52 protein-coding genes and 1 pseudogene (2 of these 53 only partly in view) are annotated in these 57,002 nt (G+C 64.4%); 21 read left to right on the top strand and 32 right to left on the bottom strand.

The window, feature by feature from the left end; genetic code table 11:
• The 6 genes from CAG11_RS09255 to CAG11_RS09280 all read left to right on the top strand — a co-directional run.
• A protein-coding gene (locus CAG11_RS09255) for a rhodanese-related sulfurtransferase (protein ID WP_085596094.1) crosses the window boundary here: on the top strand, positions 1-1,489 show its 3' portion. It extends 95 nt beyond the left edge of the window; only the last 1,489 of its 1,584 coding nucleotides appear in the window; its start codon lies beyond the left edge, outside the window; the stop codon is at positions 1,487-1,489.
• Positions 1,490-1,643: 154 nt separating this feature from the next.
• Positions 1,644-2,192: an RNA polymerase sigma factor gene (locus CAG11_RS09260; protein ID WP_085596095.1), complete on the top strand. Its 549-nt coding sequence runs from the start codon at positions 1,644-1,646 to the stop codon at positions 2,190-2,192.
• Positions 2,189-3,151: a FecR domain-containing protein gene (locus tag CAG11_RS09265; RefSeq protein ID WP_085596096.1), complete on the top strand. Its 963-nt coding sequence runs from the start codon at positions 2,189-2,191 to the stop codon at positions 3,149-3,151. Before CAG11_RS09260 ends, CAG11_RS09265 begins: the two co-directional genes overlap by 4 nt.
• 121 nt (positions 3,152-3,272) lie before the next feature.
• Positions 3,273-5,834: a TonB-dependent receptor gene (locus CAG11_RS09270; protein WP_085596097.1), complete on the top strand. Its 2,562-nt coding sequence runs from the start codon at positions 3,273-3,275 to the stop codon at positions 5,832-5,834.
• A 197-nt stretch (positions 5,835-6,031) separates the two neighbouring features.
• Positions 6,032-6,322, top strand: coding sequence for a hypothetical protein (locus CAG11_RS09275; RefSeq protein ID WP_177409083.1), 291 nt, complete (start codon positions 6,032-6,034; stop codon positions 6,320-6,322).
• 9 nt (positions 6,323-6,331) lie between these two features.
• Complete coding sequence (locus CAG11_RS09280) at positions 6,332-6,952, top strand: hypothetical protein (protein WP_085596098.1); 621 nt, start codon at positions 6,332-6,334, stop codon at positions 6,950-6,952.
• 196 nt (positions 6,953-7,148) lie between these two features.
• Here the strand turns inward: CAG11_RS09280 and CAG11_RS09285 are convergent, their stop codons facing one another.
• The 7 genes from CAG11_RS09285 to CAG11_RS09315 form a co-directional block, all read right to left on the bottom strand.
• On the bottom strand, positions 7,149-7,451 hold the full coding sequence (locus CAG11_RS09285; protein WP_085596099.1) for a ribbon-helix-helix domain-containing protein: 303 nt from the start codon (positions 7,449-7,451) through the stop codon (positions 7,149-7,151).
• Positions 7,452-7,465: 14 nt separating this feature from the next.
• Positions 7,466-8,047: a DJ-1/PfpI family protein gene (locus CAG11_RS09290; protein WP_085596100.1), complete on the bottom strand. Its 582-nt coding sequence runs from the start codon at positions 8,045-8,047 to the stop codon at positions 7,466-7,468.
• Positions 8,048-8,167: 120 nt separating this feature from the next.
• The gene (locus tag CAG11_RS09295) at positions 8,168-9,388 is read right to left on the bottom strand and encodes an SAM-dependent methyltransferase (RefSeq protein ID WP_085596101.1); all 1,221 of its coding nucleotides are present in this window, start codon (positions 9,386-9,388) and stop codon (positions 8,168-8,170) included.
• Positions 9,389-9,518: 130 nt separating this feature from the next.
• Positions 9,519-10,136, bottom strand: a complete 618-nt coding sequence (locus CAG11_RS09300) for a TPM domain-containing protein (RefSeq protein WP_085596102.1) — start codon at positions 10,134-10,136, stop codon at positions 9,519-9,521.
• 30 nt (positions 10,137-10,166) lie between these two features.
• On the bottom strand, positions 10,167-10,919 hold the full coding sequence (locus CAG11_RS09305) for a YgcG family protein (protein WP_085596131.1): 753 nt from the start codon (positions 10,917-10,919) through the stop codon (positions 10,167-10,169).
• A gap of 33 nt (positions 10,920-10,952) precedes the next feature.
• A complete protein-coding gene (locus CAG11_RS34355; protein WP_085596103.1) occupies positions 10,953-11,876 on the bottom strand; it encodes a YgcG family protein in 924 nt (307 codons plus the stop codon).
• Entirely contained in the window at positions 11,876-12,484 is a 609-nt protein-coding gene (locus CAG11_RS09315) for a LemA family protein (RefSeq protein WP_022642785.1), read from the bottom strand. The genes CAG11_RS34355 and CAG11_RS09315 overlap by 1 nt, the downstream gene beginning before the upstream one ends.
• A 332-nt stretch (positions 12,485-12,816) precedes the next feature.
• Here CAG11_RS09315 and bglX point away from each other — a divergent pair, with 332 nt between their 5' ends.
• Complete coding sequence (bglX, locus tag CAG11_RS09320) at positions 12,817-15,108, top strand: beta-glucosidase BglX (RefSeq protein ID WP_085596104.1); 2,292 nt, start codon at positions 12,817-12,819, stop codon at positions 15,106-15,108.
• A 240-nt stretch (positions 15,109-15,348) separates the two neighbouring features.
• Here bglX and CAG11_RS09325 read toward each other — a convergent pair whose 3' ends face one another.
• From CAG11_RS09325 to CAG11_RS09365, 9 genes are all read right to left on the bottom strand, one after another.
• Complete coding sequence (locus tag CAG11_RS09325) at positions 15,349-16,506, bottom strand: phosphatidylserine/phosphatidylglycerophosphate/cardiolipin synthase family protein (protein WP_085596105.1); 1,158 nt, start codon at positions 16,504-16,506, stop codon at positions 15,349-15,351.
• Position 16,507: 1 nt separating this feature from the next.
• Positions 16,508-17,089 (bottom strand): YceI family protein, encoded by a 582-nt coding sequence (locus CAG11_RS09330; protein WP_085596106.1) that lies wholly within the window; start codon positions 17,087-17,089, stop codon positions 16,508-16,510.
• 204 nt (positions 17,090-17,293) lie between these two features.
• A complete protein-coding gene (locus CAG11_RS09335; protein ID WP_022642782.1) occupies positions 17,294-18,067 on the bottom strand; it encodes an IclR family transcriptional regulator in 774 nt (257 codons plus the stop codon).
• A gap of 84 nt (positions 18,068-18,151) precedes the next feature.
• Entirely contained in the window at positions 18,152-19,615 is a 1,464-nt protein-coding gene (locus CAG11_RS09340) for an amidase (RefSeq protein WP_085596107.1), read from the bottom strand.
• Positions 19,612-20,922 (bottom strand): MFS transporter, encoded by a 1,311-nt coding sequence (locus tag CAG11_RS09345; RefSeq protein ID WP_085596108.1) that lies wholly within the window; start codon positions 20,920-20,922, stop codon positions 19,612-19,614. Before CAG11_RS09345 ends, CAG11_RS09340 begins: the two co-directional genes overlap by 4 nt.
• A 102-nt stretch (positions 20,923-21,024) precedes the next feature.
• Positions 21,025-22,200 carry a M20 aminoacylase family protein gene (locus CAG11_RS09350; protein ID WP_085596109.1) on the bottom strand — a complete coding sequence of 392 codons (1,176 nt, stop codon included), beginning with the start codon at positions 22,198-22,200 and terminating at the stop codon, positions 21,025-21,027.
• Positions 22,201-22,321: 121 nt separating this feature from the next.
• On the bottom strand, positions 22,322-22,651 hold the full coding sequence (locus CAG11_RS09355; protein WP_022642778.1) for a hypothetical protein: 330 nt from the start codon (positions 22,649-22,651) through the stop codon (positions 22,322-22,324).
• Entirely contained in the window at positions 22,648-23,745 is a 1,098-nt protein-coding gene (locus tag CAG11_RS09360) for a serine hydrolase (protein ID WP_085596110.1), read from the bottom strand. The genes CAG11_RS09355 and CAG11_RS09360 overlap by 4 nt, the downstream gene beginning before the upstream one ends.
• Before the next feature lie 73 nt (positions 23,746-23,818).
• Positions 23,819-24,715: an acyl-CoA dehydrogenase gene (locus CAG11_RS09365; RefSeq protein WP_085596111.1), complete on the bottom strand. Its 897-nt coding sequence runs from the start codon at positions 24,713-24,715 to the stop codon at positions 23,819-23,821.
• A 141-nt stretch (positions 24,716-24,856) separates the two neighbouring features.
• On the opposite strand from CAG11_RS09365, the gene olsB reads away from it, so the two are divergent.
• Positions 24,857-25,612 carry an L-ornithine N(alpha)-acyltransferase gene (gene olsB / locus CAG11_RS09370; RefSeq protein ID WP_022642775.1) on the top strand — a complete coding sequence of 252 codons (756 nt, stop codon included), beginning with the start codon at positions 24,857-24,859 and terminating at the stop codon, positions 25,610-25,612.
• Positions 25,612-26,406: a lysophospholipid acyltransferase family protein gene (locus tag CAG11_RS09375; protein ID WP_085596112.1), complete on the top strand. Its 795-nt coding sequence runs from the start codon at positions 25,612-25,614 to the stop codon at positions 26,404-26,406. Before olsB ends, CAG11_RS09375 begins: the two co-directional genes overlap by 1 nt.
• Before the next feature lie 6 nt (positions 26,407-26,412).
• Here CAG11_RS09375 and CAG11_RS09380 read toward each other — a convergent pair whose 3' ends face one another.
• Positions 26,413-27,003: an ACP phosphodiesterase gene (locus CAG11_RS09380; RefSeq protein WP_085596113.1), complete on the bottom strand. Its 591-nt coding sequence runs from the start codon at positions 27,001-27,003 to the stop codon at positions 26,413-26,415.
• A 154-nt stretch (positions 27,004-27,157) separates the two neighbouring features.
• On the opposite strand from CAG11_RS09380, the gene CAG11_RS09385 reads away from it, so the two are divergent.
• Genes CAG11_RS09385 through CAG11_RS09395 form a run of 3 tightly spaced genes read left to right on the top strand, consistent with a single transcriptional unit; the run spans position 27,158 to position 29,728 of the window.
• Positions 27,158-27,460: a helix-turn-helix transcriptional regulator gene (locus CAG11_RS09385; RefSeq protein ID WP_022642772.1), complete on the top strand. Its 303-nt coding sequence runs from the start codon at positions 27,158-27,160 to the stop codon at positions 27,458-27,460.
• Between the two features lie 18 nt (positions 27,461-27,478).
• On the top strand, positions 27,479-28,645 hold the full coding sequence (locus tag CAG11_RS09390; protein WP_085596114.1) for an MFS transporter: 1,167 nt from the start codon (positions 27,479-27,481) through the stop codon (positions 28,643-28,645).
• Between the two features lie 33 nt (positions 28,646-28,678).
• A complete protein-coding gene (locus tag CAG11_RS09395) occupies positions 28,679-29,728 on the top strand; it encodes an alkene reductase (protein ID WP_085596115.1) in 1,050 nt (349 codons plus the stop codon).
• Between the two features lie 71 nt (positions 29,729-29,799).
• Here CAG11_RS09395 and CAG11_RS09400 read toward each other — a convergent pair whose 3' ends face one another.
• Together CAG11_RS09400 and emhR are read right to left on the bottom strand one after the other, a co-directional pair.
• Positions 29,800-30,684, bottom strand: coding sequence for a DMT family transporter (locus tag CAG11_RS09400; protein ID WP_085596116.1), 885 nt, complete (start codon positions 30,682-30,684; stop codon positions 29,800-29,802).
• A 162-nt stretch (positions 30,685-30,846) separates the two neighbouring features.
• On the bottom strand, positions 30,847-31,479 hold the full coding sequence (emhR, locus tag CAG11_RS09405; RefSeq protein WP_022642770.1) for an efflux system transcriptional repressor EmhR: 633 nt from the start codon (positions 31,477-31,479) through the stop codon (positions 30,847-30,849).
• Between the two features lie 265 nt (positions 31,480-31,744).
• Between emhR and emhA the strand changes: the two genes are divergently transcribed.
• Genes emhA through adeC form a run of 3 tightly spaced genes read left to right on the top strand, consistent with a single transcriptional unit; the run spans position 31,745 to position 37,506 of the window.
• The gene (gene emhA / locus CAG11_RS09410) at positions 31,745-32,902 is read left to right on the top strand and encodes an efflux RND transporter periplasmic adaptor subunit EmhA (protein ID WP_053135463.1); all 1,158 of its coding nucleotides are present in this window, start codon (positions 31,745-31,747) and stop codon (positions 32,900-32,902) included.
• Positions 32,903-32,905: 3 nt separating this feature from the next.
• Positions 32,906-36,046 carry an efflux RND transporter permease subunit gene (locus CAG11_RS09415; RefSeq protein ID WP_085596117.1) on the top strand — a complete coding sequence of 1,047 codons (3,141 nt, stop codon included), beginning with the start codon at positions 32,906-32,908 and terminating at the stop codon, positions 36,044-36,046.
• Complete coding sequence (gene adeC / locus CAG11_RS09420; protein ID WP_085596118.1) at positions 36,043-37,506, top strand: AdeC/AdeK/OprM family multidrug efflux complex outer membrane factor; 1,464 nt, start codon at positions 36,043-36,045, stop codon at positions 37,504-37,506. Before CAG11_RS09415 ends, adeC begins: the two co-directional genes overlap by 4 nt.
• Before the next feature lie 86 nt (positions 37,507-37,592).
• On the opposite strand, the gene pcaC is transcribed toward adeC, so the two are convergent.
• From pcaC to pcaR, 9 genes are all read right to left on the bottom strand, one after another.
• Positions 37,593-37,991 carry a 4-carboxymuconolactone decarboxylase gene (gene pcaC, locus CAG11_RS09425; RefSeq protein ID WP_022642766.1) on the bottom strand — a complete coding sequence of 133 codons (399 nt, stop codon included), beginning with the start codon at positions 37,989-37,991 and terminating at the stop codon, positions 37,593-37,595.
• A 22-nt stretch (positions 37,992-38,013) separates the two neighbouring features.
• Complete coding sequence (gene pcaD, locus CAG11_RS09430) at positions 38,014-38,802, bottom strand: 3-oxoadipate enol-lactonase (RefSeq protein ID WP_085596119.1); 789 nt, start codon at positions 38,800-38,802, stop codon at positions 38,014-38,016.
• 11 nt (positions 38,803-38,813) lie between these two features.
• The gene (locus CAG11_RS09435) at positions 38,814-40,178 is read right to left on the bottom strand and encodes a 3-carboxy-cis,cis-muconate cycloisomerase (protein WP_085596120.1); all 1,365 of its coding nucleotides are present in this window, start codon (positions 40,176-40,178) and stop codon (positions 38,814-38,816) included.
• Positions 40,179-40,223: 45 nt separating this feature from the next.
• The gene (locus CAG11_RS09440; RefSeq protein WP_031321069.1) at positions 40,224-41,519 is read right to left on the bottom strand and encodes an MFS family transporter; all 1,296 of its coding nucleotides are present in this window, start codon (positions 41,517-41,519) and stop codon (positions 40,224-40,226) included.
• A gap of 116 nt (positions 41,520-41,635) precedes the next feature.
• Entirely contained in the window at positions 41,636-42,841 is a 1,206-nt protein-coding gene (pcaF, locus tag CAG11_RS09445; RefSeq protein WP_177409087.1) for a 3-oxoadipyl-CoA thiolase, read from the bottom strand.
• A complete protein-coding gene (locus CAG11_RS09450) occupies positions 42,838-43,617 on the bottom strand; it encodes a CoA-transferase subunit beta (protein ID WP_022642762.1) in 780 nt (259 codons plus the stop codon). Before CAG11_RS09450 ends, pcaF begins: the two co-directional genes overlap by 4 nt.
• Positions 43,614-44,474, bottom strand: coding sequence for a CoA transferase subunit A (locus CAG11_RS09455; protein ID WP_085596122.1), 861 nt, complete (start codon positions 44,472-44,474; stop codon positions 43,614-43,616). Before CAG11_RS09455 ends, CAG11_RS09450 begins: the two co-directional genes overlap by 4 nt.
• A gap of 210 nt (positions 44,475-44,684) precedes the next feature.
• Positions 44,685-46,031, bottom strand: coding sequence for an MFS transporter (locus CAG11_RS09460; RefSeq protein WP_085596123.1), 1,347 nt, complete (start codon positions 46,029-46,031; stop codon positions 44,685-44,687).
• A gap of 299 nt (positions 46,032-46,330) precedes the next feature.
• Positions 46,331-47,173, bottom strand: coding sequence for a pca regulon transcriptional regulator PcaR (gene pcaR, locus CAG11_RS09465; protein WP_085596124.1), 843 nt, complete (start codon positions 47,171-47,173; stop codon positions 46,331-46,333).
• A gap of 636 nt (positions 47,174-47,809) precedes the next feature.
• On the opposite strand from pcaR, the gene CAG11_RS09470 reads away from it, so the two are divergent.
• Both CAG11_RS09470 and CAG11_RS09475 read left to right on the top strand, forming a co-directional pair.
• Complete coding sequence (locus CAG11_RS09470) at positions 47,810-48,010, top strand: hypothetical protein (protein ID WP_022642757.1); 201 nt, start codon at positions 47,810-47,812, stop codon at positions 48,008-48,010.
• A gap of 372 nt (positions 48,011-48,382) precedes the next feature.
• Positions 48,383-49,858: an inorganic phosphate transporter gene (locus CAG11_RS09475; protein WP_085596125.1), complete on the top strand. Its 1,476-nt coding sequence runs from the start codon at positions 48,383-48,385 to the stop codon at positions 49,856-49,858.
• Positions 49,859-50,008: 150 nt separating this feature from the next.
• On the opposite strand, the gene ccoM is transcribed toward CAG11_RS09475, so the two are convergent.
• Positions 50,009-50,125 carry a cytochrome c oxidase subunit CcoM gene (ccoM, locus tag CAG11_RS34360; protein ID WP_007959205.1) on the bottom strand — a complete coding sequence of 39 codons (117 nt, stop codon included), beginning with the start codon at positions 50,123-50,125 and terminating at the stop codon, positions 50,009-50,011.
• 144 nt (positions 50,126-50,269) lie between these two features.
• A complete protein-coding gene (locus CAG11_RS33780) occupies positions 50,270-50,413 on the bottom strand; it encodes a hypothetical protein (protein ID WP_162165142.1) in 144 nt (47 codons plus the stop codon).
• Between the two features lie 175 nt (positions 50,414-50,588).
• Between CAG11_RS33780 and gcvA the strand changes: the two genes are divergently transcribed.
• From gcvA to CAG11_RS09490, 3 genes are all read left to right on the top strand, one after another.
• A complete protein-coding gene (gene gcvA / locus CAG11_RS09480; RefSeq protein WP_218191772.1) occupies positions 50,589-51,461 on the top strand; it encodes a transcriptional regulator GcvA in 873 nt (290 codons plus the stop codon).
• Positions 51,462-51,549: 88 nt separating this feature from the next.
• Positions 51,550-52,020, top strand: coding sequence for a RidA family protein (locus tag CAG11_RS09485; RefSeq protein WP_085596127.1), 471 nt, complete (start codon positions 51,550-51,552; stop codon positions 52,018-52,020).
• 5 nt (positions 52,021-52,025) lie between these two features.
• Entirely contained in the window at positions 52,026-53,222 is a 1,197-nt protein-coding gene (locus tag CAG11_RS09490) for an aminotransferase class V-fold PLP-dependent enzyme (RefSeq protein ID WP_085596132.1), read from the top strand.
• Here the strand turns inward: CAG11_RS09490 and CAG11_RS09495 are convergent.
• On the bottom strand, positions 53,219-53,560 hold the full coding sequence (locus CAG11_RS09495; protein ID WP_022642750.1) for a hypothetical protein: 342 nt from the start codon (positions 53,558-53,560) through the stop codon (positions 53,219-53,221). The two genes, CAG11_RS09490 and CAG11_RS09495, sit on opposite strands and share 4 nt — an antisense overlap.
• A 217-nt stretch (positions 53,561-53,777) precedes the next feature.
• Between CAG11_RS09495 and rapA the strand changes: the two genes are divergently transcribed.
• On the top strand, positions 53,778-56,627 hold the full coding sequence (gene rapA / locus CAG11_RS09500) for an RNA polymerase-associated protein RapA (RefSeq protein ID WP_053135497.1): 2,850 nt from the start codon (positions 53,778-53,780) through the stop codon (positions 56,625-56,627).
• A 74-nt stretch (positions 56,628-56,701) separates the two neighbouring features.
• On the opposite strand, the pseudogene CAG11_RS09505 reads toward rapA, so the two are convergent.
• Positions 56,702-57,002, bottom strand: a pseudogene (locus CAG11_RS09505) (spinster family MFS transporter) (its annotated part continues 1,070 nt past the right edge of the window); the annotation flags it as partial.

Consider the following 57,002-nt stretch of genomic DNA (forward strand, 5'->3'; position numbering starts at 1 on the left):
CTTCGCCGAAGCCCATCCGCTGTTCGCCGCCAATATCGCGCTGTCGAAACTGGAGCTGGAGGTGTATGCGCGCATCCCCAGGCGCGATACCGCCATCACCCTCTACGACCAGGGCGAAGGCCTGGCCGAACGCGCCGCGGCCCGCCTGCGGCAACTGGGCTACAGCGATGTCGCCCTGCTTGCGGGCGGCCTCGACGGTTGGCGCAACGCCGGGGGCGAGTTGTTCAAGGACGTCAACGTACCGAGCAAGGCCTTTGGCGAACTGGTGGAGGCCGAGCGCCACACGCCATCGCTGGCCGCCGAGGAGTTGCAGGCCTTGCTCGATCAACAAGCCGACCTGGTGGTGCTCGACGCCCGGCGCTTCGACGAGTACCAGACCATGAGCATCCCTGGCAGTACCAGCGTGCCCGGGGCCGAACTGGTGCTGCGGGTCCGCGAACTGGCGCCCGATCCGCAAACCCGGGTGGTGGTCAACTGCGCCGGACGCACCCGCAGCATCATCGGCACCCAATCGCTGGTGAACGCCGGCATTCCCAACCCGGTGGCGGCCCTGCGCAACGGCACCATCGGCTGGACCCTCGCCGGCCAGGCCCTGGAACACGGCCAGCAGCGGCGCTTCAGCGCACACGCCGGCGCCCATCGCGCGCAAGCCCAGGCCGCGGCCCGGGCGGTGGCCGATCGGGCCGACGTGGCGCGTATCGACCTGGCCCAGTGGCGCCGCTGGCAGGCCGAACCCCAGCGCACCAGCTACCTGTTCGATGTGCGCAGCCCGGAAGAATTCGCCGCCGGCCACCTGCCCGGCGCCCGCTCTACCCCAGGCGGCCAGCTGGTGCAGGAGACCGACCATTTCGCCAGCGTGCGCGGCGCGCGCCTGGTGCTGGTGGACGACGATGGCGTGCGGGCCAACATGAGCGCTTCCTGGCTGGCGCAGATGGGCTGGCAAGTGGCCGTGCTCGACGGCTTGCGGGGCAGCGATTTCAGCGTGCGCGGGGCGTGGCAGGCGCCATTGCCGGACAGCCCGGCGGTCGAGGAAATCAATCCGCGGACCCTGGCCGACTGGCTGCGCGAGCCCGGCACCCTGGTGCTGGACGTGACTGCCAGCGCCAACCATGTACAACGCCATATCCCCGGTGCCTGGTGGGTCTTGCCCAGCCAATTGGCCCAGGCCCTGGAGCAACTGCCGCCACCCGAGCGCTTCGTCCTCACCTGCGGCAGCAGCCTGCTGGCGCGCTTCGTCGCCCCGCATTTGCAGGCCCTGGCCCAACGCCCGGTGTTCGTTCTCAGCGGCGGCACCAGTGCCTGGATCGAAGCCGGGCTGCCCGTGGAGCAAGGCCAGCAGCGCCTGGCCTCGCCTCGCATCGATCGCTACCGGCGCCCTTATGAGGGCACCGACAATCCCCGGGACGCCATGCAGGCCTACCTGGACTGGGAGTTCGGCCTGGTGGCGCAGCTGGGACGCGATGGCACTCATGGGTTCTTCGTGATCTGAAGGCAGCCAATGGCTTGTCGGCTCGGGTCGACAAGCCATTGCGGGGGGCTGATGGACGCCTGGAAAGTGCCATCAAATGGCCAAGTGACAAATAGCAATAATTCTCGATATCATTCGCGACCTCCTGCCCAACGCGTCGTCAAGAAGGATATCCATGTCTCGCTCCAAGCCCGACTCTGCTTCGGTGGACTCAGTTCGCGGGTTCTATGCGGACATCCTGCATTTCCTGCGCAAGCGCACGGACAACGCCAGCGACGCGGCGGACATGACCCAGGACGTATTCACCCAGTGGCTCGACTACCGTGACCGGGCCCAGGTGGAACAGCCCCGGGCCTTCCTGTTCCAGATGGCCCGCAACCTGTTGCGCGATCACTGGCGACGCCAGCAGGTGCGCAGCAAGGTGCACCAGGACGCCCACCCCGAAGACAGCTTCGACAACGAGCCCCTGGCCGACGAACGGCACGAGCCGCTGCCCGCCGCCCAGCGCCTGCAACGCCTGGAACAATTGAAAGAAGTCCTTGCCCAACTCTCGCCGCGCCGCCGCGAAGCCCTTATGCTGCACCGCTTCGAAGGGCTGAGCCAGGCACAGATTGCCAAGCGCATGGGAATTTCCGTCAGCATGGTGGAAAAACACATCGCCTTTGCCCTGCTGCACTGCAAGCAGCATCTACAACGAGAAAACGGCAAGGAGCTGCCTGAATGACCCGCTTTCCCGGCCGCCACGACGACAACGACAACGAGCAGATCGATGTCGAGGCCGCCAGTTGGTTCGCTCGTAACCGCAACGACCCGGATCGCGCCAGCCGCAAGGCCTTCGATGCCTGGATGGCGCATCCGGCCCATGCCCGGGCCTATGCCGAATTCGAAGAACTCTGGGTCGACCTGGCGCAGTTGCAGCAACTGAGCCGCCCGATCCCCCTGCCCCGGCGCAAGGCACCGACCTGGCGCCCGGCCCTGGCAGCGGCCGCCGCCGTGCTGTGCGCGGTGCTGGCGCTCAACCTGGGAACCTCCCCAGCTCCCCATGTCCAGCAGATCGCGGCCCAGGAACACGGGGCACGGGCTTTCAAGTTGCCCGACGGCAGCACTTTGTATGTGAATGCCAACACCCGGGTGAAGGTCGACTTCAGTGCGCAGCAGCGCGATGTCTACTTGCAACAGGGCCAGCTGTACCTGGAGGTGGCCGCCGACAAGGAGCGTCCGTTGTGGGTCCACAGCGGCGCGGCAAAGGTGCGCGTGGTGGGTACCGCCTTCGACGTGCGGCGCGGCCAGCACCAGTTGGTGGTCAGCGTCGCCCATGGCCAGGTGGCATTCAGCCCGGACGGCCGGACCGACGACCTGGCACTGCTGGGTGCTCGGCAACGAGCCATCTACGACTTGCAGAAGGGCACCCTGCGCCAGCAGACCCTGGACAACGATGACGTGGCCGACTGGCGTACCGGGCACCTGGCCTTTCGCAACCGCGACCTGGCCAGCCTGGTGGACGAGCTGAACCTCTACCGCCGCCAGCCGGTACAACTGGCCGAAGGTCCACTGGGTGCATACAAGGTTTCCGGCAACCTGGACGTCAACGACCCGGATGCGCTGATCAAGGCCCTGCCCGCGCTGATCCCGGTTAAAACCGTGGCCCTGGCCAATGGCCAGGTGAAGATCGAAGCCCGTTGAATTCGACACATGAGAATATTTTTCATTTGCATATGAGGTTTTTTTTCACTGCCCCGTCTTCCTCCCGTCTGCAATCTGTCCGCAGCGCTTTTCCGGCCTTTAAGCCGATTTGGGGGAAGTCATGTTTCGCGCGCTCTTGCCTGTACCTTTAGTCCATTCCCGCCCGACCCTGCTGGCCGCCTGCCTGGCCTTCAGCCTGCAGGCCCATGCCGGGCCGATCCATTTCCAGTTGCCGGCGCAGCCCCTGGCCGCGTCCCTGAGCCAGATCGCCCAGCAAGCGAAAATCCAGCTGCTGTTCGACGAGCAACTGCTGCGTAACGCCAAGGCGCCAGCCCTGCAAGGCGACTACAGCCCGGAAGAGGCGATCCGCCAGCTGCTGCGCAACGGTCAGTTCAGCCTGGTCAAGGTCGACAACACTTATATCGTGCGCCCTGCCGAAACCAGCCAGAGCAGCGGCTCGGCCTTGCAACTGGGGGCCACGAGCGTGATCGGCAACGGCTCGGTGGTGGACTCCTCCAGCGTCGGCCGCTCGACTCTGAACCAGGCGGAGATCGATCGCCATCAGGCCAACAACGTGGTCAGCCTGATCGATACCCTGCCCGGCGTGAGCCTGGGCGGCTCGCTGAAACCGGGTGGCCAGACCATTAATATCTGGGGCCTGGGAGACGCCGAGGATGTGCCGATCACCGTCGACGGCGCCACCAAGAGCGGCTTCGAGCGCTACCAGCAAGGGGTGATCTTCATCGAGCCGGAACTGATCCGCCGGGTCGAGGTGGAAAAGGGCCCGCACTCGCCCAAGACCGGCAATGGTGGCTTCGGCGGCACCGTGCACACCGAGACCAAGGACGCCCCGGACCTGTTGCAGGACGGGCGCAATGTCGGTGCCATGGTCAAGTACGGCTACAGCAGCAACGACCATCAGCAGGCCTACACCTCTGCGGTCTATGGCCGCACCGACGATCATCGCTTCGATGCCCTGGCCTACTGGACCAAACGCGATGGCGACGACATGAAGCTGGCCAGTTCGATCCCCGATCCGCGCAACCAGTACCTGGTCAACCCCAAGCGCCAGCCCAATACCGCCCAGGACCTGGACGGCCAGCTATTCAAGCTCAACATGCAACTGACCGACGAGCAGCGCCTGGGCTTCACCTACAGCAGCTCCGACAGCGATATCTGGGCCCCCTTCTCGGCCAAGAACTACCCGGAGCCGCCAAGCAAGGCCAACATCGACAAGTACGGCTATGACGGCGCCACCAAGCGCTACCTGGCCCAGCGCAACACCATCGACACCACCTGGCTGGCCAAGTACGAGTACCAGCCGGTGGACAACCCCTGGGTCGACCTCAAGGTCCAGTATTCCAACTCCAAGACCGATCAGACCGACGAACGCGGCCCGACCGCCTTCTATCAACCGGTCACCGGCGGGCGCAAGATCACCGTGGGCTACGAGGACAAGATTCTCGAAGTGACCAACATCAGCCGCTTCAGCACCGGTCCTCTGGACCACGCCTTGACTCTCGGCACGCAGATCCGCAAGCACACCCGCGAGGTGGACATGTGGATGCCGGGCAAGACCTATGAAGTGCCCAAGTACAACTACGGCCACTACCAGCCGGGGTTCATGCCCCATGGCAAGGTCGACAACAACGCCTTCTACATTCAGGACGCGGTGACCCTAGGGGACTTCACCCTGACCCCGTCGCTACGCTATGACCATGTGCGCAACCGTGGCCAGGAAAACGACGCGCCGCTGTACAACAGCACCAACCCCAAGGACGGCCATGACTATGGCGACAAGACCTACACCGGCTGGTCGCCACGGCTCTCGGCGTACTGGAACGTCAACCCGAACCTGGCGCTGTTCGCCGACTACAGCAAGACCTGGCGCGCGCCGGTGATCGACGAACAGTACGAAGTGCAGGCCCCCGGCAGCACCCGCTCGGCCACCAGCCGCAACCTGGACCCGGAACGCATCACCGCGCTGCGGGCGGGAACCATCCACAACTTCTCCAAGCTGCTGACCGACAACGACAGCGCGCAGATCCGCACCACGGTGTTCCAGAACAAGATCAGCGACGAGATTCTCAAGGCCACCGGCATCGGCTGCGCCGAGCAGCTGAGCACCGGCAAGAGCATCGCCCAGGTGTGCAAAGAGTCGCCGATGTCGGTGTATCGCAATATCGGCGACCTGACCATCAAGGGCTTCGAAGTCGAAAGCTACTACGACTCCACCTACCTATTCGGCGCGCTGTCCTATTCGTGGATCACCGGCAAACACCAGGGCGCCTACACCAATCCCTGGGGGCCGAACGTCTGGGCCCGGGACATTCCGCCGCGCAAATGGGTGGCGACCCTGGGCCTGAAGATTCCCCAGTGGGATGCCCAGGTGGGCTGGCAGGGCCAATGGGTGCGCCAGACCGACCGCCTGCCCAGCGACAAGTACCCCAGCGGTCCGGCCAGCGACTTGGGCGACTCCTACTGGAACCAGTACGGCAACGACCGCTACAACGTGCACGGGCTGTTCGCCAACTGGAAACCCCAGCAGGCCTACCTCAAGGGCACCGAAGTCAACTTCACCCTGGACAACATGTTCAACCGCGACTACCGCCCACCGCTCAGTGGCGACAACGCCTACAGCCTGGGGCGCAACGCCAAGATCAGCGTGACGCGGTTCTTCTGAAGGCCTTCGCCTGGCACAGCACGCTGCGCCAGGCGAAGCATCACCGATATATTGCAAGCCTTTAACCCTGCCCTCCTGCCCGCGCCTGCCGGGCTAAGATCGACTCCCCCCTGAAAACCGCTGAAATGCCTTTGGGCGCTTTCAGTCAACTCCATATTGATTCTGTACGATAGATATCGTACAAGCAGGCAAGCATCATGGACAGAGGCTTCAGGAAGGTCAGGCGGGACCTGATCAGTGCACTACAGAGCGGTCACTATCTGCATGCCGCACGCGGCTCGATCGAACTCAAGAACCTGCTGGCCACCGGCGAGGTTTCGGCCGGCCAACTGATCGAGGTCATCGGTGCCTGCAAGGGCAGCGACCACCAGTGCAGTGCCCACCACAGCGTCCCGGACCTTGCCGTCCATGTGCTGAAGAAGGCGGGCTGGTACATCAAGTTCTACTTTATCGAGCCAGATGCGTGGTTCATCAGCGTTCACCGATGAGGACAACCCATGAAACTCTATCTTCAGGGCGACCGGGGCAAGGCACTTTGTGAGCATTGCCAGCAGGTCATGGGCATTACCTACACCCGACGCGACGTGCCCTTCAGCGACGGCAACGGCCAGGCCCGGGAGATCCTGGTGGGGGTCTGCGATCAGTGCGCTACCACGGTAGCCATTCCCCCCCAGTCGACCCCGGCGATCAAGGAAGCGCGCCGCCAGCAACTGACCTCCATCGAGGCGCGGCTGCCTGCGGTCTACCTCGACGTGCTGGACGCCGCGATGCACTCGGTGGCCGAGGACGCCGGGGTGCAGATGCGCAAGCTGTTCTTCAGCTATTACTTCAGCGCCCCCCTTGTACCTGCCCTGGAACAAGTGCACGACGACTTCGCCCAGTACCTGGCCCAACAGGCCGAGGTCCGCCAGATACCTGCCGTGAATGCAATGAAACGCCTGTCGCTTAAGGTGAACCACTATGTGGCCGAGGATCTCGCGCGCCTGCTGCAGGCGACGCGGATGACCCAGACCGAACTGCTGAAATCACTGATCGCGCAGATCCGCCTGGATGTGCTCGAAGGCGGCAACCCGGCGGTGATCGCCGACCTGCGCCAGCTGGTGCGCCTGGGGTTGTGACCTTCGGCCTTGAGCAGAGCCCCTATAGCCCCTGTAGCCCCTTTCGAGCTTTTGCGGCTGCGCAAAGGTCCGCAGGACCTTGCTTGGCATCTACAGCGCAGACCTTGCGCCCCTTCGGGGCGTGCGCAGCTTCGCAGGCTCGGCAGCGGCTTGTATCTCGACTATCGCGTTTACAGACGCGATAGTTCTCGACTGATCATCGGTTGAGGCGAACCAGGTTAAGGTCGGGGGCAGTGGTGCGTCGCTGGCTCAGGTAGCGGGTGCAACTGACCCGCAGGAAGGAGGCGAAGTTCACCACCTCGCCACGGTAGTCCATGACCTCTTCATACAGCTTGGCAATCAGCTGGTTGGTGGTCATGCCGTCCACTTCGGCGATCTCGCCGAGGATGTCCCAGAACTGGTTTTCCAGGCGCAGGGTGGTGACCACGCCACAGATGCGCAGCGAACGCGAACGCGATTCGTAGAGGATCGGGTCGGCCTTGACGTACAGCTCGCACATGGCGTGGTACTCGCTTACAGGGTGATCCGGGTGCCCAGCAGGCCCAGGAAACCGGCCAGCCAGTTGGGATGGGCCGGCCAGGCCGGGGCTGTGGCCAGGTTGCCCTGGACATGGCCTTGCGTCACGGGGATATCGATATAGGTGCCTCCCGCCAACCGCACTTCCGGAGCGCAGGCCGGGTAGGCGCTGCATTCGCGGCCTTCGAGGATGCCCGCCGCCGCCAGCAGTTGCGCACCGTGGCATACCGCGGCAATCGGCTTGCCAGCCCGGTCGAACTCCTTGACCAGTTGCAGCACCTGTTCGTTCAGGCGCAGGTATTCCGGGGCACGGCCGCCGGGGATCAGCAGCGCGTCGTAGTCGCTGGACTGCACCTTGGCGAAGTCGAAGTTCAGGGCGAACAGGTGCCCAGGCTTCTCGCTGTAGGTCTGGTCGCCCTCGAAGTCGTGGATGGCCGTGCGCACGGTCTGCCCGGCGCTCTTGTCCGGGCACACGGCGTGCACCGTGTGCCCGACCATCAGCAGGGCCTGGAACGGCACCATCGCTTCGTAGTCTTCGACGTAGTCGCCAACCAGCATGAGGATCTTTTTCGCGGCCATGGAGTGGACTCCTTTTAAACAAGCACGTGGGCGGAAGGAGTATTCAAGGTAGTCCTTATCCTTGCGGCCGGGTAATAACCGACTACTACAGCTGCAAGCCACAAGCGGCAAGTTCGAAGCTTATCCCGCGAGGTAGCCGTCGGCCTTGAGCAGGGTTTCCAGGCAGTGTTCGCTGATGCGGTAGAAGGCCTTGAGTTCGTCGATCCGCGCCAGCAACTGGGTCGGATCCTGGGGCTCGGCACGCTTGACCGCGAGGATCATCTTGTTCTTGTTGGTGTGCTCCAGGGAGATGAACTCGAAGACCTTGGTTTCGTAACCACAGGCCTCGAGGAACAGCGCCCGCAGGCTGTCGGTGACCATCTCGGCCTGCTGCCCCAGGTGCAGGCCGTATTGCAGCATCGGCTTGAGCAACGCCGGACTCTGGATCTGCTGGCGGATCTGCTTGTGGCAGCACGGCGAGCACATGATGATCGCCGCCCCGGAGCGGATGCCGGTGTGGATCGCGTAGTCGGTGGCGATGTCGCAGGCATGCAGGGCGATCATCACTTCCAGTTCGCTGGGGGCCACGCTGCGCACATCACCGCACTTGAACACCAGGCCGGGATGCTCCAGGCGCGCGGCGGCGGCGTTGCACAGGGTCACCATGTCTTCGCGCAGCTCGACCCCGGTGACCTCGCCCTGGGCCTTGAGGGTATTGCGCAGGTAGTCGTGGATGGCGAAGGTCAGGTAACCCTTGCCTGAGCCGAAGTCCGCCACTCGCACCGGCTGCGCAAGGTCGATCGGCGAGCTGCCCAGGGCATGGCTGAAGACTTCGATGAACTTGTTGATCTGCTTCCACTTGCGCGACATCGCCGGAATCAGCTCGTGCTGCTTGTTGGTCACGCCCAGGTCGGCGAGGAACGGCCGGTCCAGGTCGAGGAAGCGGTTCTTCTCGCGGTTGTGCTCGGCGGACGGCACATCGCGCTGGGTTTGCGGCTTGCCCTTGAACAACGAGCTCTTGCCCTTCTTGCTGTACTCCAGCTGGATCTCATCGGTCAGGGTCAGCAAATGGGCGTTCTTGAACGAAGCCGGCAGCAGCTCGGCGATGGCGGCAATGCCTTCGTCCAGGGAGAAGTTCTTGGTGATATCGCGGGTCTTGTAGCGATAGACGAAGGACAGGCACGGCTGCTCCTTGACCGTCAGCTGCTTGATGATCAGCCGTTGCAGGTCCGCCTCGGCGCCCACGTGCTTGGCCAGCACCAGCTTGATGAAGGCGTTTTGCGCCAGGCTGGTCTCCAGCAATTGCAGGAACTGGGCATGGTGGTCCGGCGCGGGCCGGACGGAAGGTGCGGTGACGGACATGGGGGCAGGAGCCTCGGGCGGTGCGGGGTGCGAATCGGGAAATGGCGGGTATTTTAGGGGGGATGGGCCGTCGGGGCACGGAGTTATTGACCCGACGGCGCAGATTCTTCAGCAACCGAGCCCTCAGGGCTCAGTTGAGCACCACCAGGCGGTTGGGCAGCTCGTTGCGCGATTGGGTCAGGGGCACGTGCTCCTTGAGCAGCTCGCCACTGGAGTCGATGCAGTCGAGAAAGCCCTGCAAGGTCTGGCCTTGCCTCACCTGCTGGGTGAAGGCGCGGACGATGGTGTCCCAGCGCTTGTCGTCCAGGCGCTTGGAAATACCCTCGTCCACCAGGATCTCCACGTAGCGCTCGGCCTCGCTGACGAAGATCAGCACCCCGGTACCACCAACGGTGTGGTGCAGGTTCTGCTCGAGGAACTGGCGCCGGGCCAGGTTCGAGGCCCGCCAATGCCTTACCGAACGCGGGATCAGCCGGGTGGTGATCCGCGGCAGGCGGAACACCAGGCACAGCACGATGAAGGTCGCCCATTGCGCCAGCAACAACAGGTGCATGTTCAGCCAGCCGGTGACGTAGTGCACCAGGCCTGGCACCACCAGCGCCACGAGGCTGGCCCAGAGCAGCGGGATATAGGCGTAGTCGTCGGCTCGGGCGGCCAGCACCGTCACCAGTTCGGCGTCGGTTTGCTGCTCCACCCGGGCAATGGCTTCGGCCACCTGCCGTTGTTCGAATTCACTGAGTAATGCCATGTCGTTGGATATCCGATTTTTTATTTTGAGTTACCAGCCACCGGACGAACCACCGCCGCCGAAGCTGCCGCCGCCACCGCTGAAACCGCCACCGCCGGACCCGCCGCCAAATCCGCCGCCTCCGAAACCACCACCGCCACCGCGGCCGCTGGTGGTGGAGATCAAACCGAGCGCCTGCGCGACCATGATCACCAGGATGAACAGCAGCACCAGGAAGATGAACAGCAATGGATGGCGCTGCACAAAGTCATCCTGGCCACTGCTCTGCCCCGTATCGTATGCGGTGGCTGGCTCATCCAGCGGCGTGCCGCCCAGCACCAGGAGCATCGCCGAAACCCCGTCGCTGATGCCCTTGCTGAACTGCCCGTTCTTGAACGCCGGGGTGATGACCTGGTTGATGATCACCGAGGCCTGGGCATCGGTCAGGCGATCCTCCAGGCCATAGCCCACTTCGATGCGCAGCTTGCGCTCATCCCGGGCAACGATCAGCAGCGCGCCGTTGTTCTTGTCCTTCTGGCCGATGCCCCAGTGGCGCCCCAGCTGGTAGCCATAATCCTCGATGGTGGCGCCCTGCAGGTTCGCCAGGGTCACCACCACCAATTGTTCACTGGTGGCCTGCTCATGGGCTGCAAGTTCCTGGGTCAACTGGGCGCGCGTGGCCGGCTCGAGCATCTGCGCATCGTCCACCACTCGCCCGCTCAGGGCCGGGAACTTCAGCTCGGCCTGGGCCGAAATCGCCAAGACCCAGAGCAACAGCACCAGGCCGATTTTATAGAGTCGCATCAGCACCTCGTCCTCAATGACTTTTCGCTTGCACTACCAACTGCCGGATGCCCCGCCACCACCAAAACCGCCACCGCCGCCCCTGAAACCATCCGAATCGGAACTTGCGCCGGAACTCGAACTGCCGGAGTCGAACCAGTCGAATGAACTGCTCGATCCCGAATCACGCTCGGCCCTGGGTTCACGTGTGGGCGGATCATCGCTGGCACGGCCTGGTTCAGCCTCGCTGTTGCGCCACGAAGCCAGGATCGCGCCCAGGGGCAAGACAGCGAACACCAGGAAGAACAACACCTTGAACCACCACATCCATTCGATCTGCTGGTACCAGCTCTGCACCACCCAGCGGTGCGCCAGCATCCGCGTGCTGTTGGGCTCCAGCAGACGCACGATGGAGGTGGTGCCGGTAATGATCCCGGAGGAGTACAGCTCATCCTTGAAATACGGAATGATCGAGTCGTTGATAATGAGGTGCGCCCAGATATCGTCGATCCGCCCTTCCAGGCCGTAACCCACTTCGATCCGCACCTTGCGATCATCCTTGGCCACCAGCAGCAGGACTCCGTTGTTCTTGTCCTTCTGGCCGATCCCCCAGTGCCGGCCCAGTCGCAGGCCGAACTCCTCGATGCTGTAGCCGCCCAGGCTCGGCACAGTGACCACCACCACCTGGTCGGTGGTGCTCTGCTCGAGCCGTTCGAGCATCTGCGTCAGGTAGACCTGCGCCGAAGGCGTGAGCATCTGCGCCGTGTCCACCACCCTGCCCGTCAGCTTGGGGAACAGGCTTTCAAGCGGCACCGCTGTCGCAGTGGCCGGTACGGGCCCGACCTGGACAGTGGGTTGCGCCGAACGCAACTGCATCCCATCCGTGGGCGTTGGCCCTGGTTGCTGCGCCAGTACGGCGCCACTCACCAGCCATAGCCACAGCAGCGCGCCTCGCAGCACGCGCTGCCCGTGGTTCATCAGAATTTCACTTGCGGGGCCTTGTCGGCGTCGGGGCTGGTGGCCTCGAACGACTCGCGCACCGGCAGGTCGCTGTACATCAGGCTATGCCACAGGCGACCGGGGAAGGTACGGATCTCGGTGTTGTACTTCTGCACCGCCAGGATGAAGTCACGGCGGGCCACGGCGATACGATTCTCGGTGCCCTCGAGCTGGGATTGCAGGGCCAGGAAGTTCTGGTTGGCCTTGAGATCCGGGTAGCGCTCGGAAACCACCATCAGGCGGCTCAGGGCACCGCTCAACTGGTCCTGGGCCTGCTGGAACTGCTTGAGTTTTTCCGGGTTGTCCAGGGTGCTGGCGTCCACTTGGATCGAGGTCGCCTTGGCCCGGGCCTCGATCACCGCAGTCAGGGTTTCCTGCTCGTGCTTGGCGTAGCCCTTGACGGTCTCCACCAGGTTGGGAATCAGGTCGGCACGGCGCTGGTACTGGTTCTGCACCTGGCCCCAATCGGCCTTGACCTGCTCGTCGAGGGTAGGAATGTTGTTGATGCCGCAGCCGCTGAGCAGGCTGGTGAGCAGCAACAGGGCGGCGACAGGCCAGCTCGAGCGCAGGCTTTGGGTGAGGTTCATGGGTGAGGCTCCTTGCACAACCTGGTTGAAGAGAATCTTTTGCCCGTGTTTTCAGGCCCTGGCAGGGCAAAATCTGCCAACGCTACTGGAATGCATCGCGCTGATGGGCTAAAAGATGCCCAGCGCGAAAAAGAGTTCAGAAATAAGACTGTGTGAAAACGTCGCGAGTCAAGGCAAGACAAGCCTGTTTTTAACGCCGTATTGCCGAATGCAGCAGTTTTCACACGGCCTGAAGTGTGCGGGAATTATCTGAACAACAATAGCTGCCCCCTAAATTTTGGCTGTTCGGCGCGTCACTCATGCGTCGGTCTTGAGCCCTTGAGAACAAATTCATGAAGAAGCTGTGTTTGCTGGGGCTGCTGGTCAGCCTGGCCAGTCACCCTGTATTGGCCGAGTCTGCCCCGGTCCCCTTGGAGAACAAGGAAGCCTTTATCACCGATCTGCTCAAGCGGATGACCCTGCAGGAAAAGATCGGCCAGTTGCGCCTGATCAGCATCGGCCCGGAAATGCCCCGGGAACTGATCCGCAAGGAGATCGCCGCCGGTAATATCGGAGCCACCTTCAACTCCATCTCGCGCCCGGAAAACCGGCCGATGCAGGACGCGGCCATGCGCAGCCGCCTGAAGATCCCGATGTTCTTCGCCTACGACGTGATCCACGGCCACCGGACCATCTTCCCCATCAGCCTGGCCCTGGCCTCCAGCTGGGACATGGACGCCATCGGCCGCTCCGGGCGTATCGCCGCCCAGGAAGCCAGCGCCGACAGCCTGGACATCACCTTCGCACCGATGGTCGACATCTCCCGCGATGCACGCTGGGGCCGGACGTCCGAAGGCTTCGGCGAAGACACCTACCTGGTCTCGCGAATCGCCAAGGTGATGGTCAACGCCTACCAGGGCAAGAGCCCGGCGGCACCCGACAGCATCATGGCCAGCGTCAAGCACTTCGCCCTGTACGGTGCGGTGGAAGGCGGTCGCGACTACAACATCGTCGACATGAGCCCGGTGAAGATGTACCAGGACTACCTGCCGCCCTACCGCGCGGCGATCGACGCCGGTGCCGGTGGGGTGATGGTGGCCCTGAACTCGATCAATGGCGTGCCCGCCACCTCCAACACCTGGTTGATGAACGACCTGCTGCGCAAGGAGTGGGGCTTCAAGGGCCTGGCGGTGAGCGACCACGGCGCGATCATCGAACTGATCCGCCATGGCGTCGCCAAGGACGGTCGCGAGGCCGCCAAGCTGGCGATCAAGGCCGGCATCGACATGAGCATGAACGACTCGCTGTATGGCAAGGAATTGCCCGGGCTGCTCAAGTCCGGCGAGATCGAACAGAAGGACATCGACAACGCCGTGCGTGAGGTGTTGGGGGCCAAGTACGACATGGGCCTGTTCAAGGATCCGTACCTGCGCATCGGCAAGGCCGAGGACGATCCGGCCGACACCAACGCCGAGAGCCGCCTGCACCGCAGCGACGCCCGGGATATCGCCCGGCGCAGCCTGGTACTGCTGAAGAACCAGAACGACACCCTGCCGCTGAAAAAGACCGCCAGGATCGCCGTGGTCGGCCCATTGGCCAAGGCACCGATCGACATGATGGGCAGCTGGGCCGCCGCCGGCGTGCCGGCGCAATCGGTGACCCTCTACGACGGCATGCGCAATGTGCTGGGCGACCAGGCCCGGCTGGTCTACGCCCGGGGCTCGAACATTACCGACGACAAGAAGGTGGTGGACTACCTGAACTTCCTCAACTTCGACGCCCCGGAAGTGGTGGACGACCCACGTCCGGCGCAACAGATGATCGACGAGGCCGTGAAGGCAGCCCAGGCTTCTGACGTGATCGTCGCCGCCGTGGGCGAGTCGCGGGGCATGTCCCATGAATCCTCGAGCCGCACCGAGCTGAACATCCCGGCCAGCCAGCGGGCGCTGATCAAGGCCCTCAAGGCCACCGGCAAGCCCCTGGTGCTGGTGCTGATGAATGGCCGGCCACTGACCCTGCTGGAGGAAAACCAGCAGGCCGACGCGATCCTGGAAACCTGGTTCAGCGGCACCGAGGGCGGCAACGCCATCGCCGACGTGCTGTTCGGCGACTACAACCCCTCGGGCAAGTTGCCGATCACCTTCCCGCGCTCCGTGGGCCAGATCCCGACCTACTACAACCACCTGACCATCGGCCGGCCGTTCACCCCGGGCAAGCCGGGCAACTACACCTCGCAGTACTTCGATGACATCACCGGCCCGCTGTTCCCGTTCGGCTATGGCTTGAGCTACACCCGCTTCAGCCTGTCGGACATGGCCCTGTCCGCCACCACCTTGCACAAGGGCGGCAAGCTGGAGGCCAGCGTGACCTTGAAGAACACCGGCAAGCGTGATGGCGAGACCGTGGTGCAGTTGTACATCCAGGATGTGGCCGGCTCGATCATTCGTCCGATCAAGGAGCTGAAGAACTTCCAGAAGGTCATGCTCAAGGCCGGCGAAGAGAAGGTCATCCGCTTCGACATCAACGAAGACGACCTGAAGTTCTACAACGCCCAGCTCAAGTACGCCGCCGAACCTGGCGACTTCAACGTACAGATCGGCCTGGATTCCCAGGACGTCCAGCAACAGAGCTTCGAACTGCTCTGATCCCCCTCACCGGCTGGCGCATGACCTGCGTCGGCCGGCTGCCTCTGCAATCCCCTGTAATCCCCGCAATCGCTGCAATATCTGCAGCCGCTGCCGAGCCTGGGAGGCTGCGCAAAGGTCCGCAGGACCTTGCTTGTCGATCTCCCGCCAGCCTCCATCGGACCCACGACCGCCGCGACCGCTTCGCGCTCATGCGCAGCCTGCGGCAGCGGCTACAGTCAGCCGTATCAGCCGTGACGGTCAGCCGCGCCGATCCAGCAGGTTGACCACCAGGCGATCGACCCAGCCCCAGATCCGCTGCTTGATCCGGCGCCACAAAGGCCGGTTGCGCCACACCGCCAGGCTGACCTCCTCGCTCTGGACAAAGTCCCTCTCGAAGCTCGCCACCACTGCGGCGGTCAGCGCCGGGTCCAGGGCTTCCAGGTTGGCTTCCAGGTTGAAGCGCAGGTTCCAGTGGTCGAAGTTGCATGAGCCGACGCTCACCCAATCGTCCACCAGCACCATCTTCAGGTGCAGGAAACAGGGCTGGTACTCGAAGATCCGCACCCCGGCCTTGAGCAGGCGCGGATAGTAGCGGTGCCCGGCATAGCGCACCGCCGGGTGGTCGGTACGGGGGCCGGTCAGCAGCAGGCGCACATCCAGGCCCCGGGCCGCCGCCTTGCGCAGCGAGCGACGCACCGACCAGGTGGGCAGGAAGTACGGCGTGGCCAGCCAGACCCGTCGTTGGCCGCTGTGCAGGGCCCGGATCAACGAATGCAGGATATCGCGATGCTGGCGGGCATCGGCATAGGCCACCCGGCCCATGCCCTCGCCGCTATCGGGCAGGCGCGGCAAGCGTTGCAGGCCGAAATCGGCGTTGGGTTTCCAGGCTCCGCGATGCGGGTTGGCATCCCACTGGCGGTCGAACAGCACCTGCCAGTCAGCCACCATCGGGCCGCTGATCTGCACCATCACCTCGTGCCAGTCGCAGCTGTTGCGTTCCGGCAGCCAGAATTCGTCGGTGACCCCGGTTCCCCCTACCACCGCCAGGGAACGGTCCACCAACAGCAGCTTGCGATGATCGCGATAGAGGTTGAGCCAGCCCTGGCGCCACTGCAGGCGGTTGTACAAGCGCAACTCGACGCCAGCGTCGGTCAAGCTGCGGCGCAGGGCCTGGGTGAAGGCCAGGCTGCCATAGTCGTCGAACAGGCAGCGTACCCGTACGCCGCGCTCGGCGGCCTGGACCAGAGCCTGGACCATGGCCTGCGCGCAGGAGCCGGCTTCCACCAGGTACAACTCCAGCTCCACCTGCTGCTGGGCGCGGGCAATGGCCACCAGCATGCGTGGGAAGAACTCGGGCCCGTCGACCAGTAACTCGAAGCGGTTGCCTTCGCGCCAGGGGAAAACCGCTCCGCGCATTTCAGCGCGCCGTGAAGATCAGCACCGCACCCACCGGTACCGAGAAACTGATGGCCGACAAACCGGCGACCTTGCGCAGGCTGTCCAGGCCCGGCGCCAGGTTGAAATCCTCGGCGTTGAGGACCAGGGGCTCCAGGGTCACCACCTGGAAACGCCGCTCGTCCAGGCGCGTGGCCAGCAACTCGGCGTTGTAGGTGTGCTCCTGGCCGTGCAGGCTCACAGTGATCGGCAGCAGCAGTTCGATCTGCGCGCCATTGGCCAGGTCGTTGATCGGCCGCAGGTTGATCTGCGCAGTGACCCGGGCCTCGGGAAACTGCTGGACCTGGAACAGGTCCTGGCGCATGCGTTCGTCACGCAGGGGGATGCCGCTGCTGACCGAGTCCAGCTCCAGCTGCAGCTGGGCCAGTCCCTTGCCATCGACCTTGCCATGCAGCACCAGGAAGCGCTGGACCTCGCAAATGCTGGCGTTCTTGGTGGTCACGAAGGAAATACGCGAGGACTCGTTGTCCAGGTACCAGTTGGCCTGGGCCGGAAGGGCCAGCACTGCCAGCAGGCTGAGAAGAAGGCGGATCGAGGTACGCATGCAAGCTCCCGAGAACAGAAGGCGCCACCTTAACCGGGCGCCCGGAGGCTGGCAAACCCTCGGGACACCGTTAGCCGGGGCTAAAGGCGATTGATACGGTGCCAAAAGAGGTGTCGGCAATCATGGCCAGGCCACCTGCACGATGGCTGATCAGGGCAAGGCGCCCATGCGTCGACGCGGGAAAGCCACGGCGGCAGGCGGGATTCAGGCGAAGGTCTTCTGCAATTGCCCGACCGTCTCGGCCAACAGCCCCAGGTACTGATGGCGTACCTGCTCGACACAGGACAGATCCTGCGGCCAATGCAGGGCAATGCTGCCCACCACCCGGCCGTCGACCTGCAGCGGCAGGGCCACGGCACGGATCAGGAACGGCAGGCGCACCGGGTATTCCCAATAGCCCTCGGTACGCTGGCCGAACCCCTGGTGTTGGAACTGCACGCTTGGTTGCAGCCAGGCCTCGATCGGCTCGGCTTCGCGTGCTGCCAGGCGCTCGACTTCCGCCCTGGGCAAGGCACCGAGGCAGGCCTTGCCCATGGCTGAATGAAACAGGCTGGCGTGCTGGCCGACCACGCGGCTGCTACTGCTCGGATAGCGCTTGCGCAAGACCTCGGGCACCACGCTCTCCAGGACCTCCAGGTGCTCGCCGTCGAAACTCGACAGGTCGCTGACCAGCCCGGTGCGGGCGCTCAGCTCCAGCAGCCAGGGCCCGGCGCGCTCGGCCAATTGGCGCTTGAAGCGCTGCCGGCTGTCACCGAACAGGCTGCGGGCACTCAGGCAATAGCGCCTGTCGCTCAGGCCACGGTAGATCCAACCCTGCTCTTGCAGGGTCAGCAACAGGCGCGACACCGTGGCCTTGGGCAAGCCGGTCAGGTAGTGCAACTCTTCCAGGCCCAGGGCCTGGTGCTGGCCCAACAGCTCGACGATGGCCAAGGCCCGCTCCACTGAACGCACGCCTGCGCTTTCTAACTTGCTGGCCATGGTCCGGACTCTCTGCTTGAGGATGAGTAAGGAATTTCTCAGCAAGATGCGGGCCCCCGCGACCTCGCCATTGCCCCTGCCTGATTACCGGATATTGCCAGGAGGTCGCCGGCGCACCCACTGCGTGAGTTGCTCATGGGCCTGGGCCAGTTGCAGCACGGCCAGGTCGGCCTGGGGCGGGCCGATGATCTGCATGCCCATGGGCAGGCCGGCCAGGTTGAAGCCCACCGGGATGCTGATGCAGGGCAAGCCGGCCAGGGTCGGGCCGATCACCACTTCCATCCAGCGGTGATAGGTGTCCATTTCCTGCCCGGCGACCTGGCGTGGCCAGGCTTGGCGTGCATCGAAAGGAAACACCTGGGCGGTGGGCAGCAGCAGGAAATCGTAACGCTCGAACAACCGCAGCAGCGCCCGGTACCAATCGCTGCGGCTCTGGCAGGCGCGATACACATCGGCCGCGCCGAGGCTGGCCGCGCCCTCCACCTCCCAGCGGGCCTCGGGCTTGAGCCAGCGACGCTTGTCAGGATCGTTGTACAGCAGGCCCAGGGAACCCTGGACCAGCCAGTGCCGGTGCACCAGCCAGCAATCCCACAGCTGGGCCAGGGAGAACTCCGGCTGGCAGCTGTCCACCTCGCAACCCAGGTCGAGAAAATCCCCCAGGGCCTTCTCGCACAGCGCCAGCACCCCCTGCTCCATGGCCAGGTAACCGTTGTAGTTCCCCAGCCAGCCCAGGCGTAGCCCGCGTACATCCCGCTGCAGGGAGGCCCCCAGCGCGGCCGGGTCATCCTTCAGCGACAGAGGCGCGCGGGGATCGTAGCCGGCCTGGGTCGCCAGCAGCCGGGCGACGTCGGCCACGGTGCGGCCCATGGGGCCTTCGGTGGCCAGTTGCTGGACGAACAGCTCCGGCGCCGGGCCATGGGGCACCCGGCCCAGGGAGGGGCGCATGCCGAACACGTTGTTGAACGCCGCCGGGTTGCGCAGCGAGCCCATCATGTCGCTGCCATCGGCCACCGGCAGCATGCGCAGCGCCAGGGCCACTGCCGCCCCGCCGCTACTGCCGCCGGCGCTCAGGTTGCTGTCGTAGGCATTGCCGGTGGTGCCGAACAGCTGGTTGTAGGTATGCGAGCCCAGGCCGAACTCCGGGACATTGCTCTTGCCGACGATCAACGCCCCGCTGGCGCGTACCCGGGCCACGCTGATGGCATCCTCGCCGGGCACCTGAGTGGCAAACAGCGGCGAACCAAGGCTGGTGGTCAGCCCGGCGGTGGCTGCCAGGTCCTTGATCGCCTGCGGCATGCCATGCATCCAGCCCAGGGATTGGCCCCGGGCCAGTTGTCGGTCGCGCTGGTCGGCCTCGTCCAGGAGGATTTCGGGCGCACGCAGCGAAACCAGGGCATTGGCCTGCGGGTTCACGCGCTCGATCTGCGCCAGGTAGGCCTGCATCACCTCCCGGCAGGACAGTTCGCGGCCATGGATCGCCGCGGACAATGCCAGGGCATCGAGTTCGACGATCGAGTCGCCAGACACGGGTTCGTGAAGCTTGCTCAAGACGCACCTCCCAGGGGCAAGGTCGCAGGTTTGTTCTGCCGGAGCGGATCGTGCAGGTAGTAGATGGCCAGCAAGCTCAGCAGCGACGTCAGCAATACATAGAACGCAGGCGCCACCGGCGTGGCCATGGTCTTGCTCAGCCAGGTCACCACCAGCGGTGCGAAGCCACCGAACAGCATCACTGCGACGTTATACGCCACCGACACGCCGGTGGAACGCACCTCGATGGGAAACTGCTCGGCCAGGGCGGTGGGCGCAGGGCCGAAGCAACCGCCGATGGCGCTGCACAGCAGCAGTTGCATCACCAGCAGGCGCTCGATGGACGGTGCGGCCGCGATCCAGGCATACAAGGGGTAGACCATGACGAAGAACACCAGGGTGAAGACCATCAGCACCGGCCGCCGGCCATGACGGTCCGACAATGCCCCGGCCAGCGGGATGACCAGGGTCATCAGCGCCACCGCAAGCATCTGCACCAGCAGCACCTGGTCCAGGGGCAGGCCGAGATTGTTGTGGGCGAAGGTCGGCATGTTCACCAGCAGCACATAGAACGACACCGTGGCACCGCAGGCCAGGCCCATGGCCACCAGGATGCCCCGGCGATGGGTACGGATGATCTCCAGCAGCCCCGGGCCTTTGCCACGCACCTGCTTGCGAGCCTCGACGAAGACTTGCGGTTCGTCCATGTACTTGCGAATCCACAGGCCCAGCGGAGCGATCAGCAGGCCGAACACGAAGGGCAGGCGCCACCCCCACTGCTCCAGGGCCTGGGGCGAGAAGAAATGCGTCACCGCCGCCGCCATCGCCGCACCGCTGAACACCGCCAGGCACTGCCCCACCAATTGCCATGAGCCGTACAGGCCCTTGCGGTGGGGCGGTGCGCTCTCCACCAGGTAGGCCGTGGCACTGGCATATTCGCCGCCGGTGGCGAACCCCTGGAGCATGCGCGCCACCACCACCAGCAACGGCGCGCCGAGCCCGATGGCGGCGTAGGTGGGGGTGAAGACAATGATCGCGATGGCCAGGGTCATCAACTGGATGATCAACAGCATGGCCGCCTTGCGCCCCTTGCGATCGGAGTAGATGCCCAGCAACACACCACCCACCGGACGCATGAAGAAGCCCACGCCGAAGGTGGCCAGGGCCATCAGCAGGGAAGTGTATTCATCGCTGCCGGGAAAGAACTGGCGGGCGATGAAGCTGGCGAGAAAGCCGTAGATGATGAAGTCGTACCACTCCAGGGCATTGCCGATGACGGCGGCAACCACCTGCCGGGTCTTGGAAACAGCGGGGGGCGAAAGGCTCATGGAAAGCTCCACACGGACTTTTGAGCCTTCTTGCGGGCTCGTTGAAGTGCCGGGCGCACGCAAGGGCACCCGGGGAACTGGCAAATACCTGGAGAACGACGCTCAGAGCGGCTTGAGCCAACTCTCCGCCAGGGCGCCCCAGTAGGCGGCGCCGGTGAGCAGGATGTCGTCGTTGAAGTCGTAGGCCGGGTTATGCACCATCGGCTGCCCCACGCCATTGCCGATGAACAGGTAGCTGCCCGGGCAACGCTGGAGCATCCAGCCGAAGTCCTCGCTGCCCATCAGCTTTGGCGTATTGCCATCCACTGCGCTGTCCCCCAGCAATTCCACGGCCACCTGCCGGGCGAACTCGGTCTCGGCCGGGCTGTTGACCAGCACCGGATAGGCCGGGCGATGGAGGATGCTGGCGGTGCAGCCATAGCTTGCGGCCTGGGTCTGGATGATCGCCCTGACCCGCTCCAGCACCTGTTCACGCACCGGTGCGTCGAGGGCGCGCAGGCTCAAGCGCAGCAGTGCCTGCTGGGGAATCACGTTGGCGGCCTCGCCAGCCTGCAGGGCGCCGACGGTGACCACCGCCGCCCGCTGCGCATCGATGTTGCGCGCCACCACCGTCTGCAAGGCCATGACCATGCTGGCCGCCGCCACCAGCGGATCCACCGCCAGATGCGGCATGGAACCATGGCCACCTACACCTTCGACCACCACCTCGAGCAAGTCCTGGGACGCCATCATCGCTCCCTGGCGAAACCCCAGGTGCCCTGCCGGCAAGCCCGGCATGTTGTGCAGGCCGAACAGCGCATCGCAGGGGAAACGCTCCAGCAAGCCGTCGGCGAGCATCGCCTCGGCACCGCCCTGGCCCTCCTCCGCCGGCTGGAAGATCAGGTTCAGGGTGCCGTCGAATTGCCGGGTGGCCGCCAGGTAGCGGGCGGCGCCGAGCAGGATGGTGGTGTGGCCATCATGCCCGCAGGCGTGCATGCAGCCATGGTGGCGACTGCTGTGGGGCGCGTCGCTGGCTTCGACGATAGGCAGGGCGTCCATGTCCGCCCGCAGGCCCAGGGTGCGCGAGCTGCTGCCGTTGCGCAGGACGCCCACCAACCCGGTGCAGCCGATGCCCTGGTGCACCTCGTAGCCCCAGTCTTGCAGGCAGCGAGCCACCAGAGCCGCGGTGCGGTTTTCCTGGAATCCCAGTTCGGGGTGGGCATGGATGTCGTGGCGGATGGCACGCAAGTCGCCGGCGATGTCATTGAGCCAGGCAAGGATGTGCTGGTGTCGGGTCATGGCGTCTGTCCTCTGGCCGGGTGGGTTCCCGTGCTTGTTGTACGCAGCTCGGTGGTAGCTAACCGCGACCCGGCGCCAGGGACAATCGAATGTGGTTCCACAGGATGGAACAGCAGGCGGTTCAGGGATCGAGGCGGCAGCCCTGCCGGTTCCCTTGCCAGGTGGCGCTGTGGGTGCGCCCCAGGGCGCTGGCGGTGATCCGCCGTGATGCCGGCTCATCGACCAGGTTGCTGATGGGCAGGTATTGGCGCACGTACCCGCGGCAATAATCAGCCGGATGCTCCATCACATAGCGGCAGGAGCAGTATTCCTTGGCGGTGTAGGCGCCGAGGATATCCGGGAATGCCTGGAGCGCCTCCCGTTGCTGCCAGGCCCAGCCCGATAGCGCCAGCGACCCGGCCAGCAGCAGGCAGAGCAGCGGGTGGCGCAGGACGAAGGCCCGGCGGCTCATGGCTGCTCCGGGGTAGGAAATGCCGCCAGCACCCGCTTGAGCAATTCGTTGTGCTGGTAGCTGCCGTCGCGATCGTCGCCATAGCGCACGATCACCAGGCGCTGCTGCGGCACTATGTACAGCGCCTGGCCCCAATGGCCCAGGGCGGCGTAGGTATCCTCCGGCGCATCCGGCCAGGGCCGGGGCGCGCCGTCCACGATGCGATTGAGCCACCAGTGCCCACCCGCCACGGCAACGTCCTGGCCCGCCCGGTAGCCGGCGAACGGCGTGCGGCAGAACTCGACCCAGGCCCTGGGCAGCAGTTGCCGGTCGTGCCAGCGCCCCTCGCGCTGCATCAGCAAGCCGATGCGGGCCAGGTCCCGGGCACTCATATAAAGGTAGGAAGACGCCACGAAGGTGCCGGCCGCATCCCGCTCCCATACTGCCTGGCGGATATCCAGGGGCTCGAACAGGGCACGCCAGGGATAGTCCGGATATTGCTGCGCCCCCAGCATGCCGCGCAGGCTGGCCGCCAACAGGTTGCTGTCGCCGCTGGAATAACGAAAGGCCTGGCCCGGTGGGCTGGCCGCCTGGTGCTGCGCGGCGAACGCCGCCATGTCGCGGTGGCCCCGGGTGTAGAGCATGGCCACCACCGATGAATTGAGCGGCGCGTACTCGTAGTCTTCCTGCCAGTCCAGGCCCGAGGCCCAGTGCAAAAGGTCGGCCATGGTGATGCCAGGGTGGGGCTTGAGCGCCGGATAGAAATTCGCCGCCGGATCTTGCAGGCCGAAGCGCCCCTCGCCGGACGCGACGCCCATGAGCACCGCCAGCACGCTCTTGCTGGCGGACCAGATCAGGTGGGGAGTCTGTGGCCCGGTCTCGCCGGCATAGCGTTCGTAGACCAGCCGGCCATCACGCACCACCAGCAGGGCATCGGTGCGTACCCCCTGGCGCGACTCGTCGTCACGCGGGGCGAAGGCATAGGCCTCCAGGGCCTGGAGCGCCGGACCCGAGGGCAAGGCTTCGCGCGGCCATTGCTCGGCTGGCCAGTCCTCGGCCCGGGCCGGCAGGCCGAGCACGACAAGCAGCACCAGCAGGATCGAGCCCTTGGCCATGGACGACACTCGAGAAAAACCGATGGCCGAGCCTAATCGAGGTTGATGACAGTTTTGCTGCAAGCGCCGGGGCTCAGCGGCCAGCCGGTTGCTGCAAGGCCGCCAGGGCCTTGGCCAGGCGCTGGGCCCGGGCGCCGGCGGCCAGCTCGAGCAGGGCCTGGTCGCGGCTCCACTGTTCGCGCCAGAACTCGGGCCCCTGGGCGAATGCCATGGCGATCTCCGGCTTCAGGGTTTCGAACTGCACGAACAACCCACCCAGCAGGACGTGCCCGCCGGCCAGGGCCGGGTTCTGCCGGCTGGCTTCGGCACAGCCGGCCAGCAACGCCAGCAATTGCAGGAGCAGCGGCTGCGGCCAGCCGCTGTCCTGGCCGACACCATGGAGCCAGGCCGCCATGGCGCTGAGGACATAGATGTCTTCCAGGGTGCGGAAGGGTTTGACATAGGCATCCCAGCCATCGCCGGCCAGCAGTTCACAGGCAGCATTGTCCAGGAGCAGGCAACCGTGGCTGATCTCCGGCATCAGGGCGATCGCCGGCAGAGTCTGGACCTTGACCCCGGGCTCGCCCGGATAGACCACAGTCAGCCGCAGCGCCGCCCGCTCCCCGGGGGCCTCGCAACGGGCCGCCACCAGCAGCCAGTCGGCGGCGTCCCCGGCGGTGACGAAATCCTTGCGCCCGTGCAGGCGCAGATCCTGCAGCCGGGTCTGCATGTCCGCCGGGCGCAGGCTGCGACGTTCAGTCGCGCATAAGGCGCCCAGGCTCAGCGGCGCACTGGGCCACAACATGCGCAATGCCGCCTGGTAACCCACCAGGAACGCCAGGCCCGGGGTCGCCATCAGGCGCCCGCCAAGCACCGCCAGCTCGAATGGCGTGACCGTGCCCAGGTGGGCCAGCAAAGCGCCGTAACCCTCCGCCAGATCAGGGGTTGCGGGCAGTCGTTCATGGCTCTCGAGCAGGGCTTGCCAGGGCATTTCGAAGGTCCTCAGGGGCTGTCACACAAGCATCACCAAAGTTTCATGGCGATGACACCGCGGCTACATAGCCTGACTTTGCACAACAAAGTCGATTGGCTGCAACCCAAGGCGGGTCGCTGGCCCGCACGGAGATTCACGATGACTCAGATCGCCCGCATCAACGACACCGGTACTGAACGCCGCCTGCAAGCCGAACGCCTGATCGGCGCCCAGGCCCTGCAGGAAGCCCAAGCCCTGCGGTTCAAGGTCTTCAGCGGCGAGTTCAACGCCAAGCTCAAGGGCGCGGAGCTGGGTCTGGACATGGACGACTACGATGTTCATTGCAGCCATATCGGGGTACGCGACCTGAACAGCGGGTGCCTGGTGGCCACCACTCGCCTGCTGGACCACCAGGCCGCCAGCAGCCTGGGGCGCTTCTACAGTGAAGAAGAGTTCAGCCTGCACGGCCTGGTGCAACTCCAGGGCCCGATCCTGGAGATCGGCCGTACCTGCGTCGACCCGGCCTACCGCAACGGCGGCACCATCGCCGTGCTCTGGGGCGAGCTGGCCGAAGTCCTCAACGAGGGTGGCTACAGCTACCTGATGGGTTGCGCCAGCATCCCGATGCAGGACGGCGGAGTGCAGGCCCATGCGATCATGCAGCGCCTGCGCGAGCGCTACCTGAGCACCGAGCACCTGCGGGCCGAGCCCAGGCACCCACTGCCGAACCTGGACCTGCCGTCCAACGTCATCGCCGAAATGCCGCCACTGCTCAAGGCCTACATGCGCCTGGGGGCGAAGATCTGCGGCGAGCCCTGCTGGGACCAGGACTTCCAGGTGGCCGACGTGTTCATCCTGCTCAAGCGCGACGAGCTGTGCCCACGCTACGCCCGGCACTTCAAGGCGGCCGTGTGATGCGCCGGCTACGGGTCTACGGGCGTATCGCCCGGGTGCTGCTGGTGGTGGCGCTGGGCCTGAGCATGGCCAGTATCTTCGGCGTGCTGGAGCGCCTGGGGGTCAGCAACTCCATGGTCCGCCGCCAGCGCTGGTCGCGGTTCTTCATGGCCCGCCTGGGCAACGCCCTGCCCTTCCAGGTCAGGGTGCACGGCCAACTCCCACGCCAGCCCATGCTCTGGGTCAGCAACCATGTGTCCTGGACCGACATCCCGTTGCTGGGCATGCTCACTCCGCTGTCGTTCCTGTCCAAGGCCGAGGTGCGCACCTGGCCGGTGGCCGGATGGTTGGCCGCCAAGGCCGGCAGCCTGTTCATCCGCCGTGGCGCCGGCGACAGCCAGCTGATCCGCAAGCAGATGACCCGGCACCTGCAAGAACAGCATCCGCTGCTGCTGTTCCCCGAAGGCACCACCACCGATGGCCGTGGCCTGCGGACCTTCCATGGACGCCTGCTGGCCAGCGCCATCGAGGCCGAGGCCTGCCTGCAACCCGTAGCGATCCGCTACCTGCGCGACGGTAAGGTCGACGACCTGGCGCCCTTCATCGGCGACGACGACCTGCTGTCTCACCTGTTGCGCCTGTTCGCCAACGACCAGGGCCAGGTGGAGATCCACCTGCTCAAGCCGATTTCCTGCCAGGGCCAGGAGCGCGCGGCACTGGCCTTCCAGGCCCAGCAGGCGGTCCAGAAAGCCCTGTTCGGCGATGCCTTGCAGCCGGCCGAACCACGCCGCGCTGGCGAACTGGTCGCTGCCTGAGTGGAATCAGCGCCCCGGCGACGGGGCGGTGTACTGCTCGGCGAACGCCTGCAGTTGCGGGTAGAACTCGCGAAAATCCTCGCTCAAGGGCTGGTACAGCCGTTCCAGCTCGCCCATGGCCGCGGTCAACTCCTCGGGACGCGACAAGCGCCGGGCAATCCCCCGCAGGACCTGCTCCAGCACCTGGAAGTCCCGATAGGAACCCAGCCAGTCATCGGCCGCCATGTAGGGTGCGATCTGCGCCAGGCGCCCCGGCAGTTGTGGCTCGGCGGCCAGAGCCCGGTACACGTCGGCGGTGAACGCCTGCAAGGGTCGATCGGCGTACTGCGCCCAGTCACGGGCCAGGCAGTGGTCGAAGAACACATCGATGACGATGCCGGCGTAGCGCCTGCGGGTCTGGGCGAAACGCGCCAGCGCCGCCGCCACCAAAGGGTGGCTGTCGGTATAGGTGTCGATGCGCCGATGCAGCTGGATCGCCGCCTCGACCTCGGGAGCGAACTGCCCTTGCAGGCGACCTTTGACGAAGTCGCCGTAGAGGCTGCCGAGTAATTGACCCGGGCGCTGGCCGCCGAGGTGCAGATGTGCGAGATAATTCATCCGCGCAGCTTAGCACCGCGCACATCATATCGTTATAACCCGATATACCGATAAAGACTGAGCTAAGATCGAAATCATATTGGTATATCGCGAAATATCGATTTAAATTTCGCCTCATCGCGATACAACGTTTCATGGAAAAGCGAGCAACGCCATGTCCATCGACCTCGACGAAATAATAAAAGCCCTGGCGCATCCGGTTCGCAGGGAAATCCTGCACTGGCTGAAAGATCCGGCAGTCGAATTCCCCGACCAGGCCCACAGTAACGAGCACGGTGTCTGCGCCGGGCAGATCGACCAACGCTGCGGCCTGTCGCAGTCGACCGTCTCGGCCCACCTGGCGACCCTGCAGCGTGCCGGCCTGGTCAGCAGCCGCAAAGTCGGCCAATGGCATTTTTTCAAACGCAACGAAGAAACCATCCAGCAGTTCCTCACGCAAATGAGCCAACAGCTCTGACCTGACAAGGACCCGATAATGCCCCTCTCGCTTCTCATCCTGGCCTTGAGTGCCTTCGCCATCGGCACCACCGAGTTCGTCATCATGGGCCTGCTGCCCGATGTGGCGGCGGACCTCGGGGTGTCGATTCCAGGCGCAGGCTGGCTGGTGACCGGCTACGCCCTGGGCGTGGCCATCGGCGCGCCATTCATGGCCCTGGCCACCGCCCGGCTGCCACGCAAGGCCGCCTTGGTGACACTGATGGGGATCTTCATTATCGGTAACCTGCTGTGTGCACTGGCCAGTGATTACAACGTGCTGATGTTCGCACGGGTGATTACGGCGCTGTGCCACGGAGCCTTCTTCGGTATCGGTTCAGTGGTGGCCGCCGGCCTGGTGCCGGCCAACAAGCGCGCCTCGGCCGTGGCCCTGATGTTCACCGGCCTGACGCTGGCCAACGTGCTCGGCGTCCCCCTGGGAACTGCGCTGGGCCAGGAAGCCGGCTGGCGCTCGACCTTCTGGGCGGTGACGGTGATCGGCGTGGTAGCGTTGATTGGCCTGCTGCGGTTCCTGCCAGCCAAGCGCGACGAGGAGAAACTCGATATGCGTGCGGAACTGGCGGCCCTCAAGGGTGCCGGAATCTGGCTGTCCCTGGGCATGACCGCACTGTTCGCAGCCTCGATGTTCACCCTGTTCACCTACGTGGCCCCGCTGCTGGGCGAAGTCACTGGCGTATCGCCCAAGGGCGTGACCTGGACCCTGCTGCTGATCGGCCTGGGCCTGACCCTGGGCAACATCATCGGCGGCAAGATGGCCGACAAGCGCCTGGGCGCCACCCTGGTGGGCGTGTTCGCGGCCATGGCCGTGGTCTCCACCGTGCTGACCTGGACCAGCGTGGCGCTGATCCCCACGCAGATCACCCTGTTCCTCTGGGCCACCGCCTCCTTCGCCGCGGTCCCGGCCCTGCAGGTCAACGTAGTGACCTTCGGCAAGGCCGCGCCCAACCTGGTTTCGACCCTGAACATCGGCGCCTTCAATATCGGCAACGCCCTGGGTGCCTGGGTCGGCGGCAGCGTCATCGCCCACGGCTTCGGTCTCACCAGCGTGCCGCTGGCAGCCGCGGCGCTGGCGATCCTGGCCCTGCTGGTAACGCTGATCACTTTCCGCCAGGGCGGCAATGCCGAACTGGCCCCTGCGACTCACTGAAACGTTCCTTTCCTTTAAAGAAGGCTGCATTCCATGACCACTCTCTTTGATCCGCTCAAGCTCGGCGACCTCGAACTGTCCAACCGCATCATCATGGCGCCGCTGACCCGCTGCCGCGCCGATGCCGGCCGGGTGCCCAATGCCCTTATGGCCGAGTACTACGTGCAGCGGGCCTCGGCCGGGCTGATCCTCAGCGAAGCCACCTCGGTGACGCCGATGGGCGTGGGCTACCCGGATACCCCCGGCATCTGGTCCAACGACCAGGTCCGTGGCTGGGCCAACGTGACCAAGGCGGTGCACGGCGCCGGCGGCAAGATCTTCATGCAGCTGTGGCACGTGGGGCGGATTTCCCATCCTTCCTACCTGGACGGCGAAACCCCGGTAGGCCCCAGCGCCATCCAACCCAAGGGCCACGTCAGCCTGGTGCGCCCGCTGGCCGACTTCCCTACTCCGCGAGCCCTGGAAACCGCCGAGATCGCCGATGTGATCGAGGCTTACCGGGTCGGTGCGGAAAATGCCAAGGCCGCCGGTTTCGACGGTGTGGAAGTCCACGCAGCCAACGGTTACCTGCTGGACCAGTTCCTGCAGAGCACCACCAACCAGCGTACCGACCAATACGGCGGCTCCCTGGAGAACCGTGCTCGCCTGCTGCTGGAAGTGACCGATGCGATGATCGAGATCTGGGGTGCCGGCCGCGTCGGCGTGCACCTGTCGCCACGAGCCGACCTGCACGACATGGGGGATGCCGACCTGGCGCAGACCTTCCTGTATGTCGCTCGTGAACTGGGCAAGCGCGGCATCGCCTTCATCTGTGCCCGCGAGAAGGAAGGCACCGACAGCCTGGGCCCACGGCTCAAGGAAGCCTTCGGCGGCCTGTACATCGCCAACGAGCGTTTCACCAAGGACAGCGCCAATGCCTGGCTGGCCGAAGGCAAGGCCGACGCGGTGGCCTTCGGCGTCCCCTTCATCGCCAACCCGGACCTGCCGGCCCGCCTGAAAGCCGATGCGCCACTGAACGAACCGCATCCTGAAACCTTCTATGCCAAGGGCCCGGTCGGCTACATCGACTACCCGATGCTGTAAGCATTGCCCATGAAAAAGCCCCGGTTCACCAGAGCCGGGGCTTTTTATTGCCTGCCTGTATGCCGCAAGGATCAGCGCTTGCGCTGGGCCCAGGCCACGGCCAGGCCACTGAGGCAGATCACCGCGATGCCCACCAGGCCGTAGCTGTCCGGGGTATGGCCGAAGATCAGGTAGCCGTACATTCCGGCGAACAGGATCTGCCCGTAACTGAAGGGCGCCAGCATCGCCGGAGCGGCATGGCGGAACGCCTGGGTCAGCAGCAGGTGGCCGAACATGCCACAGGCACCCAGGCCGATCATGAACAGGCCATGGACCAGGCTCGGAGTGCTCCAGAAGAACGGCAACAACGCGCTCATGATCAGGCTGTTGATGATGCCGATGAGAAAGTTGCTGGTGGTCGGGCTATCGATGCCGCTGAGTTTGCGGGTCAGCAATTGATAGAAGCCGAAGCACAGCGCCGATCCCAGGGGAAAGAGGATCGCCGGGGTGAACAGCGAACCACCGGGGCGCACCACGATCAGCACGCCAACGAAGCCGATCAGCACCGCCAGCCACTGGGCGCGGCTGACCCGCTCGCCCAGGAACGGCACGGACAAGGCGGTGACCAGCAATGGCGCGAGGAAGTTGACCGCGGTGGCTTCAGCCAGGGGGATATAGCGCAGGCCGGTGGTGAACAGCAGGCTGGTGCCGATCATGCACAGGGCCCGCAGCAATTGCAGGCCGGGACGCTTGGTCCGCACCACGGCGGAAAAACCACTGCGCGGCACGAACACCACCAGCATCAACAGGGTATGGACTACATAGCGGGCCCAGACCACCATCACGATCGGATAGAAGGCCGAGAGGTACTTGGACAGTGTGTCGTGGCTGGCGAAGAGCAGGACCGCCAGGCAAATCAGGACGATACCCTTCAGGGGATGATCCGCACCTTTGAATGGTGAAGGGCTCACACTCATTCACATCCCCGCAACAAATTGCCTACAAAATACATAGCTCGCTATCTATCAAGACAGGGCCGGCCCGGTATATAAATGCCCCCGTTTCGACCCTGTGGTCCGGGGATGCATGGCTTCATTGCGCAGATCTTGACATAACCAGATTCAATTACGCATTTTGTCTTAATGACGAAGGTTCGGACTCAGGCGCAACATATCCAGCCCGATATCGACCCAGCGCTCCGCCTCGGTATGCAGGACAAAGCTGTCCGGGGCCAACAACCACTGGTAGAGAAGACCATCGACAAAGGCCCGCATGCTGATGGCTGCCCGCCTTGTATCGAGATCTTCGGGCAACTGCCCACGATTCACCGCGTTGCTCAATGTCAGTTCGATATGCAGGTTGCACTCCAGGCTGGCCGCGCGGCGCTGACGACGCAGGTCGCACATTTCATCGGTGAACTCGCACTTATGAAACAGAATTTCATTGATGCGTCGGGTTTTCGGGTCCAGGGCAACTTGATGAAACAAGTGAATGAGCAATTTGCGCATCCAACCCAGAGGGTCCACTTCATCCACATCCTCGCTGGCGGCCGCCATCTCGCCCAAGGGTTCGTGCAGGCTGTCGAGCATGGCCTGGACCAGGTCGGCCTTGTTGCTGAAATGCCAGTAGATCGCGCCACGCGTGACTCCCGCCAGCGTCGCGATATCGGCCAGGGTGGTCCGCGCCACGCCCCGCTCGTAAAAGGCCTTCTCGGCCGCCTCGAGTATCTGGGCGCGGGTTTCTTGAGCTTCCTCTTTGGTACGACGGACCATGGCAGTAAAACCTCGATCAGGATCTTTCAGCGATGCGCAAAGACCTTCTGAATAAATATGGAACGACATCTCGAGTGCCGTTTACCCAACCTACAATTCAACACTTGCGGGAGCTTTTGTAACCGGATGGGTACGCCACCAAGGTATTTACAAACAGACATGTACGTAAGTATATTCCTTAGCAAGCTACTTATCCACCCAGCCAACTCTTTTTACCTTTCCACTTTTCTTGTGCGCATCTCGCGTGCCTGACCCGAGGATCTTCATGCAACTCAAGCCAGCTGTTACCGCTCTGGTCACTGCCGTCGCCCTGGCATCGCTGCTCAGCGGATGTAAAAAGGAAGAGGCGGCACCTGCCCCTCAAGCACCTCAGGTCGGCGTCGTCACCCTGCAACCACAAGCCTTTACCTTGACTTCCGAACTCCCGGGCCGGACCACTGCGTTCCGTATCGCCGAAGTTCGCCCACAGGTAAACGGAATCATCCTCAAACGCCTGTTCAAGGAAGGCGGTGATGTGAAGGAAGGACAGCAGCTCTATCAGATCGACCCATCGATCTATGAAGCTACGCTGAAGAGCGCTGAGGCGAACCTGCAATCGACCCGCTCGATTTCCGATCGCTACAAGCAGCTGGTCAACGAGCAGGCCGTGAGCCGCCAGGAATACGACACTGCCGTGGCCAACCGCCTGCAGTCCGAGGCCTCGCTGCAAAATGCCCAGATCAACCTGCGCTACACCAAGGTGCTGTCGCCGCTGACCGGTCGTATCGGCCGCTCCTCGGTCACTGAAGGTGCCCTGGTGAGCAATGGCCAGGCCACTGCCATGGCGGTGATCCAGCAGCTGGATCCGATCTACGTCGACGTCACCCAGTCCTCGGTTGAACTGCTGGAGCTGCGTCGCGAGCTGGAAAGCGGCCGCCTGCAAAAAGTTGGCGACAACGCCGCCAAGGTCAAGCTGACCCTGGAAGACGGTAGCCAGTACAAGCTCGACGGCAAGCTGGAATTCTCCGAAGTCTCGGTGGACGAGACCACTGGCTCGGTGACCCTGCGTGCGGTGTTCCCGAACCCTGAGCACACCCTGCTGCCCGGCATGTTCGTGCATGCCCAGCTGCAAGCCGGGGTCAACAGCGCGGCGATCCTGGCGCCACAGCAAGGCGTGACCCGTGACCTCAAGGGCACTCCGACCGCCCTGGTGGTAGGTGCCGACAACAAGGTCGAGCTGCGCCAGCTCAAGGCCAGCCGCACCGTCGGCAGCCAATGGCTGGTGGAAGATGGCCTGAAGGCCGGCGATCGCCTGATCACCGAAGGCCTGCAGTTCGTCAAGCCCGGCATCGAGGTCAAGGCCACCGAAGCCACCAACGTATCTGCGAAGAACCCGGCCCCTGCCCAGGCAACTGGCAAGACTGCAGGCGGCAAAGGGGAGTAAACCATGTCGAAATTCTTTATCGACCGTCCGATCTTCGCCTGGGTTATCGCCCTGGTGATCATGTTGGTCGGGGCACTAGCGATCCTCAAATTGCCGATCAACCAGTACCCGAGCATCGCGCCGCCCTCGATCGCGATCTCCGTGACCTATCCGGGCGCCTCGGCGCAGACCGTGCAGGACACCGTGGTCCAGGTGATCGAGCAACAACTCAACGGCATCGACAACCTGCGTTATGTGTCCTCGGAAAGTAACTCCGACGGCAGCATGACCATCACCGCGACCTTCGAGCAAGGCACCAACTCCGATACCGCGCAGGTCCAGGTGCAGAACAAGCTCAACCTGGCCACCCCGCTGCTGCCGCAAGAAGTACAGCAACAGGGTATCCGCGTGACCAAGGCGGTGAAGAACTTCCTCTTGGTGATCGGCGTGGTTTCCGAGGACGGCAGCATGTCCAAGGACGACCTGTCGAACTACATCGTGTCGAACATGCAGGACCCGATCTCCCGGACCCCGGGCGTCGGTGACTTCCAGGTGTTCGGTGCCCAGTACGCCATGCGGATCTGGCTCGACCCGGCCAAGCTGAACAACTACAACCTGACCCCGGTGGACGTGAAGACCGCGGTCGCCGCGCAGAACGTCCAGGTGTCCTCCGGCCAGCTCGGCGGCCTGCCGGCCATGCCTGGCCAACAGCTGAACGCCACCATCATCGGCAAGACCCGCCTGCAGACTGCAGAGCAGTTCAAGGCGATCCTGCTGAAGGTCAACAAGGATGGTTCGCAAGTACGCCTGGGCGATGTCGCGGACGTGGCGCTTGGCGGTGAGAACTACGCCATCAGCGCCCAGTTCAACGGCAACCCGGCTTCCGGCCTGGCGGTGAAACTGGCCAACGGCGCCAACGCCCTGGATACCGCCAAGGCGCTGCGCAAGACCATCAGCGACCTGGAGCCCTTCTTCCCGCCAGGCATGAAGGTGGTATTCCCGTACGACACCACCCCAGTGGTGACCGAATCCATCAAGAGCGTGGTGCACACGCTGGTGGAAGCCATCGTGCTGGTGTTCCTGGTGATGTTCCTGTTCCTGCAGAACTTCCGTGCCACGGTGATCACCACCATGACGGTACCGGTGGTATTGCTGGGCACCTTCGGCATCCTCGCGGCGGCCGGTTTCAGCATCAACACCCTGACCATGTTCGGCATGGTGCTGGCCATCGGCTTGCTGGTGGACGACGCCATCGTCGTGGTGGAGAACGTCGAGCGGGTGATGCAGGAGGAAGGACTGTCGCCCAAGGAAGCGACCAAGAAATCCATGGGCCAGATCCAGGGCGCCCTGGTGGGTATCGCCCTGGTGCTGTCTGCGGTACTGCTGCCGATGGCGTTCTTCAGCGGCTCCACCGGCGTGATCTACAAGCAGTTCTCGATCACCGTGGTTTCGGCCATGGCCCTGTCGGTACTGGTTGCCCTGATCTTCACCCCGGCCCTGTGCGCCACCATGCTCAAGGCCATACCTGAAGGCCATGGCGAGAAGCGTGGCTTCTTCGGCTGGTTCAACCGCAGCTTCGACTACAGCGTGAAGCGCTACGAGCGCGGCGTCGCCAGCATCCTGCGGCACAAGGCGCCGTACCTTCTGGCCTACCTGCTGATCGTGGTGGGCATGATGTGGCTGTTCACCCGTATCCCGACCGCGTTCCTGCCGGAAGAAGACCAGGGCGTACTGTTCGCCCAGGTCCAGACGCCAGCCGGCTCCAGTGCCGAGCGGACCCAGGTGGTGGTCGACGAAATGCGCTCCTACCTGCTGGACAAGGAAAAGGACACCGTCGCCTCGGTGTTCACCGTGAACGGCTTCAACTTCGCCGGTCGTGGCCAGAGTTCGGGCATGGCCTTCATCATGCTCAAGCCATGGGGCGAACGCTCTGCGCAAAACAGCGTGTTCAACCTGGCCCAGCGTGCGCAGATGCACTTCTTCAGCTTCCGTGACGCGATGGTGTTCGCCTTCGCTCCTCCGGCGGTACTGGAGCTGGGTAACGCTACCGGTTTCGACGTGTTCCTCCAGGACCGCGCCGGCATCGGCCACGAGAAACTGATGGCGGCACGCAACCAGTTCCTCGGCATGGCAGCCCAGAGCAAGGTGCTGGCCCAGGTCCGTCCGAACGGCCTGAACGATGAACCGCAGTACCAGCTGACCATCGACGACGAGCGGGCCAGCGCCCTGGGCGTGACCCTGAGCGATATCAACAGCACCTTGTCGATCGCCTTGGGTAGTAGCTACGTCAACGACTTCATCGACCGTGGTCGGGTGAAGAAGGTGTACGTCCAGGGCCAACCCGGTGCTCGCATGAGCCCCGAGGACCTGAAGAAGTGGTACGTGCGCAACAGTGCCGGAACCATGGTGCCGTTCTCGTCCTTCGCCAAGGGCGAATGGATCTACGGTTCGCCGAAGCTGGCTCGCTACAACGGCGTGGAGGCCATGGAGATCCTCGGTTCTCCGGCCCCCGGCTACACCACCGGTGAAGCCATGGCCGAGGTCGAAGCCATTGCCGCCAAGCTGCCACCAGGTGTCGGTATTTCCTGGACCGGCCTGTCCTACGAGGAACGCCTGTCGGGTTCCCAGGCGCCAGCGCTATACGCCCTGTCCCTGCTGATGGTGTTCCTGTGCCTGGCAGCCCTGTATGAAAGCTGGTCGATTCCGATCGCGGTCATGCTGGTGGTGCCACTGGGGATCATCGGCGCGCTGATGGCTACCAGCCTGCGCGGCCTGTCCAACGACGTGTACTTCCAGGTAGGTCTGCTGGTGACCATCGGCCTCGCGGCGAAGAACGCCATCCTGATCGTCGAGTTCGCCAAGGAACTGCACGAACAGGGCCGCTCCCTGATCGACGCCGCGGTCGAAGCCTGCCGCATGCGTCTGCGGCCGATCATCATGACTTCTTTGGCCTTCGTCCTCGGGGTCGTGCCTCTGGCCACTTCCAGCGGCGCTGGGGCGGGTAGCCAGCATGCAATCGGTACCGGCGTGATTGGCGGTATGCTTACCGCGACGATCCTGGCGATCTTCTGGGTCCCGCTGTTCTTCGTCGTCGTGTCGTCCATGGGCCGCAGGAAAGCGGACCAATCAGAAACCACAGCAAATTCTAATGAGGCTGGCCAATGAGCAAGTCGCTACTCTCCCTGGCAATCACCGCCATCGCGCTAAGTGGTTGCTCGCTGATACCGGATTATCAGCGCCCGGACGCGCCGGTGGCGGCGCAATTCCCCCAAGGCCCGGCCTATTCGCCAAAGGAGGCCGCCAACGTGGCGGCCGCCGAACAAGGCTGGCGGCAGTTTTTCCATGATCCGGCCCTGCAGCAGCTGGTCCAGGTCGCCCTGGAAAACAACCGCGACCTGAAGGTCGCGGCGCTGAACATCGACGCCTATGCCGCGCAGTACCAGATCCAGCGGGCGGACCTGTTCCCCGCTATTTCCGCCAACGTCAGCGGCCAGCGCCAGCGCCTGCCGGCCCGGGTATCCGGGACCGGCGATGACCGGATCTCCGGCCAGCACTCGGCTACCGTGGGCATCAGTGCCTACGAGCTGGACCTGTTCGGTCGCGTACGCAGCCTGAGCGAGCAAGCGCTGCAGAACTACTTCTCCACTGAAGAAGCCCGGCGCAGCACCCAGATCAGCCTGGTGGCCAGCGTCGCCAATGCCTACATCACCTGGCAGGCCGACAAGGAGCTGCTGAAGCTGACCCAGGAAACCCTGGCGACCTACGAGGAAAGCTACCGCCTGACTTCGCGCAGCAACGAGGTCGGGGTCGCCTCGGCCCTGGACCTGAGCCAGTCGCGTACCTCCGTGGAAAACGCCCGGGTGCAACTGGCGCGCTACACCCGCCAGGTAGCCCAGGATGAAAACAGCCTGACCCTGCTGCTCGGCACCGCGATCCCGGCCAACCTGCCGGCGGCCCAGCCACTGTCGGCCGACCTGCTGAGCGAGTTGCCGGCCGGGCTACCGTCGGAGCTGCTGCAACGGCGTCCGGATATCCTCGAGGCCGAGTACAAGCTCAAGGCGGCCAACGCCAATATCGGCGCGGCTCGCGCGGCGTTCTTCCCGCGCATCAGCCTGACGGCCAACGCCGGCAGCCTGAGCCCGGATCTCTCCGGCCTGTTCAAGGGTGGCTCGGGTACCTGGTTGTTCCAGCCGCAGATCAGCCTGCCGATCTTCAACGCCGGCAGCCTGCGCGCCAGCCTGGACTACTCCAAGATCCAGAAGGACATCAGCGTCGCCCAGTACGAGAAGTCCATCCAGACCGCCTTCCAGGAAGTCTCCGATGGCTTGGCCGCACGCCAGACCTACAACCAGCAGTTGCAGGCCCAGCGTGATTTCGTCAGCGCCAACCAGGACTACTACCGTCTGGCCGAGCGCCGCTACCGCATCGGGGTCGACAGCAACCTGACCTTCCTCGACGCCCAGCGCTCGCTGTTCAGCGCCCAACAAGCGCTGATCACCGACCGCCTGGCGCAGCTGACCAGCGAGGTCAACCTGTACAAGGCCCTCGGCGGTGGCTGGAACGAGCAGAGCGCGAAGAACGAGCAAACGGCGGAAAAGAAAGCCCCTGAGCTGCATCTGTTCTGAAGCCTGAACCGGCTGCATGAAAAACCCACCTCACGGTGGGTTTTTCATTTGTAGTCCACGGCCAAGGTCGACCGCCCCGCCCTCGCCTACGGCGCCTGGCGCGACTCCACTCCCAGTTCATCCCACACCGACTCGGCCAGGTGGAAGGTGGCGTTGGCCGCCGGGATCCCGCAGTAGATCGCGCTTTGCATGATCACCTCCTTGATCTCGCCCCGACTCACGCCGTTGTTGGCGGCCGCCCGCAGATGCAGCTTGAGTTCCTCGTTGCGGTTCATGCCGATCAGCATGGCGATGGTGACCAGGCTGCGGGTATGCCGGGGCAGTCCCGGACGGGTCCAGATATCCCCCCAGGCATGGCGAGTGATCATGTCCTGGAACTCCGAGTTGAACTCGTTCAGGGCTGCCAGGCTGCGCTCGACATGGGCCTCGCCCAGCACCGCGCGACGCACCTGCAGGCCTTCGGCATAACGTTGTTTTTCATCCACGAATGGCTCCTTGGGCGACCGTTCAGGTCAGCAGGAAGTCCAGGACCCGGGTGCTGAAGGCATCCCCGGCCTGGACGTTGGACAGATGCGCGGCGCGCAACTCGGCGTACTCGGCGCCCTGCACCCGCTGCTGGATGAAGTGCCCGCCAGCCGGTGGGGTTACGGCATCGTCGCTGCCGGCGATCACCAGGGTCGGCACCTTGATCGCCGCCAGGTGCTCGCGCAGGTCGGCATCGCGCACCGCGGCGCAGTTGGCCGCGTAGCCCTCGGGCGAAGTGGCGGCGAGCATGTCGGTGATCAGCTTGGCCTGGTCCGGATGGGCCTCGGCGTAGTCCGGGGTGAACCAGCGGGCGATGGACGCATCCCGTAGCGCCACCATGGCGGCCTGGCCGTCACGCAGCACCGTCTCGATCCGCGGGTTCCACACCGAAGGGTCGCCGATCTTGGCCGCGGTGTTGCACACCACCAGCTTGCCCAGGCGCTCGCCGGCATGAATCCCCAGCCACTGGCCGATCAACCCGCCCATGGACAGGCCGCAAAAATGCGCACGCGGGATATCCAGGGCATCGAGCAACGCCAGTACATCGCGCCCCAGTTGCTCGATGCTGTAGGGCCCCGCGGTGACCAGGGACCGGCCATGGCCACGGGTATCCATGCGCAGGACCCGAAAATGCTCGGTGAAGAGCGGCATCTGCCTGTCCCACATGTGCAGGTTGGTACCCAAAGAGTTGGACAACACCAGCACCGGCGCCTGCTCCGGTCCCTCCAGTTGATAATGCAGTTCGCCCCCGGCGAGTTTCACGAATCCCACGGCAATCTCCTTCAGGCCTTCAAGGCAAAATGTTCAGCCACGGCGCGCTCGACCCAGGTCTTGGCCTGGCCCAGGTAATGCGCCGGATCCAGCAGGCGATCCAGCTCCAGCGCCGACAGCTCGGCACTGACCTGGGGATCCTCGCCCAATACCCCGCGCAGGTGGCGTTGCTCGGCCACCGCGCGCTTGCAGCATTGTTCCAGCAAATGGTGCGCGGTCTCGCGCCCCAGGCGCTGGGCCAGGGCCATGCTCACCGCCTCGGCCAGAACCAGCCCCTGGGTCAACTGGAGGTTGTGCGCCATGCGCTGGCGGTCCACCTCCAGGCCCTCGGCCAGTGACAGGGCCTGGTGCAGGGCACCGGATACCAGGCAGCAGATCTCCGGCAGGGTTTCCCATTCGGCATGCCACAGCCCCAGGCTGCGCTCGTGCTCCTGGGGCATGGCGCAAAACAGTGTCGCCAGCAACCCCGGAACCCGGGTCGCGGCGCTGATCAGCACCGCCGAGCCCACCGGATTGTGCTTGTGCGGCATGGTCGAGGAGCCGCCCTTGCCCGCCGCCGCCGGCTCGAACACCTCCGCCGCCTCGGTCTGCATCAGCAGGCTGATATCCCGGCCCAGCTTGCCCAGGCTGCCGGCCAACAGGCCGAGGGTCGAGGCGAACTCCACCAGGCGATCACGCTGGGTGTGCCAGGGTTGCTCCGGCAGGCCCAGGCGCAGTTCCTCGGCCAGGGCCCGAGCCACCGGTAGCGCTTGCTCGCCCAAGGCCGCCAGGGTCCCGGAGGCACCGCCGAATTGCAGCACCAGCAAGCGCGGCTTGAGTTGCTGCAAGCGTTCGCGGCTGCGGGTCACCGCTCCCAGCCAACCGGCGATCTTCATGCCCAGCGTGACTGGAGTGGCATGTTGCAGCCAGGTCCGGCCCGCCAGGGGCAGGTCGGCGTATCGCTCGGCCTGGGCCACCAGGCACTGGCCCAGGCGCTCAAGGTCGTGTTCAAGCAGATCCAGGGCGCTGCGCAGTTGCAGCACCAGGCCAGTGTCCATCACATCCTGGCTGGTGGCGCCCAGGTGCACATGGCGCTCGGCTTCGCAGGCGTCTGCGGCCACCTGCCGGCCCAGGGCCTTGACCAGCGGGATGGCCGGGTTGCCCGCCGTGACTATGGCCTCGCCCAGGGCGTGCAAGTCATACAGCTCGGCCTGGCAGGCGGCCTCGATCGGCGCGACGGCGCTGGCCGGGATCAACCCCACCCGGGCCTCGGCCCGGGCCAGGGCGGCTTCGAAATCGAGCATGGCCTGGATCCGCCCCTGGTCGCAGAACACCCTGCGCATTGGCCGGGCGGTGAAATAGGCATCGAACAGCTGGTTGCTCGCAGCTAGGGTCATAAGGGTCCTTGGCAGCCTGCGCCCACCCGGACGCAGGCTCGTGGTTCAAAGATCGTGGTGCAGGTAGGCGGCCTGCCTGGGCAATCGCAGGCTGAACAGGAAGGCGATGGCCATCATCACCGTAACGTACCAGTAGAAAGTGTTTTCCATGCCCATGTTCTTGAAGTTCAGGGCCACCCATTCCGCCGAACCGCCGAAGATCGCATTGGCCACCGCATAGGCCAGCCCCACGCCCAGCGCCCGGACCTCGGGCGGAAACATCTCAGCCTTCACCAGGCCGCTGATGGAGGTGTAGAAACTGACGATGGCCAGCGCCAGGGTAATCAGCACGAACGCCAGGAGCGGGCTGCTGACGGTCTTCAGGGCCAGCAGGAGTGGCACCGTGAACAACGTCCCCAGCGCGCCGAACCAGAGCATCGAGTTACGCCGGCCGATGCGGTCGGCGAGCATGCCGAACAGCGGTTGCATGCACATGTACAGGAACAAGGCGCCAGTCATGACATAGCTGGCGGTCTTGGCGTGCATGCCGGCGGTGTTCACCAGGTATTTCTGCATGTAGGTGGTGAAGGTGTAGAAGATCAGCGAACCACCGGCCGTGTAGCCCAGCACCGTGATGAAGGCCGCCGAATGGTGCTTGAACAGCGCGGCGACACTGCCGGCGTTCTTGTCCTCGCGGGTTTGCCGGCTGCTGGTTTCCTTCAGCGAACGGCGCAGCAGCAACGAGATCAAGGCCGCGATGGCGCCGATCACGAACGGAATGCGCCAGCCCCAGGCCTTGAGCTCGGCCTCGTCGAGGAACTGCTGGATGATCACCAGCACCAGCACCGCCAGCAGTTGCCCGCCGATCAGGGTCACATACTGGAATGAAGCGAAGAAACCACGCTGGCCCTTGAGCGCCACCTCGCTCATGTAGGTGGCGGTGGTGCCGTACTCGCCGCCCACCGACAACCCCTGGAACAGCCGCGCCATCAGCAGCAGGAACGGCGCCCAGGCACCGATGCTGGCATAGGTCGGCAGGAAGGCGATGACCAGGGAGCCGGCGCACATCATCAGCACCGAGATCATCATCGAGTTCTTGCGCCCGTGGCGGTCGGCGACCCGGCCGAACAACCAGCCGCCGATCGGGCGCATCAGGAATCCGGCGGCGAACACCCCAGCGGTGTTGAGCAACTGCACCGTGGGGTCGTCCGAGGGAAAGAACGCCGGGGCGAAATAAATGGCGCAGAAGGCGTAGACATAGAAGTCGAACCATTCCACCAGGTTGCCGGACGAAGCACCGACAATGGCAAAGATCCTTTTGCTGCGTTCCTCTCCGGTGTAGTGACTTGTAGTTGTAGTCATGTCTTTTCACTCATGGGGGACAGTGTCAGTCTAGACATACTTGGCAACACTCCCGTTCCACAGTCCCCATGACAAGGTGGCCCCGCAGTCGTATCGACAGCTGCGGGCAATCGGCGTCAGACCCGTTCGATGGCCAGGGCCAGGCCCTGCCCGACCCCCACGCACAGGGTGGCCAGGCCTTTCTTGCCGCCGGTCCGCTCCAATTGGTGCAAGGCGGTCAGCACCAGCCTGGCCCCGCTCATGCCCAGCGGATGGCCCAGGGCGATGGCGCCACCGTTGGGATTGACCTGGGGCGCGTCATCCGCCAACCCCAGTTCACGCAGCACCGCCAGGGCCTGGCTGGCGAACGCCTCGTTGAGCTCGATCACATCGAAGTCACCCACCGCCAGGCCCAGGCGCTGGGTAAGCTTGCGCACTGCCGGCACCGGGCCAATGCCCATGACCCGTGGCGCCACCCCGGCGCTGGCCATGCCCAGGACCCGGGCCCTTGGCGTCAGGCCGTGCTGCCTCACCGCATCGGCCGAGGCCAGGATCAGCGCGGCGGCGCCGTCGTTGACCCCCGAGGCATTGCCAGCGGTGACGCTCTTGTCCGGCCCATTCACCGGCTTGAGTTTGTTCAAGGCCTCCAGGGTGGTCTGCGGACGCAGGTGCTCATCATCCTCGATGAGGGTTTCTCCCTTCTTGTGAGTGATGCGCACCGGCACTATTTCTTCGGCAAAAAACCCCGCCGCCTGGGCCGCCGCGGCCTTGCGCTGGCTGCGCAGGGCGAAGGCGTCCTGGTCGGCCCGCAAGATCTGCCGCTCATCCGCGACGTTGTCGGCGGTCTGGGGCATGGCATCCACCCCGTACCGGGCCTCCATCAACGGGTTGATGAAACGCCAGCCGATGGTGGTGTCCTCCAGCTGCATGCTGCGGGAAAAGGCACTCTGGGCCTTGCCCATCACGAAAGGCGCACGGGACATGGACTCCACGCCGCCGGCGATAGCCAGCTCCATCTCGCCACTGGCGATGGCACGAAACGCCGTACCCACAGCTTCCATGCCCGAAGCGCAAAGACGGTTGAGGGTCACGCCCGGCACGCTGTCCGGCAGGCCGGCGAGCAACAACGCCATGCGTGCCACGTTGCGGTTGTCTTCGCCGGCCTGGTTGGCACAGCCGAGGAACACTTCGTCCAGGGCGCTCCAGTCCACTTGCTGGTTGCGCTCCATCAGCGCCTTGATCGGCAGGGCCGCCAGGTCATCGGCCCGCACGCCGGACAAGCCGCCGCCAAAGCGGCCGATGGGGGTGCGAATGGCATCGCAGATGAATACGTCGCGCATCAGGCTTCTCCCGGGGTCTGGCCATGGGCGGCGGCGGTGCGAGCCTCCAATTCGCGCAGCGCCGTCAGTTCCAGCGCGGTGGGCGCGCTGGTCTGGGCCACCTGCTCGGCGAAACGGACGGCCCAGCCCGTGGCCTCCACCACCTGCTCGCGGGTCACTCCCGGATGCAGGGAAGTGACGACGAACTCATGGCTGCCTGCCTCAGGTTCCATGATGCACAGGTCGGTGATGATCCCCACCGGACCGGCGCCCGGCAGCCCCAGGCGCTGGCGCGAATCGCCGCCTTCGCCATGGCCGACCGAGGTGACGAAGTCCAGCTTGTCGACGAAGGACCGGGCGGACTGCTTGAGGATGATCAGCACGCTCTTGGCCGAGCCGGCGATCTCCGGCGCACCGCCAGCTCCCGGCAGGCGCACCTTGGGCTGGTGATAATCGCCGACCACCGTGGTGTTGATATTGCCGAAGCGGTCGACCTGGGCCGCCCCCAGGAAACCCACGTCGATCCGCCCACCTTGCAGCCAATAGCGGAAGATTTCCCCGGTGGGGACCACGGTATCGGCGGTTTCCGCCAGTTCACCGTCGCCGATGGATAGCGGCAGGACGCTGGGCTTGGCACCGATCGGGCCGGATTCGTAGATCAGCACTACGTCTGGCGACGAAGTGAGACGCGCCAGGTTGGCGGCCTTGGACGGCAGGCCGATGCCGACGAAGCAGACCGAACCGTTGCGCAGGCGCCGCGCCGCGGCCACGGTCATCATTTCATTGGTGGAGTAAGTCATTGCCGGGCCTCCCGGGCTGCGGCCAGCTTGGCCTGGAATTCACTGAAATCGGCAGTGCCGCGAATGTACTGGTCGACCCATGCGGTGAAGCTCTGGCGATCGCGGGCGATGGGATCCCAGGCCTGGTAGAAACGGTTGTCGCGCTCGGAATACCCGTGGGCGTAGGACGGATGGGCACCGCCAGGCACATGGCACACCGCGCTCAAGGCCCAGGTCGGCAGCACACAGGCATTCATCGGCGCATCGAGGTCATCGACGATCTCCTCGACGGTGACGATGCAACGCTTGGCGGCCAGCGCCGCCTCCTTCTGCACGCCGAGGATGCCCCACAGCAGGACGTTGCCCTTGCGGTCGGCTTTCTGCGCATGGATCACCGTGACATCCGGGCGCACCGAAGGCACCGCCGCCAGCACTTCACCGGTGAAGGGGCAGGTCACGCTCTTGATCAGCGGGTTCACCTTGGGCAAGTCGGAGCCGGCGTAGGCCCGCAGCACGGCGAACGGCAAACCCGAGGCCCCGGCGACATAGGCATTGGCCAGGTCGGCATGGCTGTGCTCTTCGATCTCCAGCGGCCGCGGCCATTGTTTTTCCACGGCGTCGCGCAGGCGATGCAGGGAGCCCACGCCCGGGTTGCCGCCCCAGGAGAAAATCAGCTTGCGGGCGCAGCCGGCACCGATCAGCTGGTCGTAGATCAGGTCCGGGGTCATCCGCACCAGGGTCAGGTCCTGCTTGCCCTGGCGGATGATTTCATGGCCCGCGGCCGTGGGGATCAGGTGGGTGAAACCTTCGAGCGCGACGGTGTCGCCGTCGTTGATCAACTGCTTCACGGCCTCGTGCAGCGAGAGGATTGCAGCCATGGAGGGGGCTCCCGGTGGGTATCCAGCGACTGGAGAAAGGCGCTCAGGTGGCGCCGCAGTGACTGAAGGTTAAGCCGGGGCAAAACCACGAAACAATCCGATAATCGACTAAACGTTCGATTATCGAACACATTGTTGCGAAGCTACCTATTGCCCCGCAGCGCTCGCAACCATCGACTGCTCGCCGGCAGGCGGGCCAAGGCCCCGGGTTCAAGTGGCATCGGCGTGGCTGACCCGGCCCTTGATCAGCACCGCTGTGGTGGCCAATACCGCAGGAATCACCAGGGCGCTGAGCACCTGCGCGAAACTCCAGCCCATACCCAGCAAGGTCGCGCCCATCCAGGCACCGAGAATCGCGCCGAAGCGACCGACACCGAGCATCCACGAGACACCGGTGGCCCGGCCCTGGGTCGGATAGAAGCGAGCGGCGAGGGACGGCATCGCCGATTGCGCACCGTTGACGCACATGCCGGCGACCAGCACCAGGCTGGCCAACAACACCATGTTGCCCAGGCTCTGGCCAACGGCGTAGGCGAATGCTCCGGCCAGCAGATAGCAGATGCCGATCACCTTGTGCGGGTCGAAGCGGTCCATCGCCCAGCCCACCAGCACCGCGCTGAGCACTCCGCCAAACTGGAACAGAGCACCGATGAAGGCTGCCTGTTCCAGGCTCGCCCCGCTGTCGCGCATCAGCGTCGGCAACCAGCTGGTCAACAGGTAGACGATCACCAGCCCCATGAAATAGGTCAGCCATAACAACAGGGTGCCAAGGCGACAGGTGCCGCTGAAGATCACCGCGAGCACGTTGCGCGCCCGCACCGTCTTCTGCTCCGGCACGCTGAAGCTGCCAGCCTCGCGTACCAGGGCCGGGGCTATGGGTACCAGGGCCTTGCGCACCTTGTCGGTGCCAGCACCGCGCACCACCAGGTACCGTGCCGACTCCGGCAGCCAGGCCAGGAGCACCAGGACCAGGAGCAGCGGCAAGACGCCCCCTACCAGCAACAGGCTATGCCAGCCGAAGGCCGGGATCAGCTTGGCGGAGATGAACCCGCCTGCGGCCATGCCCAGGTTGAAACCGCAGAACATGCTGGTCACCAGCAGCGATTTGTGGCGCTCGGGGGTGTATTCGGCAAGCAGCGTAGTGGCATTGGGCATGCCCGCACCGAGCCCCAGGCCGGTGAGGAATCGCAAGACCAACAACTGCTGGACGCTGGCGCTATAGGCCGACGCCAGGCTGAAGGCGCCAAACAGCGCCACCGCGCCCACCAACACCGTCTTGCGCCCAAAGCGGTCGGCCAGCGGCCCGGAACCCAGGGCGCCGAAAACCATGCCGATCAGCGCAGCGCTCATCACCGGGCCAAGGCTGGCGCGGTCGATGCCCCAGTCCTGGGACAGCGCCGGAGCGATGAACCCCATGGCCGCCGTATCCAGGCCGTCGAGGAAAACGATCAAGAAACACAGGATCACCACCCGCCACTGGTAGGACGACAGCGGTTGGGCATTGATGAAGGACTGCACGTCGAGGCAGTTCCCTACTGCGGATTGCGGTTGGTTCATGGCTGTTCATCCATGCAAGGCCACCGGTGCGCAACATTCCGCCTGGGCAGGCCGGATCATGACGGCAAGGGCAAATCAGCTGGCAGGCAAAGCGACGCGGCAGTGATGGGGGCAAGGGCGCATTGTGAACATGCTCATGGGGCTGGCCTCTTCTTTATTATTGGATGGCGCAACTGGGTGAATCGCACAGGAAATGCGGGCTGTGGATGTGCCCAGCCGAAGACACTGGCACGACATTAAGCAGCCTGGGGAAACAACGTCAATTCGCCGGGAGCGGATCTGGGCGTTTATCGAACAGCTTAAGTGAACAGCTGGGCGCTGAGTTCGCGGCTGACGCCCAGCAGGCCGGGAAGAAAACGCTGCTCCAGCTCGGCGTGGCTGACCCGGCCGGCATGGGTACTGACGTTCAAGGCCGCCAGTACCTGGCCTGACGCGTCGTACACCGGCACCGCGATCGAACGCAGCCCCTGCTCCAGCTCCTGGTCGACGATGCACCAACCCTGCTGGCGCACCTGCTGCAGGCACTCCAGCAATGCCTGCGGGGTATGCAGGGTGCGGCTGGTCTTGGCTTGCAGGTCGGCATGCTCGAGGTATTCGTGCAGCGAGGAGTCATCCAGCGCAGCCAGCAGGATCCGTCCCATGGACGTGCAGTAGGCCGGCAATCGGCCGCCCACCGAAAGATCGACGGAAATCAGCCGTTGGGTGGTGGCCGAACGGGCGATGTAGAGGATGTCGTCACCCTCCAGGGTCGCCATGTTGCAGGCCTCGTGCAGCTGCTCGCTCATGCGGTCCAGGTAGGGTTGTGCGCAAACGGCCAGGGGTGTCGAGGACAGGTAGGCATGACCCAGGGTCAGCACCTTGGGCAGCAGTGAATAAGTGCGTCCGTCGGTGGTGGCATAGCCGAGCTTGATCAGGGTGTGCAGGCAGCGACGCACCGCCGCCCGAGGGATCTCCGTACGGTGGCTGATCTGGGCGATGGTCAGGTGCCGCTTGCGTTCCTGGAACGCCTGGATCACCGCCAGGCCCCGGGCCAGGGAGGTCATGAAGTCCGGATCGCCGGTGAACGCCTGGATCCTCTTCGCCGCCGAGGCCACGATCGGCGGTGCCATCGAAGTAAAGGAGTTGCGCATCTGATCGTTCATTCCAGGCTCCCAGCGGCGTGGTTCTGCGGCATTACGGCTGTATCAACCGAGCGCTACAACAGGCAACGGCAATACCGGGCGATTATCGAACCGCTCATTGGCCAGTGCAATCAACCGGTTCGGAGCGATTATCCGCAGTTCATTGATTCATTGAAGGTAACAATCATCCTGTAAAATCACCGTGCTCATTGCTTCATTCATCCATCAGGTCCCGGTAAAGAGCCTGGGAAACTCCCAAAGCATGGGGATGATTAAAACTTTCGCGTAACAAAAGCCTCACAATGAAGTTGGCAATTTTAAACTTCACAGACATACAGCTAATCTCTACCGAAGCTATAATGCACGAATGAGGAAAAAGGGCTCAGCACCCTTCCACCTCATTCAGGTGATTGACTGCGATAACCAAGCACCTGCCGCAAGCGCTTGACCCCAAACACTATTTGGCCAATCCGTTTGCAATAGACGACGCTGTTGCTACGACAGGCGTTTTCATCCGGTGACGTAGCCGCGTGCAATTAAAGGCTCGTTTGCAAGGATTGCGACTCCCACGCCCGAGTGCTGTGGAGTCTGCTTTCCCGTAGGCTCGCCCCTGCCATGCGTTACATCGGAATGGACCTTACACAATTAGGTAACACTGTGACGAAAGACGAACTGCGCGCGGAACTTGAGCGCCAGGAGCAACGTTACAAGGATGTTTACGGTGGCGAAGTGACTCTGTATGCCGCCCAGCCCGAACCTGAACGCAAACCTTGGCGCAAACGTGCCAGCATTCGCGACCAGGCGTTCACCCAGGAACTGCAGAAAATGGAAAAGGAACTCAGGGCCGACCAGCCATGATGCGGGCGACTTGAGTTTTCTTGGGCTTGCTTCCTTGCCTGCACGATGATCTCGGCGGCAGGCAGACTATCGATGCTCATCATCCCGAGCCTCGGTACCTCGCGCCATAGAGCCGAGGAACGCTACCCGGCAGGCCCTCAGAGTGAAATTTCATACAAGCGTTTTAACCCCATTGAAACCACCCCCGGCCACCAGCCGACAGGTTATGGCCCAATAAAATCAATGGGTTGCCGTTCCTGGGAGGAATCGGAGAAAACTCTGCTCCGGGTCAGTTTTTTCGTTGAAGAATGTTACCGGCGAGCAGCTTGTGCGTTGATTAGCAGGGTTTTCTGGCATAATCGCGCCCCCTTATGACCGGGTCAGAAAACCTTCATGATCGATTTATTCAGCGGACTGGATGCTTGGGTGCTTGTGAGCCTCTTGCTCGCCCTGGCTTTTGTCCTCGCCTACGAGTTCATCAACGGCTTTCATGACACCGCAAATGCGGTTGCCACTGTTATCTACACCAAAGCCATGCCGCCGCACCTGGCCGTATTCTTTTCCGGTGTATTCAATTTCCTCGGCGTGCTCCTCGGCGGTGTCGGCGTAGCCTATGCCATCGTCCATCTGCTGCCGGTCGAGCTGCTGATCAATGTCAATACCGGCCACGGCCTGGCCATGGTCTTCTCCTTGCTGGCCGCTGCCATCGCCTGGAACCTGGGTACCTGGTACTTCGGCATTCCTGCCTCCAGTTCCCACACCCTGATCGGTTCGATCCTCGGTGTCGGCCTGGCCAATGCCCTGCTCAACGACATCCCCCTGGGCGATGGCGTGAACTGGCAGAAAGCCATCGATATCGGTGCGTCCCTGGTGTTTTCGCCCATGGCCGGCTTCATTATTGCAGCGCTGGTATTGATCGGCCTGAAGTGGTGGCGGCCGATCTCGAAGATGCACAAGACCCCGGAACAGCGCCGCAAGGTCGACGACAAGAAGCATCCGCCATTCTGGAACCGCCTGGTGCTGGTGATCTCGGCCATGGCCGTGAGCTTCGTCCACGGCTCCAATGATGGCCAGAAAGGCATCGGCCTGATCATGCTGGTGCTGATCGGCATCGTGCCCGCGCAGTTCGTGCTGGACCTCAACAGCACCACCTACCAGATCGAGCGTACCCGCGACGCCACCCTGCACCTGAACCAGTTCTACCAGCGCAACCACGAGTCCCTGGGCGAATTCCTGGCCCTGGGCAAAAGCGTGAAGGACGATCTCCCTGGCAAGTTCCGCTGTAACCCGCAGCAGACCGAACCGACCATCAGCGCCTTGCTGAGCAGCCTCAAGGGCGTTTCCGACTACCATTCGCTGTCTCCGGAAGACCGCATCGAAGTCCGTCGCTACCTCTTGTGCCTGGACGACACGGCCAAGAAGGTCGGCAAGCTGCCTGGCCTGGCCGCCCGTGAAAAAGCCGACCTGGACAAGCTGCGCAAGGACCTGACCGCCACCACCGAGTACGCGCCGTTCTGGGTGATCCTGGCCGTGGCCCTGGCCTTGGGCCTGGGCACCATGATCGGCTGGAAACGCGTAGTACAGACCATCGGCGAGAAGATCGGCAAGCAAGGCATGACCTACGCCCAGGGCATGTCGGCGCAGATCACCGCTGCCGGCCTGATCGGCCTGGCCAACGTGTTCAGTCTGCCGGTGTCCACCACCCACGTGCTCTCCTCCGGCGTGGCCGGGACCATGGTCGCCAACAAGAGCGGCCTGCAAAGCGGCACGGTGAAGACCATCCTGATGGCCTGGGTCCTGACCCTGCCAGCCACCGTGGCCCTGTCGGCCGGCCTGTTCTGGGCCGCCTCGAAGGTCCTGGGTAGCTGACGAACAAATCCCGGCCAGAAAAAAGGTGCGCCCCTGGGGACGCACCTTTTTTTATGCCCGGCATTCGATGCCCGGCCCTTTCCTGCAGGCAAAAAAAAGGGCAACCGAAGTTGCCCAAAATGCCTTGCGTGCTCGTTGCTCTGGAGAGACTTAAGGTTTTTTACGCTTGTTCGCGTCTTTCCAGATGAAGAATCCAAAACCTGCGAAGAACAGCACCATGAGGCCGACTGTCAGCACTCCGGCGAACACCACATTGTCGAAAAACATGACCAGCCTCCTGCTCGTGCCTCGTTGCGATGGAGCTAAGTTAACCAAAGAGGCGCAGGGGAAAATTGACCGGCGTCAATGACGCCAAGGACGGGGAGAGAGGAAGGGGGAATAACTGACCTACATCAACGGAAAACGCCCTGTTCAGCGCTTTTTCGGTTTGTTTTTTGGTTTTTTCTTCGGCTTGCCCAGCGGCATCGCTTGCTCGAATGCCTGGCGCACTTCATTCAGGCGTTTTTCGTTGAGGTCATGCACGCGCTTGGCGCGCTCGGCGTTCAGGTCGATCAACTTGGGTTCTTGATTCATGGCGTGCATCACGAAAGATCAATGGCGAATAGGGGCAATAATGCGGCGTGACGCGGCCCCTGACCAGTCATCTGACCTGTGTCGGCGCAATAAAATCTCTGCCTCGGGAGTTTTTTATCCGCACAATGGCCCCTTGAACCGTCCCAGGAAAGCCACCGTGGAAATGCCCAAGCACCTGCCGCCGCTGCTGGCCCTGCGCGCCTTCGAGGCCGTGGCCCGGCACCTGAGTTTCAGCAAGGCCGCCCGGGAGCTGTGCGTCAGCCAGAGCGCCATCAGCCACCAGGTGCACAAGCTCGAAGAACACCTGGGCCAGCCGCTGTTCATCCGCCGTACCCGGGCCATCGACCTGACCCCCGCCGGCGCGGCTTACCACCGGCAGATCCACCCGGCCCTGGAGCAGATCGCCCAGGCCACCCAGGCATTGCAGGCCGCACCTGAACCCAAGGTGCTGCGCGTCGGCCTGCTGGCCTCCTTCGCCACCTTGTGGCTGGCACCGCGCCTGGCCGACTTCAACCGACGCTACCCGCAGATCCAGCTGGAGCTGCAAGCCTGCATCGAACTGGCGGATGTCGCCGGGGCCGAGGTCGACCTGGCCATTCGCTACGGCAAGGGCGTGTGGCCTGGGGTCCGCGCCACACGCCTGCTGACCGAACAGCTAGCCCCGGTCTGCAGCCCCGAACTCAAGGCCACGACCCTGGACCGGGCCCCACGGCTGATGGCGCACTCCCAGCAGCCCTTCGAGTGGCACGACTGGAGCGTCAGCCATGGTTTCGACCTCAGCCCGCACCCGCCCGTGATGCTGCACGACTACAACATCGTGGTGGAGGCGGCGGTGGCCGGCCAAGGCCTGGCCATGGGCCGGCGCCGCTTGATCCAGCGTCACCTGGACCAAGGCAGCCTGGTGCAAGCCTTCGACCTGCCGCCCCTGGACAGCCAGATCGGCTACTGGCTGGTCACTGCCCAAAACGGAGCAAGCCCGGCCGCGCACTGCTTCGCCCAGTGGTTGCAAGAACAGGCCGAACATCCATGAGCCATTTGGATACATCGGATTAGATCTATCCGTTTGTCGCCCCCGGAGCGAAAGCCGATGCTGCTGGTCTTTCATCCGAGGACCCGCCATGAACCACTCTTTGAAGCATCACGTGCAGCAACTGGGCCTGGAACTACCGGAGCCCAGCCAGCCGGCCGCCAACTATGTCAATCACGTACGCAGCCAGAACCTGCTGTTCATCTCCGGCCAGATTCCCCTGCTCCAGGGCCAGCCCACCCTGCTCGGCCGGCTCGGTGAGAGCCTGTCGCCGGAACAAGGCGCCCAGGCGGCCGAACTGGCCGCCCTCGGCCTGCTGGCCCAGCTGAGTGCGGCACTGGATGACGACCTGTCGCGCTTGCGTAGCATCAGCCGGCTCGGCGTGTTCATCGCCGCCAGCGGCGACTTCCAGGGCCACAGCGGCGTAGCCAACGGTGCCTCGAACTTGCTGGTCAATGCCCTCGGCGACAAGGGCCGGCATGCCCGTACCGCCGTGGGTGTGGCCAGCCTGCCCGCCGGGGTCGCCGTGGAAGTGGACGGGATCTTCGAGCTGCAACCGTGACCCTGTTGGGCCCGGCCCAGCACACCCGGCTACGCCAAGCCACGCCGGGTTGCGCACGGGTCTGCCACTTCAACCATGCCGGCGCCTCGCTGCCCAGCCAGGGCACCCTGGACGCCATGTACCAGCAGTTGCAGCACGAGGCCCGGCAAGGGCCGATGGAGGCCGCCACGACGACAGACTGGCCGGAGCGGGCCCGCTGCCTCGCGGCCCGCTTGCTCAACACCTCGGCCGAGGCGATCGCCTTCGCCAGCAGCGGCTCGGCCGCCTGGAGCCTGGCCTTCAACGCCCTGCCCCGCTGGCGCAGCGGCGACCGGATCCTGGTGGGCCGCCACGAATGGGGTGGCAACCTGGCCTGCATGGCGCCAGCGATCGCAGCGGGGGCGCAACTGGAAGTCATTCCCTGCGACAGCCATGGCGCGGTGTCAGTCCCGGCCCTGGAATCGATGCTCGATGTACGGGTCCGCCTGATCGCCTTGACCTGGCTCCCGGCCAACGGCGGCCTGATCAACCCCGCAGCCGCCATCGGCCACCTGGCGCGCCAGTGGCATGTTCCCTATTTCATCGATGCCGGCCAGGCCCTGGGCCAACTGCCCTGTGATGTCCAGGCCCTGGGCTGCGACGTGCTCAAGGCCGCCGGACGCAAGTACCTGCGCGGCCCGCGGGGTACGGCACTGCTCTATGTGAGGCCTGGTTTTCTCGAACGGTTGCAGCCCCAGCAACGGGATGTGCTGTCGGCGCCCTGGAACGGCCAGGGCTTCAGCCTGCGCGGTGATGCCCGACGCTTCGAAACCAGTGAGGTGTCGCAGGTCTTGCTGGCCGGACTGGCCAATGCGCTGCAAGAACTCGAGGAGATCGGCATCCAGGCCATCGAGCAGCGCATCGCAAGCCTCAGCGGGCTGCTGCGCACAGCCATGGACCGCATACCCGGCCTGCAACGCCAGGACCTGGGCACGCCTGGGCGGCAATCCGGGCTGATCGCCTTCACGCTCAAGGGCTGGGACAGTCTTGCCCTCAAGGCGCGACTGGCACGCCAGGGCATCAACATCGGCGCCAATGGCGTGGCCTACACCCCGCTGGACATGCAGGCCCGGGGCCTGGCCAGCATCGCGCGGATCGCGGTGAGCCATCTCAATACCGAAGGGGAAATCCAGCGCCTGCTGCGGGCGCTCGAAGAGCTGGCCCAAGGGGGGCCGGCGGGCTAGACCTGTACGTCCACCCAGAGGCCCTGGCGCGGGGCGTCCTCGATCAGCGGTGCCACCGGCACCGTGTTGTCGGCATTCAACTCGTCCCCGGGCACCGCCAGGTGCTGCTCGGGATCGTCCTGTTCCTCGCGCTGGCGCCGCTGCCGTTCCTGCTGGCGCTGCTGTTCCTCGCGCAGCAGCAAGGCCGACTGCTCGGCATCGCGCTTTTGCAGGTCGATGGTGCTTTCATTGGAGCTCTCCTGCACCGGCACCACGGGTGGGATATCCGGCCGCTGGCGGATCGGATCCTGCTGTGAAGTGACGGGCACGGCACTCAAGGGGAGCATCGGTGGCAGCATGTTATAGGTCTCCTGTCAGCAGGCTGTCGGCTGCGGCATGGGCGACTTGAGCCATCGGTCGCAAAACTGTGACCCAGTCGTCAGCCGATAGTGCCCGCTACCCCGACGAACGCAGCGCTTACGCTACTTTTTATCCAGGGGTTTTCATCAGAATCCTTTGGACTGCAAGCAGGTTCCGTTAAGATAGTCGGCTTTTTCAAAGCGGGAGTCAGGCAGCATGGCGCAGCAGTATCAACCGGGGCAACGCTGGATCAGTGACAGCGAAGCGGAGCTAGGTCTAGGCACCGTTCTGGCACAGGACGGCCGCTTGCTGACCGTGCTCTACCCGGCCACTGGCGACACTCGCCAGTATGCGCTACGGAATGCGCCCCTCACCCGCGTGAGGTTTTCCCCGGGTGACAGCATCACCCACTTCGAAGGCTGGAAGATGACCGTGCAGGAAGTCGAGGACGTCGACGGCCTGCTGGTCTATCACGGTCTCGACGCACAGAACCAGCCCGTCACCCTGCCTGAGACCCAGCTGTCGAACTTCATCCAGTTCCGCCTGGCCAGTGACCGCCTGTTCGCCGGGCAGATCGACCCGCTGGCCTGGTTCTCGCTGCGCTACCACACCCTGGAACACACCAGCCGCCAGCTGCAATCGCCACTCTGGGGCCTGGGCGGCGTGCGTGCCCAACCCATCGCCCACCAGTTGCATATCGCCCGTGAAGTCGCCGACCGTATCGCGCCACGGGTACTGCTGGCGGACGAAGTGGGCCTGGGCAAGACCATCGAGGCCGGCCTGGTGATCCATCGCCAACTGCTGTCGGGTCGTGCCAGCCGGGTGCTGATCCTGGTTCCGGAGAACCTGCAGCACCAGTGGCTGGTGGAAATGCGCCGGCGCTTCAACCTGCAGGTCGCACTGTTCGACGAAGAACGCTTCATCGAAAGCGATGCCAGCAACCCGTTCGAAGACACCCAGCTGGCCCTGGTGGCCCTGGAATGGCTGGTGGACGACGAGAAGGCCCAGGACGCGCTGTTCGCCGCCGGCTGGGACCTGATGGTGGTGGACGAAGCCCACCACCTGGTCTGGCACGAAGAACAAGCCAGCCCGGAATACACTCTGGTCGAGCAACTGGCCGAGACCATTCCCGGCGTCCTGCTGCTGACCGCCACCCCCGAGCAACTGGGCCAGGACAGCCACTTCGCCCGCCTGCGCCTGCTGGACCCGAACCGCTTCCACGACCTGGCGGCCTTCCGCGCCGAGAGCGAGAACTACCGTCCGGTGGCCGAAGCCGTGCAGGAACTGCTGGACCAGGGCCGGCTGTCCCCCGAAGCGCACAAGACCATCCAGGGTTTCCTGGGCAACGAGGGCGAAGCCCTGCTGGCCGCCGTCAACGATGGCGACAGCGAAGCCAGCGCACGCCTGGTGCGCGAATTGCTGGACCGCCACGGCACCGGCCGCGTGCTGTTCCGTAACACCCGCGCCGCGGTCCAGGGCTTCCCGGAGCGCAAGCTGCACGCCTATCCGCTGCCGTGCCCGGACGAATACCTGGAGCTGCCCCTGGGCGAGCATGCCGAGCTGTACCCGGAAGTCAGCTTCCAGGCCCAGCCCGAGGCCAGTGACGACGACCAGCGCTGGTGGAAATTCGACCCGCGGGTCGAGTGGCTGATCGACCAGTTGAAGATGCTCAAGCGCACCAAGGTCCTGGTGATCTGCGCCCACGCCGAGACCGCCATGGACCTGGAAGACGCCCTGCGCGTGCGCTCCGGCATCCCGGCCACGGTCTTCCATGAAGGCATGAACATCCTCGAGCGCGACCGCGCCGCCGCCTACTTCGCCGACGAAGAGTTCGGTGCCCAGGTGCTGATCTGCTCGGAAATCGGCAGTGAAGGCCGCAACTTCCAGTTCGCCCATCACCTGGTGATGTTCGACCTGCCCGCGCACCCGGACCTGCTGGAACAGCGGATCGGCCGCCTGGACCGGATCGGCCAGAAGCACGTGATCGAGCTGCACGTACCCTACCTGGAGACCAGCCCGCAAGAGCGCCTGTTCCAGTGGTACCACGAGGCGCTGAACGCCTTCCTCAATACCTGCCCTACCGGCAACGCCCTGCAGCACCAGTTCGGCCCGCGTTTGCTGCCGCTCCTGGAAAATGCCGACGACGGCCAGTGGCAGGCCCTGATCGACGAGGCCCGCGGTGAACGCGAGCGCCTGGAAGCCGAGCTGCATACTGGCCGCGACCGCCTGCTGGAACTGAACTCCGGTGGCGCCGGCGAAGGCGAGTCGCTGGTGGAGGCGATCCTCGAGCAAGACGACCAGTTCGCCCTGCCGATCTACATGGAGACCCTGTTCGACGCCTTCGGCATCGATAGCGAAGACCATTCGGACAACGCCCTGATCCTCAAGCCCAGCGAGAAGATGCTCGACGCCAGCTTCCCCCTGGGCGACGACGAAGGCGTGACCATCACCTACGACCGCGGCCAGGCCCTGTCCCGCGAGGACATGCAGTTCATCACCTGGGAACACCCGATGGTGCAGGGCGGCATGGACCTGGTGCTGTCCGGTTCCATGGGCAACACCGCCGTGGCGCTGATCAAGAACAAGGCGCTCAAGCCCGGCACCGTACTGCTGGAACTGCTCTACGTCAGCGAAGTGGTCGCTCCACGCTCGCTGCAACTGGGCCGCTACCTGCCACCGGCGGCCCTGCGCTGCCTGCTGGACGCCAATGGCAACGACCTGTCGCCACGGGTGGCCTTCGAGACCCTCAACGACCAGCTGGAAAGCGTGCCCAAGGCCAGCGCCAACAAGTTCATCCAGGCCCAGCGCGACCAGCTGGCACCGAAGATCAACGCCGGCGAAGCCAAGATCGCCCCACGTCACGCCGAGCGCGTGGCCGAGGCCCAACGGCGCCTGGCGGCCGACCTGGACGAAGAGCTGGCGCGCCTGACCGCGTTGCAGGCGGTCAACCCCACCGTCCGCGACAGCGAGCTGGTGGCCCTGCGCAAGCAACGGGAGCAAGGCCTGGCCATGCTCGAAAAAGCCGCGCTGCGCCTGGAGGCGATCCGGGTCCTGGTAGCAGGCTGATTCCCCGGCTTCGGCACCACGAAAAAGGCCCGCACATGCGGGCTTTTTTTATCGTCGTCCGTAACAGCCCTGCCTCAGGCCGTCGCTGGCGCTCCAACCGCCTCGCCCGGCGCCAGCCCGTCGCGCATGCGCTGGGCATCGCGCACGAAGCTGCGCGAGGCAATGAACAGGAACACCAGGGTCAGCAGCAGCGCCACCGGGATCAGGTACATGGCATCGTGCAGGCCGATGGCCTTGAACGCCTCGGTCATCTGCCCGGCCCCGGCGGCGTCCATCGCCGCATGGGCAAAGCGGTCGGACAACGCCCCCACCACCACCGGCCCCAGGCCGCCACCCAGCAGGTACAGGCCGGCGAAGAACAGCGCCATGGCGGTG

Source organism: Pseudomonas sp. B6(2017) (assembly GCF_002112765.1).
GTDB classification, from domain to species: Bacteria; Pseudomonadota; Gammaproteobacteria; order Pseudomonadales; family Pseudomonadaceae; genus Aquipseudomonas; species Aquipseudomonas piscis.

Bases quoted from the DNA above. Each gene is read 5' to 3' on its own strand.
- CAG11_RS09260 (WP_085596095.1), top strand. From the start codon at position 1,644: ATGTCTCGCTCCAAGCCCGACTCTGCTTCGGTGGACTCAGTTCGCGGG.
- CAG11_RS09265 (WP_085596096.1), top strand. From the start codon at position 2,189: ATGACCCGCTTTCCCGGCCGCCACGACGACAACGACAACGAGCAGATC.
- CAG11_RS09270 (WP_085596097.1), top strand. From the start codon at position 3,273: ATGTTTCGCGCGCTCTTGCCTGTACCTTTAGTCCATTCCCGCCCGACC.
- CAG11_RS09275 (WP_177409083.1), top strand. From the start codon at position 6,032: ATGGACAGAGGCTTCAGGAAGGTCAGGCGGGACCTGATCAGTGCACTA.
- CAG11_RS09280 (WP_085596098.1), top strand. From the start codon at position 6,332: ATGAAACTCTATCTTCAGGGCGACCGGGGCAAGGCACTTTGTGAGCAT.
- CAG11_RS09285 (WP_085596099.1), bottom strand. From the start codon at position 7,451: ATGTGCGAGCTGTACGTCAAGGCCGACCCGATCCTCTACGAATCGCGT.
- CAG11_RS09290 (WP_085596100.1), bottom strand. From the start codon at position 8,047: ATGGCCGCGAAAAAGATCCTCATGCTGGTTGGCGACTACGTCGAAGAC.
- CAG11_RS09295 (WP_085596101.1), bottom strand. From the start codon at position 9,388: ATGTCCGTCACCGCACCTTCCGTCCGGCCCGCGCCGGACCACCATGCC.
- CAG11_RS09300 (WP_085596102.1), bottom strand. From the start codon at position 10,136: ATGGCATTACTCAGTGAATTCGAACAACGGCAGGTGGCCGAAGCCATT.
- CAG11_RS09305 (WP_085596131.1), bottom strand. From the start codon at position 10,919: ATGCGACTCTATAAAATCGGCCTGGTGCTGTTGCTCTGGGTCTTGGCG.
- CAG11_RS34355 (WP_085596103.1), bottom strand. From the start codon at position 11,876: ATGAACCACGGGCAGCGCGTGCTGCGAGGCGCGCTGCTGTGGCTATGG.
- CAG11_RS09315 (WP_022642785.1), bottom strand. From the start codon at position 12,484: ATGAACCTCACCCAAAGCCTGCGCTCGAGCTGGCCTGTCGCCGCCCTG.
- bglX (WP_085596104.1), top strand. From the start codon at position 12,817: ATGAAGAAGCTGTGTTTGCTGGGGCTGCTGGTCAGCCTGGCCAGTCAC.
- CAG11_RS09325 (WP_085596105.1), bottom strand. From the start codon at position 16,506: ATGCGCGGAGCGGTTTTCCCCTGGCGCGAAGGCAACCGCTTCGAGTTA.
- CAG11_RS09330 (WP_085596106.1), bottom strand. From the start codon at position 17,089: ATGCGTACCTCGATCCGCCTTCTTCTCAGCCTGCTGGCAGTGCTGGCC.
- CAG11_RS09335 (WP_022642782.1), bottom strand. From the start codon at position 18,067: ATGGCCAGCAAGTTAGAAAGCGCAGGCGTGCGTTCAGTGGAGCGGGCC.
- CAG11_RS09345 (WP_085596108.1), bottom strand. From the start codon at position 20,922: ATGAGCCTTTCGCCCCCCGCTGTTTCCAAGACCCGGCAGGTGGTTGCC.
- CAG11_RS09350 (WP_085596109.1), bottom strand. From the start codon at position 22,200: ATGACCCGACACCAGCACATCCTTGCCTGGCTCAATGACATCGCCGGC.
- CAG11_RS09355 (WP_022642778.1), bottom strand. From the start codon at position 22,651: ATGAGCCGCCGGGCCTTCGTCCTGCGCCACCCGCTGCTCTGCCTGCTG.
- CAG11_RS09360 (WP_085596110.1), bottom strand. From the start codon at position 23,745: ATGGCCAAGGGCTCGATCCTGCTGGTGCTGCTTGTCGTGCTCGGCCTG.
- CAG11_RS09365 (WP_085596111.1), bottom strand. From the start codon at position 24,715: ATGCCCTGGCAAGCCCTGCTCGAGAGCCATGAACGACTGCCCGCAACC.
- olsB (WP_022642775.1), top strand. From the start codon at position 24,857: ATGACTCAGATCGCCCGCATCAACGACACCGGTACTGAACGCCGCCTG.
- CAG11_RS09375 (WP_085596112.1), top strand. From the start codon at position 25,612: ATGCGCCGGCTACGGGTCTACGGGCGTATCGCCCGGGTGCTGCTGGTG.
- CAG11_RS09380 (WP_085596113.1), bottom strand. From the start codon at position 27,003: ATGAATTATCTCGCACATCTGCACCTCGGCGGCCAGCGCCCGGGTCAA.
- CAG11_RS09385 (WP_022642772.1), top strand. From the start codon at position 27,158: ATGTCCATCGACCTCGACGAAATAATAAAAGCCCTGGCGCATCCGGTT.
- CAG11_RS09390 (WP_085596114.1), top strand. From the start codon at position 27,479: ATGCCCCTCTCGCTTCTCATCCTGGCCTTGAGTGCCTTCGCCATCGGC.
- CAG11_RS09395 (WP_085596115.1), top strand. From the start codon at position 28,679: ATGACCACTCTCTTTGATCCGCTCAAGCTCGGCGACCTCGAACTGTCC.
- CAG11_RS09400 (WP_085596116.1), bottom strand. From the start codon at position 30,684: ATGAGTGTGAGCCCTTCACCATTCAAAGGTGCGGATCATCCCCTGAAG.
- emhR (WP_022642770.1), bottom strand. From the start codon at position 31,479: ATGGTCCGTCGTACCAAAGAGGAAGCTCAAGAAACCCGCGCCCAGATA.
- emhA (WP_053135463.1), top strand. From the start codon at position 31,745: ATGCAACTCAAGCCAGCTGTTACCGCTCTGGTCACTGCCGTCGCCCTG.
- CAG11_RS09415 (WP_085596117.1), top strand. From the start codon at position 32,906: ATGTCGAAATTCTTTATCGACCGTCCGATCTTCGCCTGGGTTATCGCC.
- adeC (WP_085596118.1), top strand. From the start codon at position 36,043: ATGAGCAAGTCGCTACTCTCCCTGGCAATCACCGCCATCGCGCTAAGT.
- CAG11_RS09435 (WP_085596120.1), bottom strand. From the start codon at position 40,178: ATGACCCTAGCTGCGAGCAACCAGCTGTTCGATGCCTATTTCACCGCC.
- CAG11_RS09440 (WP_031321069.1), bottom strand. From the start codon at position 41,519: ATGACTACAACTACAAGTCACTACACCGGAGAGGAACGCAGCAAAAGG.
- CAG11_RS09450 (WP_022642762.1), bottom strand. From the start codon at position 43,617: ATGACTTACTCCACCAATGAAATGATGACCGTGGCCGCGGCGCGGCGC.
- CAG11_RS09455 (WP_085596122.1), bottom strand. From the start codon at position 44,474: ATGGCTGCAATCCTCTCGCTGCACGAGGCCGTGAAGCAGTTGATCAAC.
- CAG11_RS09460 (WP_085596123.1), bottom strand. From the start codon at position 46,031: ATGAACCAACCGCAATCCGCAGTAGGGAACTGCCTCGACGTGCAGTCC.
- pcaR (WP_085596124.1), bottom strand. From the start codon at position 47,173: ATGAACGATCAGATGCGCAACTCCTTTACTTCGATGGCACCGCCGATC.
- CAG11_RS09475 (WP_085596125.1), top strand. From the start codon at position 48,383: ATGATCGATTTATTCAGCGGACTGGATGCTTGGGTGCTTGTGAGCCTC.
- ccoM (WP_007959205.1), bottom strand. From the start codon at position 50,125: ATGTTTTTCGACAATGTGGTGTTCGCCGGAGTGCTGACAGTCGGCCTC.
- CAG11_RS09485 (WP_085596127.1), top strand. From the start codon at position 51,550: ATGAACCACTCTTTGAAGCATCACGTGCAGCAACTGGGCCTGGAACTA.
- CAG11_RS09495 (WP_022642750.1), bottom strand. From the start codon at position 53,560: ATGCTGCCACCGATGCTCCCCTTGAGTGCCGTGCCCGTCACTTCACAG.
- rapA (WP_053135497.1), top strand. From the start codon at position 53,778: ATGGCGCAGCAGTATCAACCGGGGCAACGCTGGATCAGTGACAGCGAA.